At 73.2% G+C, this 46,254-nt stretch carries 41 protein-coding genes and 1 pseudogene; 21 read left to right on the forward strand and 21 right to left on the reverse strand.

The genetic code is table 11. From position 1 onward, the window contains the following. Positions 1–42: 42 nt before the first annotated feature. From UW392_RS41385 to UW392_RS41395, 3 genes are all read left to right on the forward strand, one after another. Entirely contained in the window at positions 43–708 is a 666-nt protein-coding gene (locus UW392_RS41385; protein WP_320780436.1) for an HAD family hydrolase, read from the forward strand. 110 nt (positions 709–818) lie between these two features. After that, positions 819–1,991 carry an FUSC family protein gene (locus tag UW392_RS41390; RefSeq protein ID WP_320780437.1) on the forward strand — a complete coding sequence of 391 codons (1,173 nt, stop codon included), beginning with the start codon at positions 819–821 and terminating at the stop codon, positions 1,989–1,991. A gap of 102 nt (positions 1,992–2,093) precedes the next feature. Continuing rightward, positions 2,094–3,122 (forward strand): NAD-dependent epimerase/dehydratase family protein, encoded by a 1,029-nt coding sequence (locus tag UW392_RS41395; protein ID WP_320780438.1) that lies wholly within the window; start codon positions 2,094–2,096, stop codon positions 3,120–3,122. Positions 3,123–3,225: 103 nt separating this feature from the next. Here the strand turns inward: UW392_RS41395 and UW392_RS41400 are convergent, their stop codons facing one another. After that, a complete protein-coding gene (locus tag UW392_RS41400) occupies positions 3,226–3,504 on the reverse strand; it encodes a hypothetical protein (protein ID WP_320780439.1) in 279 nt (92 codons plus the stop codon). A gap of 137 nt (positions 3,505–3,641) precedes the next feature. Here UW392_RS41400 and UW392_RS41405 point away from each other — a divergent pair, with 137 nt between their 5' ends. After that, a complete protein-coding gene (locus UW392_RS41405; RefSeq protein WP_320780440.1) occupies positions 3,642–3,905 on the forward strand; it encodes a hypothetical protein in 264 nt (87 codons plus the stop codon). Here UW392_RS41405 and UW392_RS41410 read toward each other — a convergent pair. Next, on the reverse strand, positions 3,881–5,737 hold the full coding sequence (locus UW392_RS41410) for a P-loop ATPase, Sll1717 family (RefSeq protein ID WP_320780441.1): 1,857 nt from the start codon (positions 5,735–5,737) through the stop codon (positions 3,881–3,883). The two genes, UW392_RS41405 and UW392_RS41410, sit on opposite strands and share 25 nt — an antisense overlap. Positions 5,738–5,910: 173 nt before the next feature. Here UW392_RS41410 and UW392_RS41415 point away from each other — a divergent pair, with 173 nt between their 5' ends. The 4 genes from UW392_RS41415 (at position 5,911) to UW392_RS41430 (ending at position 10,425) form a co-directional block, all read left to right on the forward strand. Further along, the gene (locus tag UW392_RS41415; RefSeq protein ID WP_320780442.1) at positions 5,911–6,405 is read left to right on the forward strand and encodes an FBP domain-containing protein; all 495 of its coding nucleotides are present in this window, start codon (positions 5,911–5,913) and stop codon (positions 6,403–6,405) included. Positions 6,406–6,609: 204 nt separating this feature from the next. After that, complete coding sequence (locus UW392_RS41420) at positions 6,610–7,881, forward strand: FUSC family protein (protein WP_320780443.1); 1,272 nt, start codon at positions 6,610–6,612, stop codon at positions 7,879–7,881. A 75-nt stretch (positions 7,882–7,956) separates the two neighbouring features. Then, the gene (locus UW392_RS41425) at positions 7,957–9,030 is read left to right on the forward strand and encodes a hypothetical protein (RefSeq protein ID WP_320780444.1); all 1,074 of its coding nucleotides are present in this window, start codon (positions 7,957–7,959) and stop codon (positions 9,028–9,030) included. 156 nt (positions 9,031–9,186) lie between these two features. Continuing rightward, positions 9,187–10,425 carry a lactonase family protein gene (locus tag UW392_RS41430; protein WP_320780445.1) on the forward strand — a complete coding sequence of 413 codons (1,239 nt, stop codon included), beginning with the start codon at positions 9,187–9,189 and terminating at the stop codon, positions 10,423–10,425. On the opposite strand, the gene UW392_RS41435 is transcribed toward UW392_RS41430, so the two are convergent. Continuing rightward, positions 10,393–11,142: a DUF2470 domain-containing protein gene (locus UW392_RS41435; RefSeq protein WP_320780446.1), complete on the reverse strand. Its 750-nt coding sequence runs from the start codon at positions 11,140–11,142 to the stop codon at positions 10,393–10,395. The two genes, UW392_RS41430 and UW392_RS41435, sit on opposite strands and share 33 nt — an antisense overlap. A gap of 156 nt (positions 11,143–11,298) precedes the next feature. On the opposite strand from UW392_RS41435, the gene UW392_RS41440 reads away from it, so the two are divergent. Next, a complete protein-coding gene (locus tag UW392_RS41440; protein WP_320780447.1) occupies positions 11,299–12,831 on the forward strand; it encodes a cytochrome P450 in 1,533 nt (510 codons plus the stop codon). On the opposite strand, the gene UW392_RS41445 is transcribed toward UW392_RS41440, so the two are convergent. The 10 genes from UW392_RS41445 to UW392_RS41490 all read right to left on the reverse strand — a co-directional run bounded on the left by UW392_RS41445 (position 12,793) and on the right by UW392_RS41490 (position 23,522). Next, a complete protein-coding gene (locus tag UW392_RS41445) occupies positions 12,793–13,623 on the reverse strand; it encodes a pentapeptide repeat-containing protein (RefSeq protein ID WP_320780448.1) in 831 nt (276 codons plus the stop codon). The genes UW392_RS41440 and UW392_RS41445 overlap by 39 nt on opposite strands. Before the next feature lie 44 nt (positions 13,624–13,667). Further along, positions 13,668–14,417 carry a PIG-L deacetylase family protein gene (locus UW392_RS41450; RefSeq protein ID WP_320780449.1) on the reverse strand — a complete coding sequence of 250 codons (750 nt, stop codon included), beginning with the start codon at positions 14,415–14,417 and terminating at the stop codon, positions 13,668–13,670. 59 nt (positions 14,418–14,476) lie between these two features. Next, positions 14,477–15,778 carry an alpha/beta fold hydrolase gene (locus UW392_RS41455; RefSeq protein ID WP_320780450.1) on the reverse strand — a complete coding sequence of 434 codons (1,302 nt, stop codon included), beginning with the start codon at positions 15,776–15,778 and terminating at the stop codon, positions 14,477–14,479. 120 nt (positions 15,779–15,898) lie between these two features. Then, the gene (locus tag UW392_RS41460) at positions 15,899–16,924 is read right to left on the reverse strand and encodes a LacI family DNA-binding transcriptional regulator (protein ID WP_320780451.1); all 1,026 of its coding nucleotides are present in this window, start codon (positions 16,922–16,924) and stop codon (positions 15,899–15,901) included. A gap of 71 nt (positions 16,925–16,995) precedes the next feature. Continuing rightward, on the reverse strand, positions 16,996–18,423 hold the full coding sequence (locus UW392_RS41465; RefSeq protein WP_320780452.1) for a BNR repeat-containing protein: 1,428 nt from the start codon (positions 18,421–18,423) through the stop codon (positions 16,996–16,998). Positions 18,424–18,468: 45 nt separating this feature from the next. Beyond that, positions 18,469–18,789 (reverse strand): L-rhamnose mutarotase, encoded by a 321-nt coding sequence (locus UW392_RS41470; RefSeq protein WP_320780453.1) that lies wholly within the window; start codon positions 18,787–18,789, stop codon positions 18,469–18,471. Positions 18,790–18,800: 11 nt separating this feature from the next. Continuing rightward, a complete protein-coding gene (gene rhaS, locus UW392_RS41475) occupies positions 18,801–19,883 on the reverse strand; it encodes a rhamnose ABC transporter substrate-binding protein (protein WP_320780454.1) in 1,083 nt (360 codons plus the stop codon). 48 nt (positions 19,884–19,931) lie between these two features. After that, a complete protein-coding gene (locus UW392_RS41480; protein ID WP_320780455.1) occupies positions 19,932–20,975 on the reverse strand; it encodes an ABC transporter permease in 1,044 nt (347 codons plus the stop codon). Further along, on the reverse strand, positions 20,968–22,008 hold the full coding sequence (locus UW392_RS41485) for an ABC transporter permease (protein WP_320780456.1): 1,041 nt from the start codon (positions 22,006–22,008) through the stop codon (positions 20,968–20,970). The genes UW392_RS41480 and UW392_RS41485 overlap by 8 nt, the downstream gene beginning before the upstream one ends. After that, positions 22,005–23,522: a sugar ABC transporter ATP-binding protein gene (locus UW392_RS41490; protein WP_320780457.1), complete on the reverse strand. Its 1,518-nt coding sequence runs from the start codon at positions 23,520–23,522 to the stop codon at positions 22,005–22,007. The genes UW392_RS41485 and UW392_RS41490 overlap by 4 nt, the downstream gene beginning before the upstream one ends. A 296-nt stretch (positions 23,523–23,818) precedes the next feature. Here UW392_RS41490 and rhaI point away from each other — a divergent pair, with 296 nt between their 5' ends. The 7 genes from rhaI to UW392_RS41525 all read left to right on the forward strand — a co-directional run bounded on the left by rhaI (position 23,819) and on the right by UW392_RS41525 (position 32,384). Then, entirely contained in the window at positions 23,819–24,979 is a 1,161-nt protein-coding gene (gene rhaI, locus UW392_RS41495) for an L-rhamnose isomerase (RefSeq protein ID WP_320780458.1), read from the forward strand. 136 nt (positions 24,980–25,115) lie between these two features. Next, a complete protein-coding gene (locus UW392_RS41500) occupies positions 25,116–27,155 on the forward strand; it encodes a bifunctional aldolase/short-chain dehydrogenase (protein WP_320780459.1) in 2,040 nt (679 codons plus the stop codon). Between the two features lie 32 nt (positions 27,156–27,187). Then, complete coding sequence (locus tag UW392_RS41505; RefSeq protein WP_320780460.1) at positions 27,188–28,648, forward strand: rhamnulokinase family protein; 1,461 nt, start codon at positions 27,188–27,190, stop codon at positions 28,646–28,648. Between the two features lie 78 nt (positions 28,649–28,726). After that, positions 28,727–29,482, forward strand: a complete 756-nt coding sequence (locus UW392_RS41510) for a (Fe-S)-binding protein (RefSeq protein ID WP_320780461.1) — start codon at positions 28,727–28,729, stop codon at positions 29,480–29,482. A gap of 28 nt (positions 29,483–29,510) precedes the next feature. Further along, positions 29,511–30,998: a LutB/LldF family L-lactate oxidation iron-sulfur protein gene (locus tag UW392_RS41515; protein ID WP_320780462.1), complete on the forward strand. Its 1,488-nt coding sequence runs from the start codon at positions 29,511–29,513 to the stop codon at positions 30,996–30,998. Beyond that, on the forward strand, positions 30,995–31,639 hold the full coding sequence (locus UW392_RS41520; protein ID WP_320780463.1) for a LutC/YkgG family protein: 645 nt from the start codon (positions 30,995–30,997) through the stop codon (positions 31,637–31,639). The genes UW392_RS41515 and UW392_RS41520 overlap by 4 nt, the downstream gene beginning before the upstream one ends. A gap of 451 nt (positions 31,640–32,090) precedes the next feature. Next, complete coding sequence (locus UW392_RS41525; RefSeq protein ID WP_320780476.1) at positions 32,091–32,384, forward strand: ANTAR domain-containing protein; 294 nt, start codon at positions 32,091–32,093, stop codon at positions 32,382–32,384. A 194-nt stretch (positions 32,385–32,578) separates the two neighbouring features. Here the strand turns inward: UW392_RS41525 and UW392_RS41530 are convergent, their stop codons facing one another. The 5 genes from UW392_RS41530 to UW392_RS41550 all read right to left on the reverse strand — a co-directional run bounded on the left by UW392_RS41530 (position 32,579) and on the right by UW392_RS41550 (position 38,354). Then, a complete protein-coding gene (locus tag UW392_RS41530; RefSeq protein WP_320780464.1) occupies positions 32,579–33,373 on the reverse strand; it encodes an RNA polymerase sigma factor SigF in 795 nt (264 codons plus the stop codon). A 434-nt stretch (positions 33,374–33,807) separates the two neighbouring features. After that, positions 33,808–34,869, reverse strand: coding sequence for a PucR family transcriptional regulator (locus tag UW392_RS41535; RefSeq protein WP_320780465.1), 1,062 nt, complete (start codon positions 34,867–34,869; stop codon positions 33,808–33,810). Positions 34,870–35,086: 217 nt separating this feature from the next. Then, on the reverse strand, positions 35,087–36,553 hold the full coding sequence (locus UW392_RS41540) for a flotillin family protein (protein WP_320780466.1): 1,467 nt from the start codon (positions 36,551–36,553) through the stop codon (positions 35,087–35,089). A 161-nt stretch (positions 36,554–36,714) separates the two neighbouring features. Continuing rightward, positions 36,715–37,230, reverse strand: a complete 516-nt coding sequence (locus tag UW392_RS41545) for a hypothetical protein (RefSeq protein ID WP_320780467.1) — start codon at positions 37,228–37,230, stop codon at positions 36,715–36,717. A gap of 158 nt (positions 37,231–37,388) precedes the next feature. Next, positions 37,389–38,354, reverse strand: coding sequence for a pirin family protein (locus tag UW392_RS41550; protein ID WP_320780468.1), 966 nt, complete (start codon positions 38,352–38,354; stop codon positions 37,389–37,391). 181 nt (positions 38,355–38,535) lie between these two features. On the opposite strand from UW392_RS41550, the gene UW392_RS41555 reads away from it, so the two are divergent. Continuing rightward, a complete protein-coding gene (locus UW392_RS41555; RefSeq protein ID WP_320780469.1) occupies positions 38,536–38,886 on the forward strand; it encodes a tetratricopeptide repeat protein in 351 nt (116 codons plus the stop codon). 28 nt (positions 38,887–38,914) lie between these two features. On the opposite strand, the gene UW392_RS41560 is transcribed toward UW392_RS41555, so the two are convergent. After that, complete coding sequence (locus UW392_RS41560) at positions 38,915–40,336, reverse strand: PepSY-associated TM helix domain-containing protein (protein WP_320780470.1); 1,422 nt, start codon at positions 40,334–40,336, stop codon at positions 38,915–38,917. A gap of 184 nt (positions 40,337–40,520) precedes the next feature. Between UW392_RS41560 and UW392_RS41565 the strand changes: the two genes are divergently transcribed. After that, on the forward strand, positions 40,521–41,216 hold the full coding sequence (locus UW392_RS41565; RefSeq protein WP_320780471.1) for a peptide deformylase: 696 nt from the start codon (positions 40,521–40,523) through the stop codon (positions 41,214–41,216). Between the two features lie 46 nt (positions 41,217–41,262). Here UW392_RS41565 and UW392_RS41570 read toward each other — a convergent pair whose 3' ends face one another. Further along, positions 41,263–42,702: an NAD(P)/FAD-dependent oxidoreductase gene (locus tag UW392_RS41570; protein ID WP_320780472.1), complete on the reverse strand. Its 1,440-nt coding sequence runs from the start codon at positions 42,700–42,702 to the stop codon at positions 41,263–41,265. Between the two features lie 128 nt (positions 42,703–42,830). On the opposite strand from UW392_RS41570, the gene trxA reads away from it, so the two are divergent. Then, the gene (trxA, locus tag UW392_RS41575) at positions 42,831–43,262 is read left to right on the forward strand and encodes a thioredoxin (protein ID WP_320780473.1); all 432 of its coding nucleotides are present in this window, start codon (positions 42,831–42,833) and stop codon (positions 43,260–43,262) included. Between the two features lie 116 nt (positions 43,263–43,378). Here the strand turns inward: trxA and UW392_RS41580 are convergent, their stop codons facing one another. After that, positions 43,379–44,425 carry a LacI family DNA-binding transcriptional regulator gene (locus UW392_RS41580; protein ID WP_320780474.1) on the reverse strand — a complete coding sequence of 349 codons (1,047 nt, stop codon included), beginning with the start codon at positions 44,423–44,425 and terminating at the stop codon, positions 43,379–43,381. A 177-nt stretch (positions 44,426–44,602) separates the two neighbouring features. Here UW392_RS41580 and UW392_RS41585 point away from each other — a divergent pair, with 177 nt between their 5' ends. Together UW392_RS41585 and UW392_RS41590 are read left to right on the forward strand one after the other, a co-directional pair. Next, a complete protein-coding gene (locus tag UW392_RS41585; RefSeq protein WP_320780475.1) occupies positions 44,603–44,980 on the forward strand; it encodes a hypothetical protein in 378 nt (125 codons plus the stop codon). Between the two features lie 51 nt (positions 44,981–45,031). Continuing rightward, positions 45,032–46,254, forward strand: a pseudogene (locus tag UW392_RS41590) (hypothetical protein); the annotation flags it as partial.

Consider the following 46,254-nt stretch of genomic DNA (forward strand, 5'->3'; position numbering starts at 1 on the left):
CCCCCCCCCCCCCCCCCCCCGTCCGGAGAAGGAGAGGCGCACATGGTCAGGGCAGCCGTGTTCGACGTCGACGGCACGCTCGTCGACACCAACCACCTGCATGTGACGACCTGGTGGGAGGCGTTCCGCCAGGCCGGCCACCAGGTGCCGATGCACGCCGTGCACCGGTCGATCGGCCTCGCCGGCCACGATCTGATCGCCCACCTGCTGGGCGACGACCGGGACCCGGGGCAGGACGACGGGCTCGACGCCGCCCACAAGGCCCTGTACGGCACGTACTTCGACCGGCTGCCTCCCCTGTCGGGCGCCGCCGCGCTGCTGCGGCGCCTCGACCGCGACGGCTGGACCGTGGTGCTCGCCACCTCGGCCGGCGGACCGGAGCTGGCCGCGCTGCGCCGCGCGATCGACGCCGACGACGCCATCGCGGCCACCGCCTCCGCCGACGACGTGAGCGCGGGCAAGCCGGCGCCCGAACCGGTCGAGCGCGCCCTGGACACGGTCGGGGCCGCAGCCGAGCACGCGGTCCTCGTCGGTGACACGGTGTGGGACATGCGGGCGGGCAGCCGGGCCGGAGTGCGCTGCGTGGGGCTGCTGTGCGGCGGCATCCCGCGCGCCGACCTGGAGGAGGCGGGCGCCCGGGCGGTCTACCGGGACCCGGCGCAGCTGCTGGCGTCGCTGGCGGAGAGCCCGCTGGCCGGGGTCGTCTGACGGCCGCTCCTGCCCCTGCCCCGGGGGCGGCCCTCCCACCGGGCCCCGGCAGTGGCGTTTCCCACACCGGCGGCCGTGTGACCTGCCGCACCGTGGGACACCCGCTCCGCATGAGCACCTCCCTGCCCCAGTTCCTGCGCACCGAGACCCAGGCCCTGACCTCCGCCGCGCGCAATGCGCTGCGCGGCACCGGCCGGGAACGCGATCTCGTCGTGCAGTCGCTGAAGGCGGCCGCCGCCGCGCTGATCGCCTGGGTCATCGCGCACGAGGTGCTCCACGACCCGATGGCGCTGATGGCGCCGTGGGTGGCGGTCGTCCTGGTGCAGGCGACCGTCTACAGCTCGCTGCGGCAGGGTGCCCAGCAGTTCGCGGCGATCTGCGTGGGCGCGCTGATCGCCGCGGCCTCGCAGGCGCTCACCGGCGGGAACGTCGTGGGCGCCCTCGCCGTGTGCATGCCCGTGCTGATGCTCCTGAGCAACTGGCACCGCTTCGGCGACCAGGGCGTCTACGCCGCCACGACGGCGCTGTTCACGCTGACCATGGACCCGGTCACGCTGTCGGCGGTCGGTCACCGGCTGGGGCAGGCGGCGCTCGGCGCGGTGATCGGCATCGGGGTCAACGCGCTCGTCTTCCCCCCGATCCACCTGCGGGACGTACGGGAGAACCTGGCGGGCCTCGCCCGCCAGACGGGAGACACCCTGCGCTCCGTGGCGGAGGGCCTGCGGGGCGAGTGGGACGCGTCGACCGTCGCGGAGTGGTCGAGCGCCGCCGGGCGCCTCGAACGCCGGCTCGACGGGCTGGTCTCGGCCCGCGGGTGGAGCGAGGAGAGCCTGCGGCTGACCGTGAGCTGGCTGAGCAAGGTGCACCGTGTGCCGCTGGACGTGCCGCCCGTCGAGGAGGACGAACGCTGGAGCCGGGTCACCGGTCACGTCAGGGCGCTGACGCGGGCGCTGGCCGTCGCGGCCGACGCCGACCGTACGCCGGGCCCGCCCGACGTCCCGGCGCTGCACACGTACGCCCGACTCCTGGAGCTGATCGGCGACTCCTGCCACGCGGAGGCCCGGTGCATCGAGCGGGGCGTGGACGGCGGGTCCGAGTGCCTGGACGAGAAGGCGCTGGCCACCATGGACGAGCTGCACGAGGAGCTCCAGACCCGGCTGCGGGAGCAGGCCGGCCAGGGTGCCGCGCCGACCGCCGTGCTGGGCACGCTGCTGCTCCAGGCGGAGAACCTGTGGGCCGAGACGGTGCGCCCCGGCCGTGACGGCGCCGAGGCCGGGAGCTGACCACCGGACGGTGGCCGGAACTCCCGGTGCCGTCGCCTTCCGTCGCGTGCATGCTCCGAGGCATGGGTACTCGCTCCCTCCCCATCCGAGAGGAGACCAGCGGTGAGCACTGAATCCGGCCGCAGGGTCGTCGTCACCGGCGCCACCGGCAACGTGGGCACCAGCCTCGTACGTGCCCTCGCGGAGGACACCCACGTCGCGTCCGTGCGGGGGCTGGCCCGGCGCATCCCCGAGTGGTTCCCCGCCAAGACCGAGTGGTCGGCGGTGGACCTCGCGAGGGAGGACACCGACCTCGTCCGGGAGTTCGAGGGTGCCGACGCCGTCGTGCACCTCGCCTGGGCCTTCCAGCCCACCCACGACCCGGCCGTCACCTGGCGCACCAACGTGCTCGGCAGCATCCGCGTCTTCGAGGCCGTCGCCGCCGCGAAGGTGCCGGCGCTGGTGCACGCCTCGTCGGTCGGCGCCTACTCACCGGGCCCCAAGGACCGCGCGGTGGACGAGTCGTGGCCCACGCACGGCTGGCCCGGCGCCGCGTACACCCGGGAGAAGGCGTACCTGGAGCGCGCCCTGGACTCCTTCCAGCGCGAGCACCCGGGAACCCGCGTGGTGCGGATGCGGCCCGCGTTCCTGTTCAAGAAGGAGTCGGCGAGCGAGCAGCGGCGCATCTTCGGCGGCAAGTTCCTGCCCGGGCCGCTGCTCCGCCCCGATCTGCTGCCGGTGCTGCCCGACATCCCGGGACTCCGGGTGCAGGCCCTGCACACGGACGACGCGGCCCACGCGTACCGGCTCGCGGTGCACGGTGAGGCGCACGGCGCGTACAACCTCGCGGCGGAGCCGCCGGTCGACGCGGCCGTGCTGAGCGAGCTGCTGAAGGCCCGAACGGTACGGCTGCCCCGGGTGGCCGCGCGGTCGGCGATCGCCGCGGCCTGGGGGCTGCACCTGCTGCCGGCCTCGCCGCAGCTCTTCGACGCCGTGCTGCGGCTGCCGCTGATGGACTGCTCGCGCGCCCGGGACGAGCTCGGCTGGCGGCCCGAGCGCACGGCGCTGGAGGTGCTGCAGGAGTTCCTCGTCGGACTGCGCCGCGGGGACGGCGCGGACACGGAGCCGCTGCGGGGGCGGAAGGTGGGCTGAGGGGCCGACACGCGCGCGGTCCGGGTCCGTCGGACGTCTCCGGTGGAGTACGTCCGACGGACCCGGACCGCGGGGGTCGGGCGCGGGGGTCGGGCGCGCGGGATCAGGCCGGTGACTCGTCCGGCACCGGGTGCTCGGAGTGGGGGCTGCCCGGCTGCGGGGCGCCCTGGCGGCCGGTCCCCGCCTCGTCGGTGTCGGGCATCTCCGGGTCGGGGGCTCCGGCGTCCCCCCGGGCCGCGTCACCGCCGTCGTCCTCGTCACGGTCGCCGCTCGGGGTGACGACCTCCCACGGGTCCTCGCCCCCCTGCGCCTGCTGGTCCGGCATGTCCCGCGGGATCGGCTCCCCGTTCTCGCCGGGGCTTCCCGGCCGGTACTCGGTCACGTCGTGCTCCCTCCATGTCACGGCGGGGCGCGGGTACCTCGGTCGGGGAGGGGCGAAACCACGGCCGTCGACCGGTGCCACTGCCGGGCGCCGGCCACCCGGATGCGTCGGCGGACGATCCGGCCGATCCTGGGAGCATGACCGACCAGCGCCCCGTGACCGTCTCCCCGCCCTCGCCGACCGGCGGCCGGCGCGTGCGCGCCGACGGTGAGGTCCTCGGCCTGGCGTACGACGTGGGGGACCTCGTGGAGTTCCTCCGCCGCGCCGGTCTGGAGATCGACGCCGAGGACACGGCCACCTCCCCGCTCATCGACTGGCACGGCGTCGGGCCCGAGTACTGGGGTCCCGAGACCCGTTACCGGGACGAGTCAGCACGTCAGCCCGAGGAGCGGGACCCGTAGCCGCTCCCCGCCGCGCCGCCCGCCGCGCGGAGCAGGGCGCCGGCCTCGTCGTCGAGGCGCCGGGTGACCGGGGCGCCGGGGAAGCCGGCGTCACGGAGGTCGCCGGCCAGGTGGCGCAGGCTGCGGCCGGCGAACCGGACGTGCGTGTGCACCTCGATGAGGCTGCCGCCCTCCGCGAGGCGGCGTTCCTCCTCGGCCTGGCGCATGAGGGTCTCCACGCGGGCGCGGGTCCGGTCGAGGACGGGGCGCGGCAGGGTCGACCGTCCCATCTGCCGCAGTATCCGCGCACAGGCCTCGGTGACCTCGTCCAGCAGCTGTACGTCCCGGTTGACCGTCAGCCGTTGCCCCGAGAGGAGGCTGTTCAGGGCGGGGCGGAAGCACGGGTGGACGTGGAACTCGTCCTCCCCCGGTCCCGGCGGTGCCTGGATGCCGCCCGTGTAGACGACGTCGTCGCCGCGCCGCACCCCGAGGAAGCCCGTTCCGTACAGCACGTCGATCACGCCCTGCGGGGTCAGGCTCTGGGTGTAGTCGGGGAAGTCCCGGTGCAGGGTCCGCTTGCGGATCTCGAAGCGGCTCTCCAGGTCGCGGCGGGTGACGACGTAACCGGTGTTCTCGAACATCGCGAACAGCGACCGCAGGAAGGGGCGGTTGACCAGGTACTCCGTGGCCAGGTCCTGGAGCTTCCAGCGGGAGAAGCGCTCGGTGGCGGCGAGCACGTCGTCCTCCGTGATGACGGGTCCGCCCCGCTCGTGCGCCACGCTCCGGCAGGCGTTGAGGAACTGGATGGCGTCCCGCGGGCGCGGCAGGGCGCGCCGGAAGAGGTACTCCGGGGTGGGCTCCCCCAGGACCTGCGGCGGGAACAGCTGTTCCCACAGTTGCTGTTCGGTGAGCTCGGTACCGAGGGAGGCGCGGGCCCGGGTGAGGGCGATGTCCTTGAGGCCGTCGCGGGTCCAGCTGATGCGGATCTCGTCGCTGTGGAACTTGTCCCCGTCCCCGAAGTCGAGGGTGTCGTAGATGTCGGCCCGCAGGAACAGGGCGGTCCGTACCGGTGTGCCGTAGCGTCCCGTCACGTGCTTGGCGGCCAGCAGCAGCCCGGCGACCAGCGCGTGGCTGTCCGCGTCGACGGTCCACACCTGTTCGAGCTGGTCGACCAGGAAGAGCAGCGGCGGGTGCCGTTCGGTGCAGCCCAGGGCGGTGAAGGCGGCGGCCACCCAGTCCTCCAGGACGTCCAGCTGGCGGCTGGCGCCCGCCCCCTCGGAGCCACCACCGACCCCGACGGCCGCCTCGACCATCCCGAACGCCTTGAGGGAAAGGGTGGCGGACTGCAGCCGGCTCGCCCCGCGGTGCACCCGGTCGTAGAGGCGGGCGTCGTCGGACTCGCCGTTCGCGCGCAGGAAGGCGCGCAGGGCGCGGACGGGTGGCGGCAGCCGGCGCAGGCGCGGGAAGCGACGGCGGCGGTGCTCGGTGCGCGCGTGGGCGGTCAGGTGGCGTGCCGCGTGGACGGCGAAGACGTACCGCCAGATCAGGGACTTGGCGGTGTCGGCGCCGACGCCCTGGAGTTCGAAGCGCCGGATCTCGTCGCCCGCGGCGTCGTCGGGGGTGATCAGGACGGTGGCCCCGGGGTGGCCGCCCGGGGCGGCCAGCCGGCGGCAGATGGCGCTCTTGCCCGCCCCCTTGCGGCCGATGATCAGGGACTTGCGGCCCGTGAGCACCTCGTCGTAGGCGTAGTTGGGCCGGAAGACGGCGCCTCTCAGCAGGCCGTCCCTGAGGTCGTTCTCCGCGTCGTCACGTCCGAAGAACAACTGGCTGACCGGACCGACATCCCGCACCACGAGCCCCCCTGACCCCTGGCCATCCCACCGGCAGTTACCCAGGGTAGACCAGCCCGGTGGGAAATGCAGTGGCCCGGCGCCGGTCCCGCTTCCTACCCTGGCCGGGCCCGTTCTCCCGCTATCCCGTTCTCCCCCGACAGCCCGCTCTCCCGTCGTTCCAGAAGGACCAGGCCATGAGGTCGCTCACCGAGCAGAACATCCGCAACTCGTTCATCAACTGCTCCAAGGGGGAGGCGAAACGGCTGGCGATCCCCCGTGACCTCGACGAACGCCCCTGGGACGAGCTCGACTTCCTCGGCTGGCGCGACCCCGGCGCGCCCGACCGCAGCTACCTCGTCACCGAGCGGGGCGGCGAACTCGTCGGGGTCACGCTGCGCTTCCCGTCCGTCAAGCGCGGCCTGCTGCACCGCAGCCTGTGCTCGCTCTGTCTGACCACCCACCCGGGCAGCGGGGTCTCCCTGATGACGGCCCGCAAGGCGGGCGCCGCCGGCCGCGAGGGCAACTCCGTCGGCCTGTACATGTGCACCGACCTCGCCTGCTCGCTGTACGTACGCGGCAGGAAGACGCCCGGGTCCGGCGGCCGCTTCGAGGAGACCCTCACCCAGGAGGAGCAGATCGCGCGGACCGTCGGCAACCTGTCCGCGTTCCTGGACAAGCTGTACGCCTGAACCGGCACCCTGTCCGGCCCGCACGCCACCACCGGCACCCCGGCCGCCCCACGCGTCACCACCGCCCCCGGGGCCCCCTCGGTCTCCTCCGTCCGTGCCTCCCCTGCCATCCCGTGAGGACCGCTTAGGCTCACAGCCGAAAGGGTCACGTCCTCATCCCGGTGAGGACGTATCGCAGGCGGTGGAAGGGGAACGAGCGCAAGGATGCGAGACGTACGTGACGTGTGGGACGCGATGGCCGGTCGGATCGCCAAGTGGCGGCAGGAACCCGATGTCGTGCAGGCGGTGCGCGCGACGGCGGCGGCGACGGTGGCGTACGTGGTCGCGGTGCGGCTCAGCCCCGAGGCGGCGCCCCTGACGGCACCGCTGACCGCGCTCCTGGTCGTACAGGTCACCCTCTACGGCACGCTCACGATGACGATCAGCCGGGTCAACGCGGTGGTCACCGGCGTCCTCATCGCCATCGGCTTCAGCGTCCTGGTGGGCCTCACCTGGTGGAGCCTCGGCCTGATCATCCTGGTGTCGCTGGGCGTCGGCCACCTGGTGCGGGCCGGTGCCTTCCTGGCCGAGACCGCGATCAGCGCCATGCTCGTGCTCGGTGTCACCCAGGTCGGGGACACGGCGTGGGCCCGGGTGCTGGAGACCCTGATCGGCGCCCTCGTCGGGCTCGCCTTCAACGTGCTGGTCACACCGCCGGTGTGGATCGACGCGGCCGGCCAGTCCATCGAGGACCTGGCGCGCCGGATGCGGCAGTTGATGCTGCGGGTGGGCGAGGAGGCCGCGGGGCGCATGCCCGTCGAGCACGCCGCCGAGCGGCTGCACGAGGCGCGCGAACTGGACCACGACATCGTCGAGGTGGACGCGGACCTCCGGCAGGCCGAGGACAGCCTGAAGCTCAACCCCCGGGTCCGGGAGGGCCTGCTGCACCGGATCGTGCTGCGCACCGGCCTCGACACGCTGGAGATCTGCACCGTGGTGCTGCGGGTGCTGGCCCGCACCCTCACCGACCTGTCCAAGGCGCGCTACCCGAAGCCGCTGTTCGAGCCGGAGACGGGCGCGGCCCTGGAGCAGCTCCTCGCCGAGATCGGGGACGCCGTGGTGAGCTTCGCGGTGCTGGTCACCACGGACGTCTCCCACAGCGCCGAGTCCGCCGAGGCCCGGCTGACCGCCGAGCTCACCGCGGCGGCCGCGACCCGCGACAAGCTCGCCCACCTGCTGCAGCAGGAGGCCAGGGACGACCCGCACCTGTGGCAGCTGCGGGGCGCGGTCCTCACCGAGGTCAACCGCGTCCTGGACGAGCTCGACACCGAGCACCGCTCCCGCCGGCTGCTGGAGGAGCTCGACCGCGGCACCCGTGAGGCGCGCGAGCGCCGGCCGCGCCTGACCCGCCTGCACGACCGGCTGCGCGGCGCCCGCCGGTCGTTGCGGAACCGGTCCCCCCGCGACAGGCGTGACAAGGAACGCTCGGGGGTCTGAGGGGCCGGTACGACGGTACGGTCGGGACCCGGTCCCCGGCAGGAGGACGACACCACGACAGCGAGGAGCGCACCCATGGCCGACGGCACCGTGCGGATCGACGGCACCACCCTGCGGCTGCCGGGCGGCGTGCGGGTGAGGTTCGTCCGCACCCTGCGCCTGCCCGAGGCGGGCACCCACCAGCTGCCCCCGGGGCTCGGCGACTTCCCCGTGCGCCGGGTCGAGGACCACGCGGACACGGTGCCCGAGCGGATGCGGGCGCGCGGCGGGGTGCTGCTCCCGGTCTACCTGCGCGAGGCCATGTGGCTGCACTTCGGGGGCACGACGGAGCCGGCCGCCCTGCAGGTGGGTGTCGGCAAGGTGTGCGCCGTGTCCGGGAAGCCGTGGAGCGACCGGCTCACCCGGGACCCGCAGAACTACGTGGCGCTGCCCCGCCAGCCCTGGCTCGACGGCATCAACTCCGGTGACGGCACGGTCCGCCAGTTCGTGGCGGTGCCGCTCGGCATGGGCGCCACGGTGGAGGGCCAGGTGACCGGCGAGGAGGTGTGGGGCGGCGTACAGCTGCAGTCGTTCCCGCTGCGGGAGGAGCGGCTGGAGGAGTGGCGCCGGGCGCAGCGGGTCCTGGCGCAGGGGACACGGCACCCGCTCGGGGCGCTGCCGCAGGGCGGGTACGGTGCGCCGCCGCCCGCGGCGGGTGCCGCGTACCCCATGGCCGCTCCCGCCCCGGGCGGCGCCCCGGTCCGGGCGGGCGCGGCTCCGCGGGCGGCCGCCGCGATGGGACTGGGTGTCGGCGGCTCCATGCGCCAGGAGGTGTACAGGGACGAGCGGCCGCTGGGCGACTGGGCCGGGGAACCGGCCGGCCGGGTCTTCGTGCACCTGGTCACGCCGCCCGAGTGGCGGCGCATCACCGGCGAGGAGCCGCCCCCGTCGCCGGTCGACCGCGCCGCGTACACCCGGGCCGGGCTGCCCTGGTTCGACTACTACGACCAGGACGGCGAGGATCTCGCGCCCACGGACACGCTCGGTGCGGTGAAGCCGGTCGGCGACTGGCTCGGTGACGACGACGCGCCCTGGCAGGAGCCCTCCCCGCACCAGGTGAAACCGCTGGGGGACGCGCCGGGCGAGCCGGTGGGCGACGGCGACTGGTGAGGACGGCGGGAGGGCGGGGCGGGTGGCGCCGGTGGCGCGACACCCGCCCCGCCCTCTTTGCGCCGTGGGCACCGTGGACGCCAGAGTGGATCACCTGGATCACCGGTGGGACGACACGACCGGGACCGGTGGCCTTCGAGGATCCGAGGTGCGGACATGACGAGTGACCCGGTGGGCGGCCGACGCGGCTGGAGCAGGCGCGGATTCGTCCGGGCGGCCTGGGCCGCGGCCCTTCCGGTGGCGGCGGGTTGCGGCGACCCGTCCCCGGCCGACGGCTCCGAGCGGTCGGCCGCCTCCGGGAGCCCCTCCTCGTCGCCCGCCGGGGAGGCCGCGCGGAAGGCCTCGCCCACCCCGCTGCCCACCGCGCCCCGCCCGCTGTACCTCGGCACGTACGCCCCGGCTCAGGGCGGCGGCGAGGGCATCGGCGTGGCGACGTACGAGCCGGGGACCGGGCGGATCACCGGGGACGGCACCATCGGCGGGGTCGGCGATCCGTCCTACCTGGCGGTGCACCCGGACGGGCGGACGCTGTACGCCGTCGACGAGCGGGACGAGGGCGGGGTCACGGCCGTGCGCCTCTCCGACCGGCGGGTGCTCGGCACCCGGAGCACCGGCGGGGCGGCGCCCTGCCAGCTGTCCGTGCACCCGGGCGGGCGCTGGCTGCTGAGCGCGAACTACGGCTCGGGCAGTGTGGCCGTGCACCCCGTCGACCCCGCGTCCGGCGCCCTCGGGGAGCGCACGGCCCTCATCGCGCACGACAGTCCGGCGCCCGGTCCGGGCCAGGACGGGCCGCACGCGCACCAGATCGTCACCAGCCCCGACGGCGGTCACGTCCTCGCCGTGGACCTGGGCACGGACACCGTGTACACCTACCGTCTGGACACCGCGAAGGGCACGCTGACGGAGGTGTCACGGGCCTCGACGCGGGCCGGGGCGGGGCCGCGGCACCTCACCTTCCACCCCGGCGGCCGGTACGCGTACCTGGCGTGCGAGCTCGACGACACGGTGGTGGTGTGCCGTTACGACCCGGACAGCGGCCGGCTGACGCCGGGTGACCCGCAGTCCACCGGGACGGGTTCCGGCACCAGTTATCCGGCGCAGCTGCTGGTCACGGCGGACGGGGCGTACGCCTTCCTCGCCAACCGCGGCCACGACAGCCTGACCCGGTACGGGGTCGAGGCCGGCGGGGCGCGGCTGAGGCTGCTGGACACGGTGCCGGTGGGCGGGGAGTTCCCGCGTCAGATCGCCTTCTCCCCCGACGGGCGGCTGCTCTTCGCCGCCCTGCAGCGCTCGGGCGCGGTCAGCGTGTTCCACGTGGACGGCGCGAGCGGTGAACTGCGGAGTGCGGGGCGGCCGTTCCCCTCACCCGTCGCCGTCTGTGCGCTGCCGCTGTAGGGCGCGCGGCCGTGTGGCGGCACCGGCCTGGGCGAGCAGGACGTGCATGCGTTCGGTGAGCTGCCCGAGGTCGTCGGCGGGCCGGTGGAACGGCAGCCGTACGTCGCCGTGGCCGCGCGCCCGCTCGATCCGCAGGGTGAGGCCGTGCCGGTCGACCGCGAGGGGCTGGACGAGGACGGCGCCGTGCAGGCTGTCGGGCTCGACCAGGCGGGTGAGGCGCTCGACGGCGTCGGGGTGGGCCCCGGCGAGATGGCTGAGCAGCTGGAACTCGGCCGTGGCGAGCCGGTCGGGCGCGGCCTGCGCGTACTCGTCGAGGTCGACGACGACCGTGCCGGACGGCTCGCGCAGCACGACCCTGGTGGGCCGGAACACGAGTTGCCCGGACTCGTCCCCGGCGTCCTCGGCGTCTGCGGGAGCGAACCAGCCGGCGATCCAGAGCCGGGCGCGGATCCGGTTGCGCACGGGCACGGGCGCCACGTCGGCGAACTCCAGCACCGCGGAGGGCTCGCCGCGCGGCGCGCAGATCGCGGCCGCGACGAGCGCGCTGTCCTCCGGCACGGTGAGGAGCACCCGGCCGTCCCCGGCGACGGTGTGCGCACCGACGAGCTCCTCCCGGCCGCCCTCCGCGGTCACCGCGCAGGACCATGCCGCGGCGAGCACCGAGCGGGCACGCTCCGCCGCGGACGGCGCTGCCGTCCAGGTGTGACGGTCACCCATCCCAAACCTCCCTTAGGTAAGCCTCACCTAACTTATCGGAGATCGAGTTGTACGCCAACCGCCTTCCGGTAAACCCCGTTCCACTTCCCGGCCATTGACACGGGTTCGACGGGGGAACGAGGCTGTGACCGTCGGTAACCCGAGGGAGTTGACGTCATGGCGGAGTCGGCACAGGGCACCGCCCCGGTGGACCGGGGGTTCCGCAGCGCGGAACTGGGCTGGCCGGAGCTGCACCGCATCCCGCATCCGCCGTACCGGCTGCCCGTGGTCGGGGACCTGGTGGGCGCCGGGCCCCGGACGCCCGTGCAGGACTCCCTGCGGTTCGGGCGGCGGCTCGGGCCGATCTTCCGGCGCCGGGCGTTCGGCAAGGAGGTCGTCTTCGTCGGCGGCGCGGCCCTCGCGGCCGACCTGTCGGACGAGGGGCGCTTCGCCAAGCACGTCGGCCTGGGCATCGCCGCCCTGCGGCCGATCGCCGGGGACGGACTGTTCACCGCCTACAACGACGAGCCCGACTGGCAGCTCGCGCACGACGTCCTCGCCCCGGGCTTCGGCCGGGAGGCCATGGCGGGTTACCACCCGATGATGCTCGACGTCGCCGAACGGCTGCTGGGCCACTGGGACCGGCGGCGCGGGGCGGGGCGGCCCGTGGACGTGCCCGGGGACATGACGAAGCTGACCCTGGAGACGATCGCCCGGACCGGCTTCGGCCATGACTTCGGCTCCTTCGAACGCGCCCGGCCGCACCCCTTCGTGACCGCGATGGTGGGCACCCTGTCGTTCGCGCAGCGCCGCACCGCCGTGCCGGAGCAACTGGCCCCGCTGCTGCTGCGCCGCGCCGCCCGCCGCAACGAGGCCGACATGGCGTGCCTGAACCGTACGGTCGACGCGGTGGTGGAGGCGCGGCGCGCCTCCCCGGGGACCGGCCGGAGCGGCGACCTGCTCGACCGCATGCTGGACACGGCGCACCCGGAGACCGGTGAGCGGCTGTCCCCGGCCAACGTCCGCCGGCAGGTCATCACCTTCCTGGTCGCCGGGCACGAGACCACCTCGGGCGCGCTGTCGTTCGCCCTGCACTACCTGTCGCGCCACCCGGAGGCCGCCGCGCGCGCCCGCGCCGAGGTCGACCGCGTGTGGGGCACGACGGCCCGGCCCGGCTACGCACAGGTGGCCCGGCTCAGGTACGTACGGCGGGTCCTCGACGAGTCGCTGCGGCTGTGGCCCACGGCACCCGCCTACGCCCGCGAGGCCCTGCACGACACGGTGCTGGGCGGGACGCACCCGATGCGCCGGGGCGCGTGGACGCTGGTCCTCACCGCGATGCTGCACCGGGACACGGAGGTGTGGGGCGCCGACGCCGAGAGCTTCGACCCGGACCGCTTCGACGCCTCGGCCGTACGGGCCCGTCCCCCGCACACCTACAAGCCGTTCGGCACCGGGGCGCGGGCCTGCATCGGGCGCCAGTTCGCGCTGCACGAGGCGACGCTCGTGCTGGGGCTGCTGCTGCGCCGGTACGAGTTCCGGGCGGACCCGGCGTACCGGCTGCGGATCGCGGAGCGGCTGACCCTGATGCCGGAAGGGCTGACGCTGCGGCTGGAACACCGGACCGCTCCCGGCGGCACCGGCGCGGGGGACCCCGGAGGGGCCGGCCCGTCAGCCGCCCGCTGTCCAGTGACCGGGGCGGGTGACTGACGCCGGCAGCCGGGTGCCCGCACTCCCCCGGGCCGCGTTGACCTGCGGCTGGGTCAGGAAGAACGCACCGGTCAGGTCGGCGCCGGAGAGGTCGGCGTCGCGCAGGTCGGCACCGATCAGGTCCGCGCCCCGCAGATCGGCGCCCGTGAGGTCGGCGGCGATCAGGTAGGCCCCGCGCAGATTCGCCTTGCGCAGGTCGGCGCCCTTCAGCCGGGCGCCCATCAGGTCGGCGCCCCGGCGCTCCTTGCGGCGTCCGGCGCCCGCCCGCATCAGCTCACTGACCCGCAGCAGCACCTCGTCGACCCGCTGCCGGTGCGCGGGGACGTCCAGCGCGGCGAGCTGCTCCGGGCTGCCCAGCGTGAGCTCATCGGTCTCCGCCAGCAGCTCACGCGCCCGCTCGTGCACGGGACGGGCGGCGGGCAGGGCCAGCGTCTCGTCCAGGTACCGGAGGAGTTCCTGGAGCTGGCGCACGACGGGGAACACGTCGAACATCCGCCGGGCCTCCGCGGGCGGCGCCGACCGCCAGTCCCGGCCGCCGAAGGTGATCTGGGAGACCTTCTGCCCGGCGCCGAAGCAGTCGTAGACCGTGCAGCCCGGGTAGCCCTTCCGGCGCAGCTCGGTGTGGATGCCGCAGCGGGAGTCCTGCCGGAGGTTGGCACAGGGGCGGCCCGCCGCCTTGTCGGCCGCGAAGTCCGCCGAGGCGGTGAAGGGCAGCGCCACGCAGCACAGGCCGAAGCAGCGTGTGCAGTCGGCGCTCAGCTCCGGGGAGGGGCCGGCGGTCGTCTGTTCCATACCGTCACCCTAACCGGGGCCCGGGTCTCCCCCGGGCCGCCGGCTCAGCGTCCGAACAGCTCGAACGCCACGGCCGGCCTCCCGCCGAAGCGCTCCCCCACGGTGCGGGCGTAGCCGGTGAGGAACTCACGGACGTACGTCTCCGGGTCCTCGTCCTCGTCCGTCAGCGCCTCGATGTACGTGCGGTGTTCCAGCAGGGAGGCCACGGCCCGGTCGAGTCCCGCCGTCGCGTCCACGGCGTGCGTGGGCGTCGGGGAACCGGCGACCGCCACCCAGCGCACCCCGTTCCAGGGCTCCGGGCCTCGTTCGGTGAGCTCCGGGAAGATCCACCGGTTGCCGGCGTCGGCGGCCGCGTCCAGCACCGCGCGTCCGACGGCCACGTGGTCCGGGGTGTTCCAGGCGGCGCCGCCCCAGGTGTCGCGGTGGTTGATCGTGACGACCAGTTCGGGGCGGTGCCGGCGGATCGCGGCCGCGATGTCCCGGCGCAGCGCGGTGCCGTACTCGACCACACCGTCGCGGTGGTCGAGGAACTCCACCTCGCGCACGCCCACCACGGCGGCGCTCGCCCGCTGTTCCCGCTCGCGCAGCGGGCCGCACGTGGCGGGGTCCAGCGTGTCGATGCCGGCCTCGCCGCGCGTCGCGAGGACGTAGGCGACCTCGCGGCCCGCGTCGGTCCAGGCGGCGATCGCCGCCGAGCAGCCGTATTCGAGGTCGTCCGGGTGGGCCACGACGGCGAGGGCGCGCCGCCAGTCCTCGGGCAGGGGTGCCAGCTGGTCGTTGCTCGCAACGGTCATGCCGGGCACCCTAGCCCGCACCGCCGACAGCGGGCCCCTCCGCCGTCGGGCCTCGGCCGTCAGACCTCGTCCCGCACCATCGCCAGCAGCCGGTCCAGGACGCGCGGCCCGCCGGCCCGTACCCCGTCGTGCTCGAACTCGTCCGTCACCCACGTGCGCAGGCCCCGGATCGCGCGAGCGGTCCGGAGGGAGTGCGCCGTGTCGACGTACATGTCGTCGTGGTAGACGGCCGCCGCGACCGGCACCTCGTTGGCGGCGAGCCGCGCCCGGTCGTACAGCGGTGTCCAGCCGGTGCGCGCGGCCAGCGCCTCGGCGGTCTCGCGCAGGGGGCGCAGCGCCGGGTCGGTCTCGAACTGCCAGGGGAACATGGTCTCCCCGGTGAGCGGCAGCGGCCGGCCCTCGGCGAGCGCCTCGGCGGCGTCGAACTGCGGGAACTCGGCGCGGATCCGCTGAGCGGACCAGTTCGTGGGCCGCTCGTCCTGGCCGTAGATGGACTCGTGGACCAGCGCCCACAGCGGGTGGCCCGCGAACGACAGCATGCCCTGGACCTCCTCCTGGAAGGCGTCGGACAGGGCGGGCCCCTGCGGGGTGGGCACGAAGGCGTCCTCCAGCAGGTAGTGCAGCCGGTGGCTCCCCTCGCTGCCGCCGAGCACGTTGCCGAGGGACTGGAACGCCTCCACGGTCAGCCGGTAGCCGTTCGGCAGGACGACCTCGTGGGCCAGCAGGTGCTCGGCGATCCGCCGGGCCCGCTCCACGTCCTGCGGGTAGCGGGCGTAGTGGGCGGCTACCTTGCGCGCGATGCGCGGGTAGGCGGCGCGGTAGACGTCGTCGGCGTGGGCGTCCAGGGAGGGCAGGCCGCCGGTGATGAGGGCGGCGCTCAGCCCCTCGGGCGCCAGGGAGAGGTAGCTGACCGTGCAGAAGCCGCCGAAGCTCTGGCCGAGGGCGGTCCACGGGGCGCCGCCGGTGACCTGGGGGCGGATCGCCTCGCAGTCGCGGACGATGGAGTCGGCGCGGAAGTGCGTGAGGTACTCGGCCTGTTCGGCGGGCCCGCCGCGCAGCGGGAGGGTCTGGCGGTTGGCGGGCGTCGAGGCGCCGGTGCCGCGCTGGTCGAGCAGGAGGACGCGGAAGTCCTGGAGGGCGCGGCCGAGCCAGGCCGGCTTGCCGATGAACCGGTTGGCGCCGAAGCCGGGGCCGCCCTGGAGGTAGACCAGCCACGGCAGGTCCTGGTCCGCCCGGCCGCTCGCGACGACCTCGCGCGCGTAGAGCTCGATCTTCTCCCCGGCCGGGTCGTCGTGGTCGAGGGGCACGGTGAACCGGCGGTCGGTGAGGACGACGCCGGGCTGGCGGTAACTGGCGGTCAACGGAGCTCCTGGGAGTACGGTTTGCGGGCCGTGCCCCAGTTGACCACACGTTCTTCGCCGGGCGGAGCCCGGGATCGGCGGATCTCCGTACGGCCGCCGGGTCGTGCCCGTGCCAGGGGCTCAGCGCGCCGCCAGGCTGGAGCGCCGTACGACCAGCTCCGGCTGGAGGACGACCCGCCGGTGCCGGTGCGCCTTGGCCGGCGTGGGGGTGCCGGTCTCCTCCAGCAGCATCTGAGCGGCGAGGGCGCCCAGGGTGACGGCGGGCTGCCGTACGGAGGTGAGGGGCACGGCCGCGGCGGCGGCGAACTCGATGTCGTCGTAGCCGACGATCGCGAGGTCGTCCGGCACGTCCACGCCGGCCGCGAACATGGCCTGGAGCACGCCGAGCGCGAGCAGGTCGTTGGCGCAGAACACGGCGGTGGGGCGGTCGGCGAGGCCGAGCAGCCGGGCGCCGGCGTCGCGGCCCGCGGCGACGTCGAGCCGCTCGGTGGGCAGCTCGCGCAGGGCCTCGGGGCCGAGACCGGCCTCGGCGAGCGCGTTCAGGGCGCCGGTGCGGCGGTCGCGGACCTGGTTGAGACCGGACGGCCCGCTGACGTACGCGAGGGACCGGTGCCCCGCGTCGATGAGGTGCCGTACGGCGAGCGCGCCGCCCGCCACGTCGTCCACGGAGACCGAGCACTCGGTGGTGCCCTCGGCGACCCGGTCCACCAGGACGAAGGGGATGCCGTGGCGGCGGAACGCCTCGATGTTGCGGCCGGTGGCGTCGGCGGGCGTGAGCAGGACGCCCCGGACGCGCTGCTCGACGAAGAGGGAGAGGTACTCGGCCTCCTCGCCGGGGCTCTGCGCGCTGTTGCAGACCATCACGCCGAGCCCGGCCTCGCGCGCGGCGCGTTCGGCACCGCGCGCGACGTCCACGAAGAAGGGGTTGCCCATGTCGAGGACGAGCAGGCCCATGATGCGGCTGCGGCCGGCCCGCAGCTGGCGGGCGGACTCGCTGCGGACGTAACCGAGCCGGTCGATCGCCGACAGCACGCGCGCGCGGGTCTCGGACGCCACCGTGTCCGGGCGGTTGATGACGTTGGAGACCGTGCCGACGGAGACTCCGGCGGCACGGGCGACGTCCTTGATACCCACCGACTGGGCCATCGGGAAGGAACCTCCGAGGGGGTTGAGGAGCGGCGGGTGCGCCTTCACATTACCGTCAGGACCTCACCCCTTCACGCGGGCAGGGCGAAGTCCAGGACGTGCAGCGCCGAAGGCGTGGTGCCGCTGGACCTCTCCTGGTAGAGGAACGACAGGACGTTGTCCTGTGCGATCCGGGTCTCGTCGACGACGACCTCACCGAAGGCGTTCAGGCCCGCACCGTCGTACAGCAGCCGCCAGTCGGTGTGCCCGGAGGCGCTGGACGCCCCGGCGACGCGGCCGAAGGGCAGGACGGCGTAGGCGTTGTCGTACCGGTCCAGGACCAGCCTGGTGCGCTGGCTGGAGTGGAGCGGGACCGGTATCTCGGTCTTCTGCCAGGCACCGGAGGCGGTCCGGCGGACGTGGAACGCGCGGCCGTTGCGGGTGCGGTCGGCGACGTAGTCCGTGGTGCACTGGCCGAAGCGGCCGGGCACGTAACTGATGAGCGCGTGCGGCCGGCCGGCCGAGTCGGTGGACTGGCTCTCCTGGTTCATCAGGGAGTGGTCGGCGTTGAGGGGGTCGACGACGAGCCCGGGGTCGGTCACGGCGACCCGGACGGTGCCGCCGGTGGTGCCGACGACCGTGCCCGCGCCGTTGCGCCAGGTGCGGCCGCGGTCGTCCGAGTACACGTAGCCGGTGTCGTGGTTGGTGATGCCGCCGCCGCTGCACATCACCGCGTTGTTCTGCTCGCGCCAGGTGAAGAAGGAGTGCAGCCGCCCGTTCCGGTCGTAGTCGATGCCGTGCAGGTACATGTTGCGGACGGTGCTGGAGCCGTGCTCGCTGCTGTACGTGCCCGTCGAGCTGGTCCACTCGCCCAGCGCCCGCCAGGAGGTGCCGTCGTACTCGGCGAGGGCGTTGCGGCCGTTGCCGGAGACGCCGGCCCGGTAGCTCAGCTGGAGCCGGCCCTCGGGCGTGGCGACAAACTGCGGGTAGGTGAACTGCGAGGTGAGCGCGAGGCCGTCGAGGGTGGACTGCGGCGCGCCGAAGCGGCTCGTGGTCCAGCTCAGCCCGGTGGGGTCGTCCAGCAGGCCGGCGACGGACTTGACGTAGGTGAAGCCGTCGCTGTGGGAGTCCATGTTCAGGTGCAGGCGGCCGTCGACGCGGGAGACGCCCATGGAGATGACGTTGTGGGAGTCGTCGTAGCGCAGGGTGTGCCCGACCCGGACGGTGGACCAGGTGCTCGCGCCGAGCGCTCGGCGGCCGATGACGGCGTTGCGGTCGGCGGTGTACCAGGCGGCGTACTGGTGGCCCTTGTGGGTGAGCAGGCCGTTCTTCTGGAAGCTGTTGTTGTTGACCAGGCCGTCGTACGAGACGAAGTAGACGGCCCGGGTGTCGAGCGTGGTGCGGCCGGTGCGGGTGACCGACGGGCCCGGGGCCGCCGCCGCGCGGGCGGTGGCGGCGGCGGGGCCCGGGGCGGCCACGGTGGACAGGAGGGCGGTCGCCAGCAGGGTGCGTCTCTTCATGGGGGGCTCCTGGGCGTACGGGGGGGAAGGGCTCTTTCCGGTGGTTCAGTCGAGGTGGAACACCTCGGTGAGCGGTCTCATGGCCTCGTCGGGGCGGGCGCCGTCCAGCGACTCGAAGAACGGCGCCATCTCCGCCTGCCAGCGGGCGTTGACGTAGGTGGCCTCCATGGCGGCCCGCGCCGCCGCGAAGTCCTCCGTCTCCAGGTAGCCCACCAGCAGGCCGTCCTCGCGCAGGAAGAGCGAGTAGTTGTGCCAGCCGGCGGCCGAGAGCGCCTCACGCATCTCGGCCCACACGGGGTCGTGCCGTTCGCGGTACTCGTCGATCCGGTCCGCGCGGACCTTCAGCAGGAAGCACACACGCTGCATTGCGGGACCTCTCAGAAGTCGTACTCGTCGATGTTGTCGGCGTTGAACACGGTCGGCTTGCCCAGGTCGATGACGCCGTCCTTGCCGATCGTGTACTCGCCCATGTCGCCGGCCGTGAAGGTCTCGCCCTCCTTGCCGGTGATCTGCCCGGAGGACAGCGCGACGGCGGTGCGCGCGGCCAGCTCGCCGAGCTTCGCCGGGTCCCACAGTTCGAACGCCTCGACGGTGCCGTTCTTGACGTACTTGCGCATGTCGTTGGGGGTGCCGAGGCCGGTCAGCTTGACCTTGCCCTTGTACTTGGAGCCGGACAGGTACTGCGCGGCCGCCTTGATGCCGACGGTGGTCGGGGAGATGATCCCCTTGAGGTCCGGGTACTCCTGGAGGAGGCCCTGGGTCTGCTGGAAGGACTGCTGGGCGTCGTCGTTGCCGTACGCGACCTCGACCAGCTTCACGTCCTTGTACTCGGGGTCCTCCAGCTCCTCCTTCATGAACTCGATCCAGGCGTTCTGGTTGGTCGCGGTCTGCGCGGCCGACAGGATCGCGATCTCGCCCTCGTAGTCGATCTGTTCGGCGAGGAGCTGCACCTCGGTGCGGCCGAGGTCCTCGGCGGAGGCCTGCGAGATGAAGGCGTTGCGGCAGTCGGGCTTGGTGTCGGAGTCGTAGGTGACGACCTTGATGTCGTTCTTCATGGCCTGCTTGAGCGCGGTGCACAGGGCGCCCGGGTCCTGCGCGGACACGGCCATCGCGTCGACCTGCTGCTGGGTGAGCGTGTTGACGTAGGAGACCTGGCCTGCGGTGTCGGTGGCGCTGGAGGGGCCGACCTCCTTGTAGGTGGAGCCCAGTTCCTCGACGGCCGCCTCGCCGCCCTTGTCGGCGACGGTGAAGTAGGGGTTGTTGACCTGCTTGGGCAGGAAGCCGATGGTCAGGCCCTTCCTGAGCTCCGCGTTCGGGTCGGCCTCGCCGGCCGCGGCGGCCGAGCCGCCCTCGTGTCCGACGTCGCTCTTGGTGGTGCCGCCGCAGGCGGTGGCGGCGAGGGTGAGGGAGGTGACGGCGGCCAGGGCCGCACAGGCACGGCGGATCGACGACTTGCGCATGGCGGGATTCCTTCGAGGAGACGAGACGGGGGTGCGGGCGGCGGGTGATCACGAGGCAGGTGTGGGTTCCTTGGGCACGGGCGCCGGCGGTCCCGCGGAGGCGGCCCTGCGCCCGGCGCGCGCGACGGAGAGCTGGCGTCCGACCCGGGGGCCGAGCACGGAGACGACGAGCAGGACGCCGGTGACGACGATCTGCGACTGTGCGGAGACGTTGAGCAGGCTCATCACGTTCTGCAGCGAGCCCAGCAGGAAGACACCGGCGATGGCGCCGCCGAGGGTGCCCCTGCCGCCGTCGAAGTCGATGCCGCCGAGCAGGACGGCCGCGACGACGGAGAGTTCGAGGCCGGTGGCGTTGTCGTAGCGGGCGCTGGCGTAGTGCAGGGCCCAGAAGACGCCGGTGAGGGAGGCCATCAGCCCGGTGAGCACGAACAGGATCAGCTTCTGCCGCTTGACGCGCACGCCCGCGAACCGCGCGGCCTCCTCGCTCGCGCCGATCGCGAACAGCTTCCGCCCGAACGGGGTGGCGTGCAGCGCGACGACGGCGATCGCGAGCAGGACGAGGAAGGGCAGGAAGGCGTACGGGATGAAGGTGTCGCCTATGCGGCCGGCCGCGAAGTCCAGGTACTGGGCCGGGAAGTCGGTCACCGCGTCGGAGCCGAGCACGATCTGCGCGATGCCCCGGTAGGCGGCCATGGTGCCGATGGTGACGGCGAGGGAGGGCAGCCCGAGCCGGGTCACCAGCAGGCCGTTGACGAGGCCGCAGCCCACTCCGAGCAGCAGGCAGACCGGAATGATCGTCTCGATGGTCATGCCCTGGTTCCACAGGGCGCCCATCACCGCGCCGGACAGGCCGGCCGTGGAGGCGACCGAGAGGTCGATCTCCCCGGAGACCACCAGCATGGTCATCGGCAGGGCGATCAGCGCGATCGGCAGGGTGTTGCCGATCAGGAACGACAGGTTGAGGGCGTTGCCGAAGCCGTCGACGAAGGAGAAGGACAGCAGCAGGACGACGATCAGCAGGGCCCCGACGGCTGTGTCCCACCTCATCGAGGTGGACCGGCGGACCGCCCGCGCGAGGGAGGTGTCAGCCACGGCGGGCGCTCCTCTTCTTCAGTGCGTCGGCCACCCGCAGGGCGACGATCCGGTCGACCGCGATGGCGAGGATGAGCAGGAAACCGTTGATGGCGAGCACCCAGACCGAACTGACGCCGAGGGCGGGCAGCACGCTGTTGACGGAGGTCAGCAGCAGCGCGCCGAGGGCCGCGCCGTAGACGCTGCCGGAGCCGCCGGTGAAGACCACACCGCCGACCACGACCGCGCTGACGACGGTGAGTTCGTAACCCGTGCCGGTGGCGGAGTCGACGTTGCCGAAGCGGGCCAGGTAGAGCGCGCCGGCGAGTCCGGCGAGGGCGCCGCAGAAGGTGTACGCGGCGAGGATGCGCCGCCGGACCGGGATGCCGGCGAGGCGGGCGGCCTCCGGGTTGGAGCCGAGCGCGTACAGCTCGCGGCCGCTGCCGAAGTGCTTGAGGTAGTACGCGGTGGCCACCAGCACGGCCAGCGCGATCAGCGCGAGGTAGGGCACCGCGGAGATGCCGCCGGAGCCGAAGTCCACGAAGGAGCCGGGCAGGTCGGCCGCGGTGATCTGCCGGGAGCCGACCCAGATGGAGTCGATGCCGCGGATGATGTACAGCGTGCCGAGGGTGACGACGAGCGCGGGCACCTGGCCGAGGCTGACCAGGCTTCCGTTGAGGAGCCCGAAGGCGACGCCCGTCAGCACCGCCAGCAGGAGGGCGACGACGGGGTTGCCGCCGCCCTGGAGGTAGGTGCCGGCTGCGAAGGCGCTGATGCCGAGCGTGGAGCCGACCGACAGGTCGACGTTGCGGGTGAGGACGACCAGGGACTGGCCGGTGGCGACGAGGACCAGGATCGTCGCGTTGAGCAGCAGGTCCTTGACGCCCTGCTCGGAGAGGAACTCGCTGTTGCCCAGCTGGGTGACGACGATCATCACCAGGAAGACGACCAGGATGGCGAGTTCGCGCATCTTGAAGACGCGGTCGACGAGGCGCGTACCGCTCGACTTCGGGGCCTCGGAGACGGGGGCCGGGTTCGGGGCGGTCACCGTCATGCGGCGGCCCTCCCGGTGGCTGCGGCCATCACCGTCTCCTCGGTCGCGTCGGAGCGGGAGATCTCCGCGGTGAGCCGGCCCTCGTGCATCACCAGCACCCGGTCGGCCATGCCGAGGATCTCGGGCAGGTCGGAGGAAATCATCAGGACGGCCACCCCGTCGGCGGCCAGCTGCGACAGCAGCCGGTGGACCTCGGCCTTGGTACCGACGTCGATGCCCCGGGTGGGTTCGTCGACGATCAGCACCTTCGGGCCGGTGGCGAGCCACTTGGCGAGGACGACCTTCTGCTGGTTGCCGCCGGACAGCGTGGACACGGTGTCGGCGATGCGCGCGTACTTCACCTGGAGCTTGACGGCCCAGTCGAGGGAGCGGCTGCGTTCGGCGCCGCGGTCCATCAGGCCCGCCCTCACGGTCGTACGGAGTCCGGTGAGGCCGATGTTGCGCTCGATGGACATGTCCATCACCAGGCCCTGGGCGCGGCGGTCCTCGGGGACGAGGGCGAGCCCCGCGGCCATGGCGGTGGAGGGGGCGCCGTTGGTCAGGGCCTTCCCGTCCACCTCGACCTCGCCCGCGTCCCAGCTGTCGATGCCGAAGACGGCCCGGGCGACCTCGGTGCGCCCCGCGCCGACCAGCCCGGCGAGGCCGACGATCTCCCCGCGCCGCACCTCGAAGGAGACGTCGGTGAAGACGCCCTCGCGGGTCAGCCGGCGCACGCTCAGCGCCACCTCGCCCGCCTCCACCTCCTGCTTCGGGTACAGCTCGTCCAGATCGCGGCCGACCATGCGGCGCACGAGGTCGTCCTCGGTCATGCCGTCCAGCGGCTCGCTGGAGATCCACGCGCCGTCGCGCAGGGTCGTCACCCGCCGGCAGATCTCGAAGATCTCCTCCAGCCGGTGGGAGATGAAGAGGACGGCGGCGCCCTGGTCGCGCAGGGTGCGCACGACACCGAAGAGGCGGGCCACCTCGGCTCCGGTGAGGGCGGCGGTCGGCTCGTCCATGATGAGGACGCGGGCGTCGAGGGAGAGCGCCTTGGCGATCTCGACGATCTGCTGGTCCGCGATGGACAGGCCGCGTGCCGGACGGTCGGGGTCGAGTTCGACGCCGAGCCGCCGCATCAGCTCCAGGGTGGCGGCGTGCGTGGCCTTGTGGTCGATGCGGCCCAGGGCCCGCTTCGGCTGTCGGCCCATGTAGATGTTCTCGGCGATCGACAGGTCGGGGAAGAGCGTGGGCTCCTGATAGATCACGGCGATGCCGGCGTCGCGGGCGTCGGCCGGGCCGTGGAAGACGGTGGGCTCACCGTCGAGCAGCACCTGTCCGGCGTCCGGACGGTGCACGCCCGCGAGGGTCTTGATGAGGGTCGACTTGCCCGCGCCGTTCTCTCCCGCGAGGGCGTGCACCTCAGCGGGGAACAGTTCCAGGGAGACGTCCCGCAGGGCACGGACCGCGCCGAAGGACTTGGAGACGTCCCTGAGCGCCAGCACCGGGGCCGGACCCGTGTCGGACGGGTGGGTCATGAGGGCTCCTCGACGACGCCGTCGGTCGGCCCCGGAGGGCGGCCCTCACCACGTCGTGAAAGGTTTCAACTGGGATGGCCGGGACGTTAGGCTCGCGCCGCCTGCCGCGTCAATGGGTCGGTATCGAAAAGTTTTCGAGCGCTTCCCGGAGATGAGAGGTCACGTGAAGGTCTCGAAAGGTGGTCACTGCGGGAGGGGTTGACAGCCCTTCGGACGGCTCCTAGCTTCAGCTCCTGAATCGTTTCAGAACTGGTTGGTCCACTCGTGCCAGAACCCCACGCAACAGGAGCCCTGAAGTGAGCGAGCTCGCCGCGGTGAAGGCCGCGCTCAAGACCCAGGCCGTCGAGACGCCGTCGTGGGCGTACGGGAACTCGGGAACCCGCTTCAAGGTCTTCGCGCAACAAGGTGTCCCCCGCACCCCCCAGGAGAAACTGGAGGACGCCGCCAAGGTGCACGAGTTCACGGGTGCCGCGCCGACCGTCGCCCTGCACATCCCGTGGGACGAGGTCGACGACTACGCCGCGCTCGCCGAGTTCGCCCAGGAGCACGGTCTGCGACTGGGCGCGATCAACTCCAACACCTTCCAGGACGACGACTACAGACTGGGCAGCGTCTGCCACCCGGACCCGGCCGTCCGCCGCAAGGCCGTCGCCCATCTGCTGGAGTGCGTCGACATCATGGACGCGACCGGGTCGAAGGACCTGAAGCTGTGGTTCGCCGACGGGACCAACTACCCGGGCCAGGACGACGTCCGCGAGCGGCAGGACCGCCTCGCCCAGGCCCTCGCCGAGGTGTACGCGCGGCTCGGCGACGACCAGCGGATCCTGCTGGAGTACAAGTTCTTCGAGCCCGCCTTCTACACGACGGACGTCCCGGACTGGGGCACCGCGTACGCCCACTGCCTCAAGCTCGGGCCCAAGGCGCAGGTCGTGGTCGACACCGGGCACCACGCACCCGGCACCAACATCGAGTTCATCGTGGCCACGCTGCTGCGCGAGGGGAAGCTCGGCGGGTTCGACTTCAACTCCCGCTTCTACGCGGACGACGACCTGATGGTGGGCGCCGCCGACCCCTTCCAGCTGTTCCGCATCATGTACGAGGTGGTGCGCGGCGGCGGGTTCACGTCCGAGGTCGCGTTCATGCTCGACCAGTGCCACAACCTGGAGGCGAAGATCCCGGCGATCATCCGCTCGGTGATGAACGTGCAGGAGGCCACGGCGAAGGCGCTGCTGGTGGACGGGAGCGCGCTGCGCGCGGCTCAGGGGGCCGGGGACGTGCTCGGGGCGAATGCGGTGTTGATGGACGCGTACAACACCGATGTGCGGCCTCTGCTCCGCGAGGTTCGTGAGGAGTTGGGGTTGGACCCCGATCCGATGGCGGCGTATGCCCGTTCCGGATGGGCCGAGAAAATCATTGCCGAGCGGGTCGGGGGGCAGCAGGCGGGGTGGGGCGCCTGAGCGTCTGCCGGGTTCTGTTTTTTGGCGACTGCGGGCCGGACGTGGCTGGTCGCGCAGTTCCCCGCGCCCCTGAGGGACGCGCCCTCTCCTCACCCTCTCGTCTCTTCACCCTCTCGTCACGAAGGACTGAACGCTCATGGCACCCCACCCCGAAGCCGCCGCCCTGCTCTCCCGCTCCCACCGGCTCGGCGCCGACCCCCGTAACACCAACTACGCCGGTGGCAACGCGTCCGCGAAGGGCTCCGGGACCGATCCCGTGACCGGGGGTGATGTCGAGCTGATGTGGGTGAAGGGGTCGGGCGGTGACCTCGGTACGCTCACCGAGGCCGGGCTCGCCGTGCTGCGGCTCGACCGGCTGCGGGCGCTCACCGAGGTGTACCCGGGTGTGGAGCGCGAGGACGAGATGGTCGCCGCGTTCGACTACTGCCTGCACGGCAAGGGTGGCGCGGCCCCCTCCATCGACACCGCGATGCACGGGCTGGTGGACGCCCCGCACGTGGACCACCTGCACCCCGACTCCGGCATCGCGCTGGCCTGTGCCGCCGACGGGGAGAAGCTGACCGCCGAGTGCTTCGGGGACAGCGTGGTGTGGGTGCCGTGGCGTCGTCCGGGCTTCCAGCTGGGACTGGACATCGCGGCCGTCAAGGAGGCGAATCCGCAGGCCATCGGCTGTGTGTTGGGCGGGCACGGCATCACGGCGTGGGGCGGCACCGCCGAGGAGTGCGAGCGGAACTCCCTGCACATCATCCGTACCGCCGAGGAGTTCCTCGCCGAGCGCGGGAAGGCCGAGCCGTTCGGGCCGCTGCTCGCCGGGTACGGGCCGCTCGACGAGGCCGGGCGCCGGGAGCGGGCCGCCGCGCTCGCGCCGTACGTCCGGGCGATCGCCTCGCAGGACAGGCCGCAGGTCGGGCACTTCACCGACGCGGACGTCGTCCTCGACTTCCTCGCCCGCGCCGAGCACCCGCGTCTCGCGGCCCTCGGCACCTCCTGCCCCGACCACTTCCTGCGGACGAAGGTCCGGCCGCTCGTCCTGGACCTGCCGCCCACCGCTCCCCTGGACGAGGCGCTCGCCCGGCTGGAGGAGCTGCACGCCGAGTACCGCACCGAGTACGCCGCCTACTACAAGTGCCACGCTCAGCCGGACTCCCCGGCCATGCGCGGCGCCGACCCGGCGATCGTGCTGATCCCCGGCGTCGGCATGTTCAGCTTCGGCAAGGACAAGCAGACCGCGCGGGTGGCGGGCGAGTTCTACGTCAACGCGATCAACGTGATGCGGGGGGCGGAGGCCGTCTCCACGTACGCGCCGATCGAGGAGTCGGAGAAGTTCCGCATCGAGTACTGGGCTCTGGAGGAGGCCAAGCTCCAGCGGATGCCGAAGCCCAAGCCGCTCGCGACGCGGGTGGCGCTGGTGACGGGCGCGGGCAGCGGGATCGGCAGGGCGATCGCGCACCGGCTGGTGGCCGAGGGCGCGTGCGTCGTGGTCGCGGACCTGAACGCGGAGGGCGCCGCCGGCGTCGCCGAGGAGCTCGGCGGCCCGGACAAGGCCGTCGCGGTGACCGTGGACGTGACGGACGAGGAGCAGATCGCGTCGGCGTTCAGGACGGCCGTGCTCGCCTTCGGCGGGGTCGACCTCGTCGTCAACAACGCGGGCATCTCCATCTCCAAGCCGCTCCTGGAGACGACCGTCAGGGACTGGGACCTCCAGCACGACATCATGGCGCGCGGCTCGTTCCTGGTGTCGCGCGAGGCGGCCCGGGTGATGACCGCGCAGGGGCTCGGCGGCGACATCGTCTACATCGCCTCCAAGAACGCCGTGTTCGCCGGCCCGAACAACATCGCGTACTCCGCCACCAAGGCCGACCAGGCGCACCAGGTGCGGCTGCTCGCCGCCGAGCTGGGCGAGCACGGCATCCGCGTCAACGGGGTCAACCCCGATGGCGTGGTGCGCGGTTCGGGCATCTTCGCGGGCGGCTGGGGCGCGCAGCGCGCGGCCGTGTACGGGGTGCCGGAGGAGAAGCTCGGCGAGTTCTACGCCCAGCGCACCATCCTCAAGCGGGAGGTGCTTCCCGAGCACGTCGCGAACGCGGTGTTCGCGCTGACGGGCGGGGACCTGACGCACACCACCGGTCTGCACGTCCCGGTGGACGCGGGCGTCGCCGCCGCGTTCCTGCGATGACAGGCGTGACGGGTGTGGCAGAAGTGAAGGGTGTGAAATCGTACGCCGCGGTCGACCTCGGCGCGTCCAGTGGGCGCGTCATGGTCGGCCGCGTCGGGCCCGACAGCCTGGAGCTGGCCGAGGCCCACCGCTTCCCCAACCGGCCGGTCCGCGTGCCCGAGGGGCTGCGCTGGGACGTGCTGGGGCTGTACGCCGGTGTGCTGGACGGGCTGCGGGCGGCCGGTGCGCACAGCGGCGGTCGGCTCGACTCGGTCGGCATCGACAGCTGGGCCGTGGACCACGGGCTGCTGGACGCGGACGGCGCCCTGCTCGGCAACCCGGTGCACTACCGGGACACCCGCACCGAGGGCGTCGCGGAGAAGGTGTGGGCCACCGTGCCCGCCGCCGAGCTGTACGCGGCGACCGGGCTCCAGTACGCGCCGTTCAACACGCTGTACCAGCTGGTGGCAGCCGGGTCATCGGCCCAACTCGCGCAGGCCGAGCGCCTGTTGCTCGTACCCGACCTGCTGGCGTACTGGCTCACGGGCGAGCAGGGCACCGAGCTGACCAACGCCTCCACCACCCAGCTCATCGACCCGCGCACCCGCGACTGGTCGTACGACGTGGCGGCCCGCCTCGGCATCGACCTGGAGCTCTTCCCGCCGCTGCGGCGGCCCGGTGATCCGGCGGGTGTGCTGCTGCCGCGGGTGCTGGAGGAGACCGGGCTGACCGGTCCGGTGCCGGTCACGACGGTCGGCTCGCACGACACGGCGTCCGCGGTGGCCGCCGTGCCCGCGACACCCGCGACCGGCGAGCGCTTCGCGTACATCTGCACCGGCACCTGGTCCCTGGCGGGCCTGGAGCTGGACGCGCCGGTGCTCACCGAGGCGAGCCGGGCGGCCAACTTCACCAACGAGCTGGGGCTCGACGGCACGGTCCGCTATCTGCGCAACATCATGGGGCTGTGGCTGCTCCAGGAGTGCGTACGGGAGTGGGGCGACCCGGACCTCGGGGAGTTGCTGCGGGAGGCGGAGGGGGTACCGGCGCTGCGGTGCGTGGTGGACGCGGGGGACGCGGCGTTCCTGGCACCCGGCCGGATGCCCGAGCGGATCGCCGAGGCGTGCCGGGAGTCGGGGCAGCCGGTGCCCGGCACGCCCGCCGAGACCACCCGCTGCATCCTCGACTCGCTCGCCCTGGCCCACCGCCGGGCGGTCGCGGAGGCGCAGGAACTCGCCGATCACCCCGTGGACGTGGTCCACATCGTCGGCGGCGGCTCCCACAACGAGCTGCTGTGCCGACTCACCGCCGACGCCTGTGGGCTGCCGGTGGTCGCGGGTCCGGCGGAGGCGGCCGCGCTCGGCAACGTCCTCGTCCAGGCCCGGGCCCACGGCCTGGCCGGCGACCGCGCGGAGATGCGCCGCCTGCTCGCCCGCACCCAGCCGCTCCGGCGGTACGAGCCGCGGGGGGACACGGCGGCCTGGCGGGCGGCACAGGCCCGGCTCACCGCTCGCTGACCGCGTCCGAGGCCCTCCCCGGCGCCGCGTCCCCGTCGTACCCTGCACACCAGCCCATGATCGACCGAAGGAGCCGCGATGCGTGTCGCCCTGTTCCTGACCTGTGTCAACGACACGCTCTATCCGGACACCGGGCGCGCCGTGGTGCGGCTGCTGACCAGGCTCGGCGTCGACGTCGACTTCCCCGCGGGCCAGACCTGCTGCGGGCAGGCCCACTACAACACGGGGTACCGGCACGAGGCGGAACCGCTGGCCCGGCGGTACGCCGAGGTGTTCGGGGAGTACGAGGCGATCGTGACGCCGTCCGGGTCGTGCGGCGCGATGGTGCGCGAGCTGTATCCGCGGATGGGTGAGCGGGCGCGCGCCGAGGGCCACGGGGGCGGCCTCGCCCGCACGCTGGCGCCGGTGGTGCCGAAGACGTACGAGCTGACCGAGTTCCTGGTGGACGTGCTGGGGGTGACGGACGTGGGCGCGTACTACCCGCACACGGTGACGTACCACCCGACCTGCCACGGGCTGCGTTCACTCGGCCTCGGCGACCGTCCGCTGCGGCTGCTGCGGGCGGTGCAGGGGCTGGAGCTGCTGGAGCTGCCCGGGGCGGAGGAGTGCTGCGGCTTCGGCGGCACGTTCGCCCTGAAGAACGCGGACGTCTCGGCGGCGATGGGCGCGGACAAGGCGCGCAACGCGGCCTCGACCGGTGCCGAGGTGCTGTGCGCCGCCGACAACTCCTGCCTGATGCACATCGGCGGCACGATGGCGCGGCTGCGGACGGGCACGCGTCCGGTCCACATCGCGGAGATCCTGGCGAGCACGGAAGAGGAGCCCCTGGCATGAGCGATCACGTCACCGAGGAGCCGGGCGCATGAGCGGGACCTTCGTCGGTATGCCGGCCTTCCCGGCGGCGGCGCGTGAGGCCGTGCACGACGAGACCCTGCGCGGCAACCTCCGGCACGCCACGACCACGATCCGCGCCAAGCGCGCGAAGGCGGTCGCCGAGGTGCCGGACTGGGCGGCGCTGCGCGAGGCCGGCAAGCAGATCAAGGACCACACCCTGCGCCACCTGGACCGGTACCTGGTCCAGTTGGAGGAGGCGGTGACGGCGGCGGGCGGGACCGTGCACTGGGCCGCTGACGCCGACGAGGCCAACCGGATCGTGACGTACCTGGTGAAGGCGACCGGCGAAACGGAGGTCGTCAAGGTCAAGTCGATGGCCACGCAGGAGATCGGCCTCAACGAGGCCCTGGAGGCCGAGGGCATCCGCGCCTACGAGACCGACCTCGCCGAGCTGATCGTGCAGCTGGGCGAGGACCGGCCCTCGCACATCCTCGTTCCCGCCATCCACCGCAACCGCGGCGAGATCCGCGACATCTTCCGCTCGGAGATGGGCGAGTGGGGCCGCCCGGCACCGGACGGACTTACCGACACGCCCGCCGAGCTGGCCGAGGCGGCCCGGCTGCACCTGCGGGAGAAGTTCCTGCGCGCCAAGGTCGGCATCTCCGGGGCCAACTTCATGGTCGCGGAGACCGGCACCATGGTGGTCGTGGAGTCCGAGGGCAACGGCCGGATGTGCCTGACCCTCCCCGAGACGCTGATCTCGGTCGTCGGCATCGAGAAGCTCGTGCCTACCTGGCGGGACCTGGAGGTGTTCCTGCAGACCCTCCCCCGTTCCTCGACGGCCGAGCGCATGAACCCGTACACCTCGATGTGGACCGGCACGACCGACGGCGACACCGCGGACGGGCCGGGCGCCTTCCACCTCGTGCTGCTCGACAACGGCCGCACCGACACCCTCGCCGACGAGGTCGGCCGCCAGGCCCTGCGCTGCATCCGCTGCTCGGCGTGTCTCAACGTCTGCCCGGTGTACGAGCGGGCGGGCGGCCACGCGTACGGCTCGGTCTACCCCGGACCGATCGGCGCGATCCTCAGCCCGCAGCTGCGGGGCACGCGCAGCGAGATCGACGCGTCCCTGCCGTACGCCTCCTCGCTGTGCGGCGCGTGCTACGAGGTGTGCCCGGTCGCGATCGACATCCCCGAGGTGCTGGTGCACCTGCGGGAGCGGGTCGTGCAGGGTGGCGTCGTCACCGAGCGGGGCGGCAAGGTGCTGCTCAGGCCCGCGAAGGGGCACGCGGCCGAGCGGGCGGCGATGCGCGCGGCGCGCTGGGCGTTCGGCCGGCCCGGCGCCCTGCGCGCCGGGCAGCGCCTGGCGTCCCGTACCCGCCGGTTCCATCCGCGGACGCTGCCGGGCCCGGGCCGGGCGTGGAGCGCGAGCCGGGAGCTGCCGCCGGTGCCGGCGGAACCGTTCCGCGACTGGTGGCAGCGCACCAACGGTGGGAAGGACGGCGCGAAGTGAGCAGCAGGGACCTGATCCTCGGCCGGGTGCGGCGCGCTCTCGCGGACGTACCGCGCGACGAGGCCCCCTACGAGCGGGCCGTCGACCGCGGCTATCTGCGCGAGCACGGTGACCGGAGCGTCGAGCGGACGGTGGAGCTGCTGGCGGAGAACCTGGCGGACTACCGGGCGCTCGTGCACCGCTGCACGGACGGGGAGCTGCCCTCGATGATCGCCGGGCTGCTCGCCGCGCGGGGGTCGGAGACGGTGCTCGTCCCGCCGGGTCTGGCCACGGACTGGCTCGCCGCGAGCGGCGCCGAGCGGGTCCCGGACCGGGCCGCGAGCACCCCGCACGAACTCGACCGCGTCGACAGCGTGGTGACCGGCTGCGCGGTCGCCGTGGCCGAGACCGGCACGATCGTGCTGGACGGCTCCCCCGACCAGGGCCGTCGCCGGATCACGCTCGTACCCGACCACCACATCTGTGTCGTACGCGTCCCCGAGCAGGTCGTCTCCTCCGTGCCGCAGGCCCTCGGACGCCTCGCTCCGGGGCGCCCGCTGACGTGGATCTCCGGTCCGTCGGCGACCAGCGACATCGAGCTGGACCGGGTGGAGGGGGTGCACGGGCCGCGCACGCTGGAGGTGGTGCTCGTCGGCGGGTGAACGGGCGTCGTGACGGTCGCGGCGGTGGCGGTGGCGGTGGCCGTGTGACGCGGCCGCCCGCCGCCCGGTCCTTCCGGGGCCTGTCGGAACGGGGTGGGTACGGTCCCACGTCATAGGTGCGCGGTCCTCTTACCTGGCATCCCCGAGATGCGGCCGGGCGCTCGGCGCAGTGCCATGGAGGGACCAGCTCCCATGGAGGGACCATGGGAAGTCGACTGGCGGTCTCCGTCAGGCCGGAGGGGACGAGGGAACCATGACCTCACAGGACCGACGGGGCCACCGGCCCCCCGCGACACCCACCGACAGCACCGGCACGACCGACATCACCGACACGACCGGTACCACTGGCACGACCGACACCACCGATGTCACCGGTATCGACACCAGCAGCCACACCGACAGCGACACCGACACCGACACCGACACCGACACCGACGGCAGCGTCGACCGGATCTTCGCGCTGCAGGCGGAGATCGGCCAGCTCAAGGAGGCCGTCACCTCGCACGCCGTCGTCGACCAGGCGATCGGGATGATCGTGGCCATGGGGCGGGTGACGCCCGAGCAGGGCTGGGCGGTGCTGCGGGAGGTCTCGCAGCACACGAACGTCAAGCTGCGCAACGTGGCGGAGCTGATCATCGTCTGGGGCCGGAACGGGGAGCTGCCGGAGGACATCCGCGCGGAGCTGGAGGACACCATCGACCGGTACGGACCCACCCAGCTGCCGGGCGCGCCACCGCTTCCCTGACGTCGTGGGTTTCGCCCGGGCCGGCCTGGTTAGCCGGGACGGCGTGGCACCGCTCTCGGCGAATCCCTCCCGGGAGGGTTCGGCAGTGAGCCCGCCGGCCGGCCGCCCGGCCGGGTCCTCGCGGACCCGGCCGGCGCGCCCGCGTCGGACTCGGAACCCGTGTCACATGAAGCCCGTGTCACACGGAGCACGTGTCACACGGACTCGGTGAGCAGTTCCTCGCGCAGCCGGGCGCAGCAGCCGCTGATCAGCCGGGAGACGTGCATCTGGGAGATGCCGAGCTGCGCCGCGATGCGGCTCTGCGTCATACCGCGGAAGAACCGCAGGTAGAGAATGGTGCGCTCACGCTCCGGGAGCGACTGCAGACAGGGTTTGACGGACTCACGGTCGACGACGAGGTCGAAACCGCCGTCCGGTCCGCCGAGGGCGTCCCCCAGCGAGAAGCCGTCGTCACTGCCCTGCAGCTCGGCGTCGAGCGACAGGGCGCTGAAGCATTCGAGCGCCTCCATCCCGACGAGTACGTCGTCCTCGCTGAGGTGGGCGTACTCGGCGATCTCGGCGATGGTCGGACTGCGTCCCGAGACGGTCTGGGAGAGTTCCTTCGACGCCGCGCGGACCCGGTTGCGCAGGTCCTGAACGCGGCGCGGCACGTGCAGGACCCACATGTGGTCACGGAAGTGCCGTTTGATCTCTCCGGTGATGGTCGGGACGGCGTAGCTCTCGAAGGCGTTGCCGCGTACGGGTTCGTAGCGGTCGACGGCCTTCACCAGCCCGAGGGCCGCGACCTGGCAGAGATCCTCGGTGGACTCTCCGCGGCCACGGAAACGAAGCGCTATCCGCTCGGCCATCGGCAGCCACGCCGATACGATCTCGTCGCGCAGCGCCTGCCGCTCGGGCCCGTCGGTCAGTTCCCTGAGCCGTTCGAACGCCTCGGCCGTGTCGGGTGCGTCGTCGTGCGGGTGTTGCTTCGTTCTGACGGTGATGCGCATGTGCGTCGCATCTCCCTCCGCGAGTGACCGGGCAGTCACCATGGGAGCGCGCGCTCGGACCTTACGGGAGGACACCCGGGGTCTGGCGGACCAGCTCCCACGGACGTGCCTCCTGTCCGAAGCACTGACGTGGAATTCCCACCCCAGGAACACGCCAACCAATTCCGGCAGAACATTTCCAGAAGAGGGAATTCCGTGCGTGACGCAGGGCAGTCGGCCGGATCTTCTGCACTGTCGACAACAGCCTATTCCCGTGCGGACGTGACCGCGAATCGGCCCGAGCACCCGCCTTCCGTTCTCTCGCGGTCGTCGCGCCGGATCGGCCGGTTCCGGAAAAGCGGACGGATTCGCGGGCGGGCCGTCGGCAGCCACTCGGGCGCGGCATCACCGAGCGGTTCCGGAGCGCGGCCGACGGCTCCGGTCGTCGCGGCCCGTCAGACCTCCTTGGCGGGCCAGCCCAGCAGACGGGCACCGATCACCGCGGTCTGCAGGGCGTACCGGTGCATGGGTTCGGACGGGTCGGCGCCGGTCAGCTTGCGGATGCGGTCGAGACGGTAGGTGAGGGCGCGCACGCTGAGGTTGAGGCGCCGGGCCGCCTCCGCCGCGACGCACCCGCTGTCGAAGTAGGCCGTGAGCGTGTCGATCAGCGGCTGGGCGCCCCCTCGCGCGCCGCGCAGCGGGCCCAGCGTGCCCCGGACGAGGTCGGCCATCGCCTCCCGGTCACGGGTGAGGACGGGGTAGACGAGGAGTTCACCGGCGCGCAGCACGGGCTCGTCCAGTTCGAGCCGGGCAGCCAGTTCCAGGGCGTTGAGGGCCTGCTCGTAGGAGCGGACGACGCCGCCCGGGCCGGGGTGGGCCTGCCCGATGGCGACCCGCCCGCCGTCGGTGGCCGCGTGGGCCTGTTTGGCGAAGAACGCGAGGATCTCGTCCTGGTCGCCGGGGGCGATGCAGACGAGCCGCCCGCCCTTGGTGGTCAGCAGGATGCGGCGCTGGCCGAACCGGGCCAGCAGCGCGCTCTCCACCTGCCGGGTGGCCGGGTCGGTGTCGTCGACCAGCCGGTCGCCCTGGGCCACGGCGACCGCGTGCGCCCGGGACAGGAGCAGTCCGAAGCGTTCCGCGCGTTCGGCGAGCCGGCCGAGGTCGCTGCGGCCGTACAGCAGGTCGTCGATGAACTCGCGGCGCGCCGCCTCCTCCTGCCGTACCGCCAGTCGCTGCGCGCGTTCGTGTCCCTCGGCGAAGGCGTCCACCGCGTACTCGATCGCCGCGAGCAGCCGGTCGGTCCCCGTCCTGGGGAGGCCGGGCCAGATCTCGCGGGTCGCGGACAGGTACTGGCGGACCGGACCTCGCAGCCCGTGTCCCTCCTCGGCGGCGCGCTCGCCCTGGGCCCGCAGGGACTCCAGTTCCTCACGCGTGAGCCGGCGGCCGGTCGCACAGACGTCCGCCAGAATCCGGGCGTACCCCTCCAGGTGATCGTCGGACAGCGCCCGTCCCGTCACGTTTCCTCCCCCGCTGCTCGCCGCACTCCTGTCACATTCTTAACGTCCCGCGGGCCGGGGTGCCGTCCCGGGGTGCCGGGCGGGCGCGCACCACGGTGGCCAGCGGTCAGGTCCCGGGTGCCGCCCCCACCCCGTCGGGGCGGCGCCCGGGACCTGACGGACCGCCGTACCGGGACCCCGTGGACCGGACCGGAGGGCCCGGGGAGGTCCCGGCGGTTCAGCCCTCGATCGGGACCTTCCCGTTGGTGCCGGCGGACTTCTCGGCGGCCGGGGCGTCCCCGTCCGTGCGCCGCGTGATGCCCTTCAGCAGCTCGGCGAGGTCGACGCCCGTGGTGGCGTTGAGGAGCTCGACGCCCTGGGCCACGTTGTCGGCGACGGTGCGGGAGAGCTGGGAGGCGCCGTCCGTGGAGATGACCGTCATCTTGTCCACGGCCGCGAGCGGCTCGGCGGCCTTGCCGACGACCTGCGGCAGCACCTCGACGAGCATCTGCAGCACGGCCGCGTCGCCGTACCGCCCGAACGCGTCGGCCTTCTTCTCCATCGCGTCGGCCTCGGCGGTGCCCTTGGCGGTGATCGCCGCGGCGTCCGCCTCACCCTCCAGCCGGACCGCCTCCGCGAGCGCGCTGCGGCGCTGCTTCTCGCCCTCACCGGTGAGGCGGGACCGCTCGGCCTCCGCCTGGGCGGCGGCGATCTCGGCCAGCCGCTCGGCCTCGGCCTGCTTGACCCGGGCCACCCGCTTGGCCTCGGCCTCCTGCTCGGAGGCGTACCGCTGGGCGTCGGCGGGCTTGCGGACCTGGGTGTCGAGCTGCCGGTCGGTCAGTGCGGCCTGCCGCTCGGCGACCTTCTCCTGCTCGGCGAGGATGTCCTGCTGCCGGGCCGCCTCGGCCAGCGGGCCGGCGGCGGCCGCACGGGCGGACGCCTCGTCGGTCTCGGCCTTGATCTCGGCCTGCTTGAGGGCGAAGGTCCGCTGGGCGACGGCGATCTCCTCCTCCGCCTTCAGCCGGGCCTGCTCGGCGGCGCGCCGGGCCACGGCCTCGGCGATGTCGGCCTCCTGCCTGGCCCGCGCGGCCTCCGGCCGGCCGAGGTCGGCCAGGTAGGAGCCCTCGGTGGTGATGTCCTGGATCTGGAAGGCGTCCAGGACAAGTCCCTGTCCGGAGAGGCTCGCCTCGGCCTCCTCGGCGACCTGCCCCGCGAAGACGGCCCGGTCGCGGATGATGTCCTCCACCGACATCCGGCCCACGATGGCGCGCAGCGCTCCGGAGAGCACCTCCTGGGTGAAGCCGACGATGCCGTCCTGCTGCATCAGGAACCGCTGGGCCGCGGCCCGGATGGAGTCCTCGGTGCCGCCGACCTTGACGATGGCGACGCCCTCCAGGTTGGCCTTGACGCCGCGCAGGGTGACGGCGCCGCGGACCGCGACCGGGATGTGGCGGGAGGACAGGTCGAGGGTGAACTTCTGCTGGACGAACGGCACGACGAAGACGCCGCCGCCGACCACGACCTTCTGGCCGCTGTTGTCGGTGAAGATGCGGCCGGTCTCCGGATCGGTGGCCTTCTTGCCGCGCCGGCCGGTGATGATGAACGCCTCACTGGGACCCGCGACCTTGTAGCGGGTGATGACGACCAGTGCGACGAGGACGAGGAGTACGACGACTCCCGCCACTGCTATGGCGACTGAACTCATGACGGTGACCCCTTCAGCCCTCCCAGGGGACGGCGTGTGGAACGAGAACGGTGCGGTGGTGCGGGTGCGCGCGAACGCTGCCCGGTGGCCGGGCGCGGTGACCGGGCGCGGTGACCGGGCGCGGTGACGGCCCGGTGTGCCGTCGCGGGCCTGCCGCCGGTTCAGCGTTCGACGAGGCGTACGGAGACCGCGGTACGGGACAGGGTCTCCGCGACCCAGACGTCGGCGCCGCGCATGACGGCGACCGGGCTCTTCGCGGCGAGTTTGACCGGCTGCCCGCCCAGGTGGACGAGGACCTCGCCGTAGCCGTCGGCGGGGATGGCCGTGACCACGCGGCCGGGCGCCCCGATCAGGTCGTCGCCGCGCGGGGCGGCCCCCGACCGGTCGGCCATCAGGGCGCGGACCAGCCGGTAGGTCACCCAGCCCGTGGCGAGCCCGGCGGGTACACCGACCGCGACGGCACCGAGGGTGCCCAGGTCGGTGGTGCCCAGGGCGATGGCTCCGGCGAAGCCGAACATGGACACGAAGCCCGCGATCACCGGCAGCGACAGCAGCCCGTCGAGCAGGCCGTCCAGGGCGCCGACGCCGTCGAGGAGCCCCTCGAGGAGACCGTCGAGGAGCAGGGACAGGGCGAGCAGCACGACCCCCGCAATGCCCAAACCGAGAAACCAGGCCATCCGCGCTCACCGCCTCATCCGCTTGCTGTCCGGCCGGTGTACGCATGTTCACATATGAGTGGACCTTTTTACATTGCCTGATTCCGGCAGTCTTAACGCGTTCTTAATGCCGCTTTCCGGCCATCGGCGGGCAGCGGCACCGGTCGGCGGGCCGCCGGTCAGCGCACCCTTCCGCGCGGTTTCAGCGGCGTCGGCGGCAGGTCGGGGGCGCGCAGGGGCGCGCCGTCGTAGCCCTTGACCTCGCCGAAGCGGGAGCCCGTCGTCCAGTCCGCACGCGCCTGCTCGATCTCCGCCTGGCTGCGTCCGATGAAGTTCCACCACATGACGAGCTCCTCCTCGAACGGCTCGCCGCCGAGGAGCATCAGGTCCGCGCCGCCGTCGGCGCGCAGCGGCAGTCCGGTGCGGCCGCAGCCCAGGTAGAGCATCGAGCCGGGCAGCACCGGGACGCCGTCCACGTACGCCTCGCCGGACATGGAGAGGACCGCGTACTCGAAGTCCCGCTCCAGCGGCAGCGTCACGTCGGCGCCGCGCGCGAGCGCCAGGTCGGCGCCGACGATCGGGGTGTACGTCGCGCCGGGCGAGGTGGCGCCGTCGACGGTGCCCAGGAGCAGCGTCGCCCTGAGTCCGGGGGCGGTCACCACCGGCAGGTCCGCGTGGTGCTCGAAGTGCGGTTCGGTGTGCCGGTGACCGTCCGGCAGGGCGACCCAGAGCTGGGCGCCGTGCAGGAGGCGCGCGTGCGGGCGGGGGCTCTCCTCGGAGTGGCTGATCGCCCGGCCGGAGGTCATCAGGCCCAGTTCGCGCGGCCGGATCGTCTGCAGGCTGCCCGTGGAGTCGCGGTGCAGCACCTCGCCCTCGTGCAGCCAGCTCACCGTCTGCAGCCCGGTGTGCGGGTGCGGCGGGACCTGCATGCCGGGCTCGTCGGCGATGTCGTCGGGGCCGTAGTGGTCGACGAAGCACCAGGCGCCGACCATGCGGCGGCCCAGGTTGGGCAGCAGCCGGCGCACCTCGGTGGTCTCCCCGAGCCGCACCGGCCGGGGACTGAGGAGTTCACGCACCGGTTCCGCCACCACGAATCCCCGGCCGCCGCACGCCGCGGGCACCGCCACCCGGTCAAGGTTGCTCATGCCGCCCAAACTAGACCCGCCGGACCCCGCCCGTCAGTCGCTCGCCCGGTCCGCCACTCCGTCGCCGGTGGCCGGCGTCTCGGTGGTGGAACGCGGTGGTCGAACGCGGTGGTCGAACGCGGTGGTGGAATGTTCAACCGTCTCGTGGGGTTGTAGCCGCCGGAACACGGAGGAGGCCACGATGGACACGACGTACTACGAGCACGGGACGGCCGCGGAGCGCTGGGAGCGGGCGCACCTGTTCTTCGACGCCAAGGAGTACACCGCCGCGGCACACGTCCTCGCCGGGCTGGTCGACGAGGTCCCGGGACAGATCGGACCGCGGCTGCTGCTGGCGCGCGCCTACTACCACTCGGCCCAACTGAGGCGCGCGGAGAGCGAGTTGCGCGTCATCGTCGAGCGCGACCCGGTGGAGCACTACGCCCGGCTGATGCTGGGGCGCACGCTCGAGCGGCAGGGGCGGCACGAGGAGGCGGAGCGGCACCTGCGGATCGCCTCCGCCCTCGCGGGCGACTTCGAGCAGCTCCCGTAGGGCGCCGCTCCCCCTCGGCCTCGTGCCGCTACCGGGCGTAGGACCGTTCCCCCCGCCGGTGGGCGATCTCCCCCAGGACGACGTCCACCGCGATGAACACGGCGAGCGGGATGCCCAGGAGCGGCACGAAGTAGCCGAGCACGGCGACCACCACCAGCGCGGGCACCAGGATCTGCGGGGGCACCTGCTGCCAGGCGCCACGTGGGATCGGCCGGCCGAAGGCCGAGCCGCGGCCCCGCTGCCACCACATGCGGTAGCCGAGCAGGACCAGGCCGGCCAGGGAGAGGCCGAGGGCGATCAGGACCAGCTGGTTGGGCAGGCCGAAGAGGGTGCCCATGTGGGCGTCGATGCCCCAGCGGGCGAGCTTGGCGAGGACCGGGAAGTCGTCGAACCGGATGGTGTCCGTGACCTCGGCCGTCACCGGGTCCACGGCCACCGCGTCCTGCTTCGAGGGCCAGCTGCGCTGCACCTGCTGCACGACGTACCCGGTGGAGGCGTCGGCGGGCGGCACGATCTCCACCGGGTCGCCGAGGCCCTCGGCGCGCGCGGCGGCGAGGATGTCGTCGAGGTCGCCCTCGTGCTCGGCGCCGGCCGGCTCACCGGCGTCCCCGTGGCCCTCGTGGACCGCGTGGTCGCCCACCGACGCCGAGATCGTCGGGGTCGCCTGCCTGATCTGGTCGCGCAGGGTGGCGATGTTGGCCCCGGCATACGCCGACCAGGTCAGCCCCGTCGCCGACAGGAAGAAGAAACCCAGGGCGGCCCAGGCGCCGACGGTGCCGTGCAGGCCGAGGACACGGCGTCGCCCGCTCGTGCCGCGCACCTTGCGCCGGGCGCGGCGGCGGCCGAACCAGAGCACCAGCCCGCCGGCCGCGATCACCCACAGCCAGCTGGCCGCGAGTTCGCTGTAGAGGCGGCCGGGCTCGCCGAGGTGCAGATCGCGGTGGAACCTGTCGATCCAGGTCCGTACCGGCAGCGCACCGGTCGACCCGTACTGTTCGAGCGAGCCGCGCACCTCGGCGGTGTACGGGTCGACGAACACCGCGAGCGTGTTGTCCTCGCCGGTGCCGGGCACCCCGGACAGCATCACCCGGGTCGTGGCGTCGTCCTTTGGTGACGGCCGCACGGCGGCGAGCGCGCCCTCGGGGTGCTCCTCCCGCGCGGCGGCGACCTGTTCCGATATCGGCAGCTTGCGCTCGCCGACCGCCGGGACGGTCAGCTCGTCCGCGTACATGATCTTCTCGAGCGGGTACGAGGCCGCGTACAGGGCGCCGGTCAACGCGGCGACCAGCAGGAACGGGGCGACGAGGACACCCGCGTAGAAGTGCAGCCGCAGGACGAGCGCGGTCAGCGCCGCCCGGGTTCTCGCCTGGCCGGCGGCGGGTTCGGGGGAAGGATCCCTCCCGGGTGACTCCGGGGACTCGTCCTTCTCGGCCGAGGGAGCGGTGGACATGGGCGGGGTCCTCCAGGGAGGCAGGGAACGGTGGGGCGCTCCAGTAGTCGGACCGCGAAGGGCCACAGTTCCCGCGGGCGTTGGTGACCTGGGTCACATGGGTGGAGGGGTGGGGGCGGTCCGTCCGGCCTCCCGTGCCGCGAGGCGCCTCGCGGCACGCGGGCCCTCTTGGCATGCTGGCGCGATGGCTTCCGACAGCGACCGCACGACGTCCCCGGACCCCACCTCCGCCGCGCCCCGCCCGTCCCGACCGCTCCGACCGCTGCGCGACGTGGTCGGGCAACTGCTGGACCACGAGGGGCCGTTGCCGATCCTCGCCGCCGGCGACCCGGTGCTGCGCCACCCCGCCGAGCCCTTCGACGGCCAGCTGGACCCGGACCTGCTGGACCGGTTCGTCGCCGCGCTGCGCGCGACGATGCACGCCGCGCCCGGTGTCGGTCTCGCCGCGCCGCAGGTGGGGGTGGGCCTGCGGATCGCGGTGATCGAGGACCCGGCGCCGGTGCCCGAGGAGGTGCGCCGCGCGCGCGGCCGGGTGCCGCAGCCGTTCCGGGTGCTCGTCAACCCGTCGTACGAGCCGGTCGGCGCCGACCGCGCCGCGTTCTTCGAGGGCTGCCTGAGCGTGCCGGGCTGGCAGGCCGTGGTCGACCGGCCGGCCCGGGTGCGCCTCACGGCCCTGGACGAGCGCGGCCGGCCGGTGGACGAGGAGTTCTCGGGCTGGCCCGCACGCATCGTCCAGCACGAGACGGACCACCTGGACGGCACCCTGTACCTGGACCGCGCGGAGCCGCGCTCCCTCTCCTCGAACCAGGCGATGGCCCAGCTGTGGAACGACCCGACCCCGCACCGGGCCGCGCGGTCACTGGGCTTCCCGCTGCCGTGACCGGGCCGGGCCCCACCCGCGTCCGGGCCCGGCCCCCGTCGGCATGTCAGGAGTCGCGGAACGCCTCCAGCAGCCGCAGCCACACCTCACTGATCGTGGGGTACGCGGGCACCGCGTGCCAGAGCCGGCCGAGCGGCACCTCGCCGGCGATCGCGACGGTGGCCGAGTGGATCAGTTCGCCGACGCCGGGTCCGACGAAGGTGACGCCCCGGACGATCTCCCGTTCCAGGTCGACGACCATCCGGGCGCGCCCCTGGTAGCCGTCGGCGTACAGACCGGCCCCGGCCACCGAGCCCAGGTCGACGTCGACGGCCCGGACGCGGTGGCCCGCCTGCTCGGCCTCCGCGAGGGACAGGCCGACGGCCGCCGCCTCCGGGTCGGTGAACACCACCTGGGGCACCGCCGCGTGGTCGGCGGTGGCGGCGTGCGCGCCCCAGGGGTCGGTCAGCAGCGGGGCGCCGGCCGCGCGGGCGACGATGGCGGCGCCCGCGATGCGCGCCTGGTACTTGCCCTGATGGGTGAGGAGGGCGCGGTGGTTGACGTCGCCGACCGCGTAGAGCCAGTCGGTGTCCGTCACGCGGAGGGTGTCGTCGACGGGGAGCCAGGACCCGGGTTCCAGGTTCACCGTGTCGAGGCCGAGGTCGTCCGTGCGGGGTGCGCGGCCGGTGGCGAAGAGGATCTCGTCGGCCTCGATGCGGTCACCGCCGTCGGTGACGACCACCACCGTGCCGTTCTCCCGGGTGACCTCCTCCACCGAGGTGCCGGTGCGGACGTCCGCGCCCGCCTCGGCAAGCGCCTGGGCCACCAGTTCGCCCGCGAAGGGCTCCATGCGCGGCAGCAGGCCCTCGCCGCGCACGAGCAGCGTCACCTTCGAGCCCAGGCCCTGCCAGGCCGTCGCCATCTCCACGCCCACGACGCCGCCGCCGACCACCACGAGGCGGCCGGGGGCCTCCTCGGCGCTCGTGGCCTCGCGGCTCGTCCACGGCTTCACCGCGTCGAGGCCCGGCAGTCCGGGCAGCACGGCCCGGCTGCCGGTGCTCACGACGACGGCGTGCCGGGCGGTCAGCACCTGCCGCTCGCCGTCCGGTCCTTCGACCGTGACCCGGCGGGGTCCGTCCAGGCGCCCCTGCCCGCGGTACAGGTCCACGCCGATGCTCTCCAGCCACTCGACCTGCCCGTCGTCCTTCCAGTGGGAGGTGTAGTAGTCCCGGTGGGCGAGGACCGCGGCCGTGGCAGCCTTGTCGAAGGGCCCCTCCACGAGGTGGCGCAGCCCGGGTGTGCGGCGGGCGTCGGCGTGGGCGATCACCGGGCGCAGCAGGGCCTTGCTGGGCATGCACGCCCAGTACGAGCACTCGCCGCCGACCAGTTCGCTCTCCACGACCGCGGTGGTGAGACCGGCGGCGCGGGTGCGGTCCGCGACGTTCTCCCCCACCGGCCCGGCACCGATCACCACGACGTCGTACACCTTGGAATCCGTATCCGTCATGGGCCCAGTCTGGTCGGTGGTGTGCGCGGTCCGCCACACGGGTACGCGCGCGGAATACGCCGCCGGGGGCCGACGTTGTCGCCACCGGCTTCCCCCGGGCCCCCGATCAAGGAAGAGGGACGTACGCCATGAGCAGCAGCACCACCGTGGAGCTCACCAAGGAGAACTTCGACCAGACGGTCACGGACAACGAGTTCGTCCTGATCGACTTCTGGGCGTCCTGGTGCGGGCCGTGCCGTCAGTTCGCCCCGGTCTACGAGAAGGCCGCCGAGGACAATCCCGACCTCGTGTTCGGCAAGATCGACACGGAGGCGCAGCCGGAGCTGGCCGCGGCCTTCGGCATCCAGTCGATCCCGACGCTGATGATCGTCCGTGACCAGGTCGCCGTGTTCGCGCAGCCGGGCGCCCTGCCCGAGGCCGCCCTCGCGGACGTCATCGGCCAGGCGCGGAACCTGGACATGGACGAGGTCCGCAAGGCGGTCGCCGAGCAGCAGGCGCAGGCCCGGCAGAACGGCCGGCCGCAGGCGGAGGAGGGCGACGCGGGCCAGGCTCCGCAGTAGGCACGAGCGCGGTCCGCGCGACCGTACGGACGGCGGGCCCTCGGGGTCCCCGCCGAGGGCCCCGGCCCGGGCCGGGGGCCCGTGTCACATCCCCGGCGGGCATACGGCACAGGCCCTCAGCTCGACTCCCGGTGCACCACCCGGGAGCCGAGCACCTCGTGCGTCTCGGGCACTCCGGCGGGGTCACGGACCACGCGGTCGACCAGCTCGGCGAGATCGCGTCCGGCCGGCAGGCGCAGGTGGACCGTGCTGAGGCGGGGCCGCAGCAGCCGGCCGAGCACCAGGTCGTCGGCGCCCACCAGGGCCGTCTCCGCGGGGACGCGCACCCCCTCGTCCTGCAGGGCCCGCATCAGCAGCATCGCGTACTCGTCGTTGTACGCGAAGACGGCGTCCAGGCGTAAGGAGCGCCAGCTCGCGGCGAGTACGGCCGCGGCCTCCTCCTCGTAGGCGAGCGGCAGTTCGGTGACCGTCGCGTCCGTCCCCCGCACGGCCAGCCGTACGCCGGCGAGCCGGGGCCGGGAGAAGACGCCGAGCCCCCGTTCCCGGGGGACGACGACACCGATCCGGCGGCGGCCCCGCTCCACGAGGTGGGCGCCCGCCGCGCGGCCGACCTCCGTGTGGTCCATGACCAGCGCGTGCGCGCCCTCGACGTGCTCCGGGCCCATGGTGACGACGGCGCGGGCGCCGGAGCGCTTGAGGACGGCGACGCCCTTGGGGCCGAGTCCGTCGCCGGGCACGACGACGGCCACGGGGCGCAGTTCGGCCCAGGCGCGGGCGGCCTCGTCGCCGTGCAGGCCGGCGCCGCCGTACTGCACGACCGTGTAGTCGAGACGGCTGAGGGACCACTGGAGTTCGTCGAAGAAACGGCTGTAGAGCGGGCCCACGGGTACGTGCGGGGCGGGCATCAGGACCATGCGGCTGTGTCCGGCGCGCAGGCTGCGGGCCGCCGCGTGCGGGACGTACCCGAGTTCCTTCGCGGCCTCGTGCACCCGGCGGCGCGTGGGCTCGCTGATCCGGACGGCACTGGTGTTGTTGAGGACGTAACTGACGGTCGCTCGGGAGACACCCGCCAGGCGCGCCACATCGGCACTCGTCGGCACGGACGGGTGTACGGGCGACGGCGGGGCGGACTGATCAGATATCTGCACCATGACGTCAGGCATCCTTGCAGAAGCCGGAACAGCCGTGCGTGCGGGGGGACTTGAAGCCACGGCCGCGCACGTCAGGGTCGTGGTGCGCGCCGCCGGGCGCGTCCCCGGCGGCAACCGGTGTCCACTCCGAGGAGCTTTCGCCGCGCGCCGACGTGTCGACTACCATGCACAGTCGCCCGGGGGCGTGCAGTGCCCCTGGCAGGCATCGACCGGGGGACGACCATGGCGGGGACGACGAACGTCGACGACACCGAGCAGCTGCTGAAGGCGAGCCGCGGCTGCTCCGAGCTGGCCTCGCTGGTCCGGACCGCCGGCGACTTCCCGCGGAGCGACCTGGACGACGCGGCCGGGAGCCTGTCCGGCGCCTACTGGGACGGTCAGCTCGGCGCCGCGCTGAAGCACCTGGCGACCCGCTGGATGGACCACCAGTGCGAGGCGCTGCACACCTCGTACCGCGAACTGCACCAGAAGACCTGGGACACGTGGTCCGCGTACACCGGTGTGGAGACGGCCAACACGGCCATGCTCAGCGACGTGCAGGCCGACGTCCGCGCGACCTTCGGCTGACCCGCGCGCAGCGGACGTTCGACCACACGGAGAAACAACGGGGGCACCACCATGGCGATCACCTACGCCCAGCTCGACCACCTCAGCCTGTCCCGCCTCGACCATGCCATCACCGCGTGGGAAGAGGTGGTACGGAAGATGAAGGAGGTCGACCGCTCCCACGGCCCCAAGGCGCAGAAGCCCTTCGAGGCCGCGGGATGGACCACCACCGGGGGCGGCGCCGACACGGCCACGCTGGCCCACAGGCAGATCAAGGAGGCCGGGCACGAGGCCGACTCGGCTCTGAAGCAGGCCCTGGCGATCGAGAAGGTCCTCAAGGAGGCCCGCGCCGGTCTCAAGGCCCAGCAGAAACGGCTCCACGACTACGTACAGGAGACGACCGCGAACGGGAAGGTGCGGATCTCCGACCGGGGCGAGGTCACCTTCACCGACTCCGTCGCGGACGACCCCGAGCTCCGGGGGCAGCCCGGCTACGGCCAGGCCGTGGCCGCCGAACAGCGCCGCGTCGACGAGATCGCGGGCGAGATAAGCAAGATCCTCAGGGACGTCACGGAGGTCGACGACAGCGCCGCCGCGGCCCTGCGCTACAACGTCGGCAACGACAGGAACGGCTTCAACGAGCACGCCACCGGCAACATCGAGAAGGCCGAGGACCGCTACGACTCCGCCCGCGCCGTCCGCCTCGCGCACAAGGGCGAGGACATGAGCGACGGCGAGCTCAAGGAGCTCAACGGCCTCCTCAAGGAGCACAGGAACGACCCCGAGTTCGCGGAGCGGTTCGCGACCCGCATGGGCGGACGCGGCACGCTGGAGTTCTGGGAGGGCATGAACCTGCACGGCGACCCGGCCCCCGAGGGCGCCCGCAAGGAGCTTCTGGAACAGACCCGCAGCCAGCTCGGCGCGACCCTCGCCACCGCCACCCAGTCCGACAGCAAGGCGATGCAGGACTGGGAGAAGGAGGTGATCGCCGCGGGCCCCTACTCGATCGACGACAACCTCCACAAGCCCCGGGGCTTCCAGGTGATGTCGGACCTGATGGGCTCGGGCACCTACGACAGCGGATTCCTCCACGACTACGGGGACGCCCTGATCGAGCACGAGAAGAAGGCCACCAGGAACGGTGACTCCCTCAGCGAGGAGTACCTCGGCAGGACCTACGCCGGCGGCCTCGACGGCGACATCGACCTGACCAACCCGTGGGGCACCGACCCGATGACCGGCTTCATGACGGCTCTCGGGCACAACCACGAGGCTTCGACGGAGTTCTTCTCCGA

It is taken from the genome of Streptomyces sp. CRN 30 (assembly GCF_034105845.1).

What these genes read in the sequence shown, in the direction of transcription:
- UW392_RS41385 (WP_320780436.1), top strand. Translation starts at nt 43, where the DNA reads ATGGTCAGGGCAGCCGTGTTCGACGTCGACGGCACGCTCGTCGACACC.
- UW392_RS41390 (WP_320780437.1), top strand. Translation starts at nt 819, where the DNA reads ATGAGCACCTCCCTGCCCCAGTTCCTGCGCACCGAGACCCAGGCCCTG.
- UW392_RS41405 (WP_320780440.1), top strand. Translation starts at nt 3,642, where the DNA reads ATGACCGACCAGCGCCCCGTGACCGTCTCCCCGCCCTCGCCGACCGGC.
- UW392_RS41415 (WP_320780442.1), top strand. Translation starts at nt 5,911, where the DNA reads ATGAGGTCGCTCACCGAGCAGAACATCCGCAACTCGTTCATCAACTGC.
- UW392_RS41420 (WP_320780443.1), top strand. Translation starts at nt 6,610, where the DNA reads ATGCGAGACGTACGTGACGTGTGGGACGCGATGGCCGGTCGGATCGCC.
- UW392_RS41425 (WP_320780444.1), top strand. Translation starts at nt 7,957, where the DNA reads ATGGCCGACGGCACCGTGCGGATCGACGGCACCACCCTGCGGCTGCCG.
- UW392_RS41430 (WP_320780445.1), top strand. Translation starts at nt 9,187, where the DNA reads ATGACGAGTGACCCGGTGGGCGGCCGACGCGGCTGGAGCAGGCGCGGA.
- UW392_RS41435 (WP_320780446.1), bottom strand. Translation starts at nt 11,142, where the DNA reads ATGGGTGACCGTCACACCTGGACGGCAGCGCCGTCCGCGGCGGAGCGT.
- UW392_RS41440 (WP_320780447.1), top strand. Translation starts at nt 11,299, where the DNA reads ATGGCGGAGTCGGCACAGGGCACCGCCCCGGTGGACCGGGGGTTCCGC.
- UW392_RS41445 (WP_320780448.1), bottom strand. Translation starts at nt 13,623, where the DNA reads ATGGAACAGACGACCGCCGGCCCCTCCCCGGAGCTGAGCGCCGACTGC.
- UW392_RS41450 (WP_320780449.1), bottom strand. Translation starts at nt 14,417, where the DNA reads ATGACCGTTGCGAGCAACGACCAGCTGGCACCCCTGCCCGAGGACTGG.
- UW392_RS41460 (WP_320780451.1), bottom strand. Translation starts at nt 16,924, where the DNA reads ATGGCCCAGTCGGTGGGTATCAAGGACGTCGCCCGTGCCGCCGGAGTC.
- UW392_RS41465 (WP_320780452.1), bottom strand. Translation starts at nt 18,423, where the DNA reads ATGAAGAGACGCACCCTGCTGGCGACCGCCCTCCTGTCCACCGTGGCC.
- UW392_RS41470 (WP_320780453.1), bottom strand. Translation starts at nt 18,789, where the DNA reads ATGCAGCGTGTGTGCTTCCTGCTGAAGGTCCGCGCGGACCGGATCGAC.
- rhaS (WP_320780454.1), bottom strand. Translation starts at nt 19,883, where the DNA reads ATGCGCAAGTCGTCGATCCGCCGTGCCTGTGCGGCCCTGGCCGCCGTC.
- UW392_RS41485 (WP_320780456.1), bottom strand. Translation starts at nt 22,008, where the DNA reads ATGACGGTGACCGCCCCGAACCCGGCCCCCGTCTCCGAGGCCCCGAAG.
- UW392_RS41490 (WP_320780457.1), bottom strand. Translation starts at nt 23,522, where the DNA reads ATGACCCACCCGTCCGACACGGGTCCGGCCCCGGTGCTGGCGCTCAGG.
- UW392_RS41500 (WP_320780459.1), top strand. Translation starts at nt 25,116, where the DNA reads ATGGCACCCCACCCCGAAGCCGCCGCCCTGCTCTCCCGCTCCCACCGG.
- UW392_RS41510 (WP_320780461.1), top strand. Translation starts at nt 28,727, where the DNA reads ATGCGTGTCGCCCTGTTCCTGACCTGTGTCAACGACACGCTCTATCCG.
- UW392_RS41515 (WP_320780462.1), top strand. Translation starts at nt 29,511, where the DNA reads ATGAGCGGGACCTTCGTCGGTATGCCGGCCTTCCCGGCGGCGGCGCGT.
- UW392_RS41530 (WP_320780464.1), bottom strand. Translation starts at nt 33,373, where the DNA reads ATGCGCATCACCGTCAGAACGAAGCAACACCCGCACGACGACGCACCC.
- UW392_RS41540 (WP_320780466.1), bottom strand. Translation starts at nt 36,553, where the DNA reads ATGAGTTCAGTCGCCATAGCAGTGGCGGGAGTCGTCGTACTCCTCGTC.
- UW392_RS41545 (WP_320780467.1), bottom strand. Translation starts at nt 37,230, where the DNA reads ATGGCCTGGTTTCTCGGTTTGGGCATTGCGGGGGTCGTGCTGCTCGCC.
- UW392_RS41550 (WP_320780468.1), bottom strand. Translation starts at nt 38,354, where the DNA reads ATGAGCAACCTTGACCGGGTGGCGGTGCCCGCGGCGTGCGGCGGCCGG.
- UW392_RS41555 (WP_320780469.1), top strand. Translation starts at nt 38,536, where the DNA reads ATGGACACGACGTACTACGAGCACGGGACGGCCGCGGAGCGCTGGGAG.
- UW392_RS41560 (WP_320780470.1), bottom strand. Translation starts at nt 40,336, where the DNA reads ATGTCCACCGCTCCCTCGGCCGAGAAGGACGAGTCCCCGGAGTCACCC.
- UW392_RS41565 (WP_320780471.1), top strand. Translation starts at nt 40,521, where the DNA reads ATGGCTTCCGACAGCGACCGCACGACGTCCCCGGACCCCACCTCCGCC.
- UW392_RS41570 (WP_320780472.1), bottom strand. Translation starts at nt 42,702, where the DNA reads ATGACGGATACGGATTCCAAGGTGTACGACGTCGTGGTGATCGGTGCC.
- trxA (WP_320780473.1), top strand. Translation starts at nt 42,831, where the DNA reads ATGAGCAGCAGCACCACCGTGGAGCTCACCAAGGAGAACTTCGACCAG.
- UW392_RS41580 (WP_320780474.1), bottom strand. Translation starts at nt 44,425, where the DNA reads ATGCCTGACGTCATGGTGCAGATATCTGATCAGTCCGCCCCGCCGTCG.